Genomic DNA, 57671 nt, shown 5'->3' on the forward strand with positions numbered 1-57671 from the left:
CTGGAAGGTTAAGAGGAGGGGTTATCCTCACGGAGAAGCTCTGAATCGAAGCCCCAGTAAACGGCGGCCGTAACTATAACGGTCCTAAGGTAGCGAAATTCCTTGTCGGGTAAGTTCCGACCCGCACGAAAGGTGCAACGACTTGGGCACTGTGTCTCAACCAGAGACCCGGTGAAATTATACTATGCGTGAAGATGCGCATTACCCGCGACAGGACGGAAAGACCCCGTGGAGCTTTACTGCAGCCTGATATTGAATTTTGGTACAGCTTGTACAGGATAGGCAGGAGCCTTGGAAGCGTGAGCGCCAGCTTACGTGGAGGCGCTGGTGGGATACTGCCCTTGCTGTATTGAAATTCTAACCCTGAGCCGTTATCCGGCTCGGAGACAGTGTCAGGTAGGCAGTTTGACTGGGGCGGTCGCCTCCCAAAAGGTAACGGAGGCGCCCAAAGGTTCCCTCAGAATGGTTGGAAATCATTCGCAGAGTGTAAAGGCACAAGGGAGCTTGACTGCGAGACCTACAAGTCGAGCAGGGACGAAAGTCGGGCTTAGTGATCCGGTGGTTCCGCATGGAAGGGCCATCGCTCAACGGATAAAAGCTACCCCGGGGATAACAGGCTTATCTCCCCAAGAGTCCACATCGACGGGGGGGTTTGGCACCTCGATGTCGGCTCATCGCATCCTGGGGCTGTAGTCGGTCCCAAGGGTTGGGCTGTTCGCCCATTAAAGCGGTACGCGAGCTGGGTTCAGAACGTCGTGAGACAGTTCGGTCCCTATCCGTCGTGGGCGCAGGAAATTTGAGAGGAGCTGTCCTTAGTACGAGAGGACCGGGATGGACACACCGCTGGTGTACCAGTTGTTCCGCCAGGAGCATCGCTGGGTAGCTACGTGTGGACGGGATAAGTGCTGAAAGCATCTAAGCATGAAGCCCCCCTCAAGATGAGATTTCCCATAGCGTCAAGCTAGTAAGATCCCTCAGAGATGATGAGGTAGATAGGTTCGGGGTGGAAGCGTGGCGACACGTGCAGCTGACGAATACTAATCGATCGAGGACTTAACCAATTTAATTGGAAATGCAAGACAACCAGCGTGCATCACATATGCACTGCACACTTCTGTTTCACGTGTTATCTAGTTTTGAGGGAACAAACCTCATACATACATAATTAAGTCCGGTAGTAATAGCGAAGAGGTCACACCCGTTCCCATACCGAACACGGAAGTTAAGCTCTTCAGCGCCGATGGTAGTTGGGGTTCTTCCCTGTGAGAGTAGGACATTGCCGGGCAAGGGCTCAACATCTATTTCAAAATAGGTGTTGGGCTTTTTTTGTGTTTTAGCACCTTTAATTATTAGCTTAGAGATATAAATTACCCCACTTATAGGCAGTTTTATAGTAGATGTAGAGAAGATAGCGTATTGGGTTCTTTCTTTGATTAAGAAATGTCTAGTCTTCAATGTAGCGAATTCCGACTTTATTTTGTTCGCTAGATTTTGAGATAAGACGGTGAAGGTGAATCAGTACTAAACCCTTATGATAGGAAGCATCTACACGCTCTTCGATAACTGGGTAAGGTAATGGAATCGACCGTTCAAAATGACCAGTAAAAATTTCTTGCTGCTTGCATTCAAATCCAGGATAAGATAAAACAATGTTTCCTCTTACTTCTACCATATTTTTTTCTACATAAATGTCCAGCTGCTCCACGTTCTTTAACCCAGGTAGGCTAAGAACAACAAATAGTTCATTATCAGATCGGTAAATGTTAACGGGAGGAAATGGCTTCGTTTGCACTAAATCCTCAAATTTTTTCGTGAAATTTTGATCAAAGAAGAAATCAAATTGCTTTTGAAAGTCTTGAAATTGTTTGAATGGGTCGAACATGTTTTTCCCTCCTTCTCTAAGGTAATATATGTAGAGACATGGGCGAAGGTGCAGTAATGGAAATAAAGTAAGTTTCAAGGAGGTTTTTCTTTTGTGAAGAGGGTGACTATTGTACAATAGAAAAACCTATGCTGTTAATTAGAAAAGGTGAGATTTCAAAGGAGGTGCTGTGGTGCTTGAAAATAGTTATGTGATGGTTGCGATTATCCTTGCTATTAATATTGTGTATGTATCATTCTTTACGATACGGATGATTCTAACACTGAAAGGGCAACGTTATCTTGCGGCTTTTATCAGTGTTTTTGAAGTCCTCATTTATGTAGTGGGGCTTGGCCTAGTGTTGGACAATCTAAATCAAATTCAAAATTTAGTTGCCTATGCAGTTGGTTACGGGTTAGGTGTACTCGTTGGGATGAAAATCGAAGAAAAGCTGGCGCTCGGCTATATTACAGTTAATGTGATTACGAAGGAATGGGATAAGAAATTTACGGAGACGTTAAGAAGCAAGGGGTATGGGGTGACAAGCTGGATGGCCTATGGAATGGAAGGAGACCGTCTAGCGATGCAAATCTTAACTCCGCGGAAATATGAGTTGAAATTGTATGATACGATTAAAGAGATTGATCCGAAAGCCTTCATTATTGCATACGAACCGAAGGCAATTCATGGTGGCTTTTGGGTGAAAGCTGTTAATAGAAGGAAGATTATGTGATGAGCAAAAAGAAAAAATATGAAGTTAAAGAGAATGAAACGGTTTCAGATTGCTTAGATCGAATGAAAGCGGATGGCTATGTGCCTACAAGAAGAATGGAAAAACCAGTCTTTAAGGAAGTAAAAAAGAATGGTAAGGTAATTCAGGAGCCATATCGTCAACAAATTATTTTTGAAGCTAAATTGATGGAAAAATAGGCTAAAAACCGAACGTTTGTATTTTGATATTTTTTATTGTTCGATATTTGTGTTGACATCCTTCAATTCAGGCTGTTATGATGATGCTAGAACAACTCAATACACCTCATATAATAGTAGGAATATGGCCTACGAGTTTCTACCCGATTACCGTAAATAATTGGACTATGAGGGAAAGTATTTCTGAACGGTTTGTAATAGTAAAGGGTGACGTACACCTTTTTTGAGTGCAGATTACTTTCTCCTCATATGTGGAGAAAGTAATCTGCACTTTTTTAGTTGCGCTTTATTTTCGTTTTGAAAAGGGGATGACATGGTGAAACCGTTAGTCGGCGTAATTATGGGAAGTACATCAGACTGGGAAACGATGAAACATACATGTGACATACTTGATGAATGCAAGATACCATATGAAAAGCAAGTGGTCTCAGCTCACCGCACACCTGATTATATGTTTGAGTATGCAGAGACAGCAAAAGAGCGTGGCTTGAAAGTAATCGTAGCAGGAGCCGGTGGTGCTGCACATTTGCCAGGCATGGTAGCAGCGAAAACGGTCTTGCCTGTTATCGGCGTTCCAGTTCAATCAAGAGCATTAGATGGGATGGATTCATTATTATCCATCGTTCAAATGCCAGGCGGTGTTCCAGTAGCAACCGTAGCAATTGGAAAAGCTGGAGCAACAAATGCAGGATTACTTTCAGCAGAAATACTTGGGACACAAGATGAAACAATTAGCAAAATGCTTGAAGAACGTCGTGAACAAATCCGTCAACGTGTAATGGAAAGCAGCGAGGAGTTGTCATAAATGTCGAAAAGAATTTTACCAGGGCAGACAATTGGAATTCTTGGTGGTGGCCAGCTTGGACGTATGATGGCACTAGCAGCGAAAGAAATGGGATATCGTATTGCTGTATTAGAGCCGAAAGAGGATTCACCTACCGCGCAGGTTGCAGATATCGAAATTGTAGCACCTTATGATGATTTAGAAGCTGCGAAACGTTTAGCTGATGCAAGCGATGTTATTACGTATGAATTTGAAAATGTCGACCATAAGGTGCTGACATGGCTTGAAGAAAATGCATACCTTCCGCAGGGCAGTGAACTGATACGCATCACTCAAGATCGTGCAAATGAAAAGCGTGCGATTGAAGAAAGTGGTGCAGTAGTGGCGCCATATCACTTAGTCGATTCAGAAGAGGACTTGCATCAGGGGTTACAAACAATCGGTATTCCTTCTGTGTTGAAGACCAGGCGCGGAGGATATGATGGAAAAGGCCAAGTGATGATTAAGAGTGAACAAGATATTGAACAGGCAAAGCAGCTATTAGATGTACCGTGCATTTTGGAACAATTTGTAGATTTCGAGAAAGAAATTTCAGTCATTGTGACAAGAAGTGTGACAGGTGAAGTGAAGACCTTCCCAGTTGCAGAAAACATCCACGTGGATCATATTCTTTCACAATCAATTGTACCGGCACGCATCTCGCAATCTGTCGTTGAAAAGGCTGAAAAAGCAGCAGTCGCGCTTGCTGATTCAATCGATATGGTAGGAACACTTGCTGTTGAAATGTTCCTAACGAAAGATGAAGAGATTTATATGAATGAATTAGCGCCGCGTCCGCATAATTCAGGCCACTACACGATGGATGCATGTGAAACATCACAATTTCAGCAGCATGTTCGCGCAGTTTGCGGCTTGCCGCTTGGACATACTGATTTGTTAAAGCCAGTCGTAATGGCTAATATTCTTGGTGAACATATGGAGAAGACACTTGCTAGCTTAGGTGAATTTCATGATTGTAAGCTTCATCTCTATGGCAAGGACGAAGCGAAGGAAAAACGGAAAATGGGTCATTTAAATGTACTAGCTGACAGTGTAGAAGCTGCGCTTGACCGAATTCAGACAATTGGGATTTGGGGATAAACGTCGAAAAAGCTTGCATTTCGGCAGAATGCTCACGTAAGGTTATTTTGTGACAATCTGTCATAAATCGTATTGAATGGGGGAAAAGGCATGATCGAACGTTATACACGTCCAGAGATGGGTGCGATCTGGACAGAAGAAAATCGTTTTAAAGCATGGCTTGAGGTTGAGATTTTAGCATGTGAAGCATGGGCAGAGCTAGGGGATATTCCGAAAGAGGATGTGCAAAAAATCCGTGAAAATGCATCATTTGATGTGGCGCGTATTCATGAAATCGAAGCGCAAACTCGCCATGACGTAGTCGCTTTCACACGTGCAGTATCTGAAACGCTTGGCGATGAGCGTAAGTGGGTCCACTATGGTTTAACGTCAACTGATGTTGTTGATACGGCTCTTTCTTATCTATTGAAACAGGCAAATGACATCCTTCGTAAAGACCTCGAGAACTTCCTGCAGATTATTAAGGAGAAGGCTCAGGAACACAAATATACGGTTATGATGGGGCGTACGCATGGGGTTCATGCTGAGCCAACGACATTTGGCTTGAAGCTAGGGCTTTGGTATGAAGAAATGAAACGCAACCTAGAGCGCTTCAACCACGCGGCATCTGGTATTGAGTTCGGAAAGCTTTCAGGCGCTGTTGGTACGTATGCAAACATCAATCCGTTCGTTGAAAAATATGTTTGTGAAAACCTTGACCTAAAACCAGCACCGATCTCCACACAAACATTACAGCGTGACCGTCATGCTGAATATATGTCAGCACTTGCATTAGTTGCGACTTCGATTGAGAAATTTGCTGTCGAAATTCGCGGTCTGCAAAAGAGTGAAACACGCGAAGTAGAAGAATTCTTTGCAAAAGGTCAAAAAGGTTCTTCAGCAATGCCGCACAAACGTAATCCAGTTGGTTCTGAGAATATGACAGGAATAGCTCGTGTCATCCGCGGTCATATGGTAACAGCCTATGAAAATGTACCGCTTTGGCATGAACGTGATATCTCGCATTCCTCTGCAGAACGAATTATTTTACCTGATGCAACGATTGCATTGAATTACATGTTGAATCGCTTCGGAAACATTGTTAAGAACTTAACGGTATTCCCTGAGAATATGAAGCGTAACATGGACCGCACTTTCGGTTTAATCTACTCGCAGCGTGTTCTTCTTGCCCTAATTGATAAAGGGATGGCACGTGAAGAAGCATATGACCTTGTTCAACCGAAAGCAATGGAAGCGTGGGAAAAGCAAGTTCAATTCCGTGATTTAGTGGAAGCGGAAGAGCAGATTACATCACGTCTTTCAGAAGCAGAAATCAATGACTGTTTCGATTATAACTATCATTTGAAAAATGTAGATATGATTTTTGAACGCCTAGGATTGAATTAATCATGAGGAGGACAGGCTTTCCCTGTCCTCTCTGCACGATATGAATACTGAATATTGGGAATTTTCCTATTTGGAGGGCGCCAATGATGAACAAAGGAACGTTACTGTATGAAGGAAAGGCAAAGCGTATCTATGAAACAGATGACCAAGCGCTCGTTTGGATTGAATATAAAGATGATGCAACAGCTTTTAACGGGGAAAAGAAAGCAAGCATCACAGGTAAAGGCCGTTTAAATAACGAAATCTCCTCATTAATCTTTGAACAGCTTCATGAGGCTGGGGTTGAGAACCACTTTGTGAAGAAGCTGTCGGAAACAGAACAGCTTGTAAAGAAAACAACGATTATTCCACTTGAGGTGGTCGTTCGAAATATCGCAGCTGGCAGCTTAGCAAAGCGGCTTGGAATGGAAGAGGGAACAGCACTGCCACAGACTGTTGTCGAATTTTATTACAAAAACGATGACTTAGGTGACCCGCTTATTAACCGTGACCATATTGCTGTCTTAGACATTGCTGATGACGAACAGCTAGCGGTTATGAGAGAGCGTGGACTTGAAGTGAACAAGGTGTTAACCGAGCACTTTGAAGCATGTGGTGTGAGATTAGTAGACTTCAAGCTTGAGTTCGGTATTGATGCAGAAGGGAAGCTGATTCTCTCAGACGAAGTTTCACCTGATACATGCCGCTTATGGGATAAGGAAACGAATCAGAAGTTTGATAAAGACGTATTCCGCCGTGACCTTGGCAATCTGACTGATGGATATGAAGAAATCTTAAAACGCTTAGGAGGAAGCTCAACATGTTCAAAGTAAAAGTATACGTAACGTTAAAAGAAGGCGTACTAGACCCACAAGGAAATACAGTTAAAGGTGCACTCCACAGCATGGAATATAAAGAAGTTGAAAATGTTCGCATCGGTAAATATATGGAGTTAATGATTGAGAAAACTGACGGTGACATCGAAAAGAAAGTAGAAGAAATGTGCAACCGTCTATTAGCGAATCCAGTAATTGAAGATTACCGTTACGAAATCGAGGAGGTTGTCGCACAGTGAAGTTTGCAGTCATCGTTTTTCCAGGTTCCAACTGTGACATCGATATGTATCATGCCATTAAGGACGAACTAGGAGAAGAAGTTGAATATGTTGCACATACCGAAACAGACCTATCACGCTTTGATGCAGTATTACTGCCAGGTGGTTTCTCTTACGGTGACTATCTTCGCTCAGGCGCAATTGCCCGCTTTGCAAATGTCATGAAGGCCGTAAAAGAAGTAGCGGATGCAGGCAAACCAGTTCTTGGCGTTTGTAACGGATTCCAAGTGCTACTAGAGTCAGGCTTACTGCCAGGCGCAATGAAGCGAAATCGTGATTTGAAATTCATGTGTCGCCAAGTCGAACTGAAGGTTGAAAACAATGAAACGATCTTTTCAACTGGCTATGAAAAAGACGAAGTGATCACTGTTCCAATTGCACATGGTGAAGGGAACTATGAGTGTGATGATGAGACACTTCGTAAGCTTGAAGAAAATAATCAAATTGTCTTCCGTTATAACGGTACAAACCCGAACGGCTCCAAAGCAGATATCGCTGGCATTGTAAATGAAAAAGGAAATGTACTCGGAATGATGCCGCATCCAGAGCGAGCAGTCGACAAAATGCTTGGAAGCGCGGACGGCCTACGTTTATTTCAGTCGATCCTAAGAAACTGGAGGGAATCACATGTCATTACTTCTTGAGCCAAATGCTGAAACAATTAAACAAGAAAAACTCTATCGCGAAATGGGATTGAGTGATGAAGAGTTTGCAAAGGTTGAATCGATCTTAGGACGTTTACCTAATTACACGGAAACAGGTCTTTTCTCTGTTATGTGGTCTGAACATTGCAGCTACAAAACGTCAAAGCCTGTCTTGAAGAAGTTCCCTGTGTCTGGTGAGCGTGTGTTGCAGGGACCTGGTGAAGGTGCAGGAATCGTTGATATTGGTGATGGTCAGGCTGTTGTTTTCAAAATCGAAAGCCACAACCACCCATCTGCAATTGAGCCGTATCAAGGTGCTGCAACAGGGGTAGGTGGAATCATTCGTGATGTCTTCTCAATGGGTGCACGTCCGGTTGCATTGTTAAATTCATTACGTTTTGGCGAGCTTGATAACCCGCGTGTGAAGTATTTGTTTGAAGAAGTAGTGGCAGGGATCGCTGGTTACGGTAATTGTATCGGTATTCCAACAGTCGGCGGTGAAGTGCAATTCGATGACTGTTACAAAGGAAACCCGCTTGTAAATGCAATGTGTGTCGGCTTGATTAATCATGATGACATTCAGAAAGGACAAGCAAAAGGTGCCGGAAACACGGTCATGTATGTTGGTGCTTCAACAGGCCGTGACGGTATTCACGGTGCATCATTCGCTTCAAAAGAGTTAACGGATGAGTCAGAAGAAGACCGTCCAGCAGTACAAGTAGGCGACCCTTTCATGGAGAAACTACTTGTAGAAGCTTGCTTAGAGCTTGTGAAATCAGATGCACTTGTCGGAATTCAAGATATGGGCGCAGCAGGCTTAACATCTTCTTCAGCTGAAATGGCAAGTAAAGCAGGAGCAGGGATTGAAATGGACCTCGACAAGGTGCCACAGCGTGAACTAAGCATGACACCTTATGAAATGATGCTCTCTGAATCACAAGAACGCATGCTTATCGTTGTGAAAAAAGGCCGTGAGCAGGAAATCATTGATTTATTTGAACGTTATGGCTTACTTGCTGTATCAGTTGGGCAAGTAACGGATGACAAGCGTTTGCGCCTTTACCATAAGGGAGAAGTTGCCGCAGATGTTCCTGTTGATTCATTAGCAGAGGATGCACCAGTGTATCATATGCCTTCAGCGGAGCCGGCTTATTTTAGCCAAATGAAGGATGCGGATGTTCCAGCTGTGACAGACTATAAGGAAACGCTTATCAACTTATTGAAGCAGCCGACCATCGCAAGCAAAGAGTGGGTCTATGACCAATATGATTACATGGTTCGTACAAATACAGTCGTTGCGCCTGGCTCTGATGCTGCTGTGCTGCGTATTCGTGACACAAATAAAGCATTAGCGATGACGACGGATTGTAATTCTCGCTATCTCTACCTTGACCCTGAGATGGGTGGAAAAATTGCTGTAGCAGAAGCGGCACGTAATATCGTCTGCTCTGGTGGTGAACCGTTAGCCATTACAGATTGCCTTAACTTCGGTAACCCTGAAAAACCAGAAATCTTCTGGCAGATCGAAAAAGCAACAGACGGTATGAGCTCTGCATGTGAAATGCTGCGAACTCCTGTCATCGGCGGAAATGTTTCTCTCTATAACGAAACAAACGGTACAGCTGTCTTCCCGACTCCTGTTGTCGGTATGGTGGGGCTTGTTCATGATACAGCTCATATTACAACACAGGACTTCAAGCAAGATGGTGACTTAATCTATCTTATTGGCGAAACAAAAGCAGAGTTCGGCGGCAGTGAAATTCAGAAGCTTGTTCAAGGCAGCTATTCAGGCAAAGCACCTGCAATTGATTTGACAGTAGAATCGAAGCGTCAAGGACAGCTTCTTGAAGCAATTCAACAAGGAATCATCGCTTCTGCTCATGACGTTGCAGAAGGCGGTCTAGCAGTAGCAGTTGCGGAAAGCCTTATGAGTCATTCTAGCTTAGGTGCTGAAATTACAGTAAGCGAAGAAGCTGTAACAGCACTATTTAGTGAAACACAATCCCGTTTCTTAGTTTCTGTAAAACCTGAAAACAAAGAAGCGTTTGAAAAATTAGTAGAAGATGCAAAGCAAATTGGTAAAGTGACAAACAACGGAGAAATGACAATTTATAATGAGGCACAAAATGTCTTAATTCAGGCAGCGGTTGATGAAATGACCTCCGCTTGGAAAGGAGCTATTCCATGTTTGGTGAAATCAAGGGACTAAATGAAGAGTGTGGCATATTCGGTGTCTGGGGACATACAGATGCGGCACAAATGGCTTATTATGGGCTTCATAGTTTGCAGCATCGTGGTCAAGAAGGTGCAGGTATTGTAGTCTCTGATGATGAGCACTTAAAGCTTAGCAAAGGTCTCGGTCTCGTAACTGAAGTATTTGGCCAAGGGGAATTGCAACACTTAACAGGAAAAGCAGCTATTGGACATGTGCGCTATTCAACAGCAGGTGGAGGCGGCTATGAAAATGTACAGCCGCTTCTTTTCCGCTCACAAACAGGTTCACTTGCATTAGCGCACAACGGCAACCTTGTGAATGCCAATGCACTTAAGCATCAGCTTGAAGGTCAAGGAAGTATCTTCCAAACCTCTTCTGATACAGAGGTGCTGGCTCATTTAATTCGCAGAAGTGCTTATCGGTCACTAGAGGACAGAGTGAAGAATGCATTAACGATGCTAAAAGGTGCTTATGCCTTTCTAATGATGACAGAAGATAAATTAATGGCCGCTCTTGATCCGCATGGTATGCGTCCGTTATCGCTTGGCCGGGCAGGAGATGCATGGGTCATTGCTTCTGAAACATGTGCATTTGACGTTGTCGGTGCCGAATATGAACGTGAAATCGAACCTGGTGAATTGCTAATCATTGATGACAATGGTGTTCGTTCGGAGCGTTTTAGTTATCCGATGGACCGTGCGATTTGTAGCATGGAGTATATTTATTTCTCTCGCCCTGACAGTGATATTGATGGCATTAACATTCATAGCTCACGTAAGCGTCTTGGAAAGCAGCTTGCGAAAGAGTTCCCAGTTGAAGCGGATGTTGTAACAGGTGTGCCTGATTCAAGTATTTCCGCGGCAATTGGTTTCGCTGAACAAGCTTCTATTCCATATGAGCTTGGCTTAATTAAGAATCGTTATGTAGGACGGACATTTATCCAGCCTTCTCAAGAATTGCGTGAGCAAGGCGTTAAGATGAAGCTCTCACCTGTTCGTGGTGTTGTAGAAGGAAAACGAGTTGTTATGGTTGATGATTCAATTGTACGCGGTACGACGAGCAAGCGGATTGTTAAAATGCTTCGAGATGCAGGAGCAAAAGAGGTTCACGTGCGCATTAGTTCTCCACCAATCATTAATCCGTGTTATTACGGAATTGATACATCAACGTCTTCAGAGCTGATTGCAGCGAAGCACAGCCCAGAAGAAATTGCAGAATTAATCGGTGCGGATTCACTTGCTTACCTGTCAATCAACGGAATGATTGAAGCAATTGATCGGAACGATACGAGTACAAACTGTGGACATTGTCTTGGCTGTTTCACAGGGAATTATCCAACGGAAATTTATCCAGATACGGCATTACCACACGAAAAAGGCCGTGTTAAAACACATTAATCTATACTAGGGGGACTTTGAAGTGTCGAATGCTTACAAACAGGCTGGAGTGGATATTGAAGCAGGCTATGAATCCGTACGCCGCATGAAGAAGCATGTCCAGCAAACGATGCGCCGCGAAGTGATTGGCTCGCTTGGTGGTTTCGGTGGAATGTTTGATTTATCGCAACTTCAGATGAAAGAGCCTGTGCTTGTTTCTGGAACAGACGGGGTTGGTACGAAGTTAATGCTCGCTTTCCAAATGGATAAGCACGATACGATCGGAATTGATGCAGTAGCAATGTGTGTAAATGACATTGTCGTCCAAGGTGCACAACCGCTTTATTTCTTGGATTATATTGCTTGCGGAAAAGCTCTGCCTGAAAAGATCGAGCAGATTGTAAAAGGGGTAGCAGAAGGCTGTAAACAAGCCGGCTGTGCATTAATCGGCGGCGAAACAGCAGAAATGCCGGGCATGTATGATGCAGAGGAATATGATATTGCAGGGTTTTCAGTTGGGGCAGTTGAGAAGTCCGAGATCATTACAGGCAACGAAATTAAGCCTGGCGATGTCTTAATTGGTCTTGCTTCAAATGGTATTCATAGTAATGGTTATTCACTTGTTCGGAAAGTGCTGCTTGAAGACAACAAGATGTCTTTAACAGATTATGAAGAGTCGCTTGGGAAGACGCTTGGCGAAGAATTACTTGAACCAACTCGTATTTATGTGAAGCCATTGCTTTATCTTATGAACTTACACAAAGTGAAAGGTGCTGCACATATTACAGGCGGTGGCTTTATTGAAAATATTCCACGTATGCTTCCAGAAGGCTGTGGAGCGGAAGTAGACTATGGTTCTTGGAGCATCCCGCCGATTTTTTCATTGATCGAAGAGAAGGGCGACCTTTCTCGTAAAGACTTATTCTCTGTTTTCAACATGGGAATCGGTATGGTTGTGTGTGTTGCTGAGGAAGATGTTGTATCAGCATTGAAGAAGCTTGAGAATGCTGGAGAGAAGGCTTCTATTATCGGTCGTGTCAAAGCTGGAAGTGGCGTCTCCTTCGGTGGAGGTAAGCTTACATGAAAAAAGTAGCAGTGTTCGCATCAGGCAGTGGAACGAACTTTCAAGCAATTCTTGATGCAAATCAAGATGGTTCATTAGGCTATGAAGTTGTCTTACTAGTAAGTGACAAACCGGAGGCAAAGGCGATTGATCGTGCAGAGGAAGAAGGTATTCCTACGTTTGTCTTTCAACCGAAAAAGTTTGAAAACAAAGCAGCATTTGAACGGGAAATTCTCGTTTGGCTGAATGAATATAAGGTTGATCTAATTGTGCTAGCAGGGTATATGCGTCTTGTCGGAGAGACGTTACTGCGGGCATTTGAGAAAAGAATTATCAATATTCATCCTTCCTTATTACCTGCATTTCCTGGGAAAGATGCTATCGGGCAAGCGCTAGAGAAGAAGGTACGTGTATCAGGGGTAACTATTCATTATGTTGATGAAGGTATGGATACAGGGCCAATTATTGCTCAAGAGTCTGTTCGTTTAGCAGAAGATGAAACATATGAAACGCTTCAACAGAAGATCCAGCAAGTTGAACATACATTATACCCACAAACATTGGCAAAAATCCTTTCTGATGATAAAGTGATAAATTAGTAGAGTACTAAAATTTTGGGGGCGAATTGGATTTATGGCTGTAAAACGCGCATTAATCAGTGTATCGAATAAAGACGGAATTGTTGAGTTTGCCAAAGGATTAGCAGAGCAAGGTGTTGAGATTATCTCAACTGGCGGTACGAAGAAAGTTTTACAAGACAATGACGTGCCTGTTATCGGAATTTCTGAGGTTACAGGCTTTCCAGAAATTCTTGATGGCCGTGTGAAAACATTACATCCTGTCATTCATAGCGGATTGCTTGCAGTGCGTGATAACGAAGCGCATCAGAAGCAATTACAAGAGCATGACATTACACCAATTGATTTGGTTGTTGTTAACTTGTATCCATTCAAAGAAACGATTTCAAAGCCGGATGTAACCTTTGCTGATGCAATTGAGAACATTGATATCGGCGGACCGACAATGCTACGCGCAGCAGCGAAAAACCATGCATACGTAACAGTTGTTGTTGATCCTTCTGATTACGATGTTGTGCTAGAAGGCGTGAAGAGCGGTGAGGTTAATGCTGCAGATAAAAAGCGTCTCGCTGCAAAGGTGTTCCGTCATACAGCAAACTATGATGCGATGATTGCAGAATATCTAACGAAAGAAACAGGGGAAGAGTCACCAGAAACATTAACGGTTACATTTGAGAAGAAACAAGACCTTCGCTACGGTGAAAACCCACATCAACAAGCTGCTTTCTATAAGCGTTCGTTGCCTGTTGCATCCTCAATTGCAGCAGCTACGCAATTGCATGGAAAAGAGCTTTCCTATAATAACATCAATGATGCAGACGCAGCGCTTGCAATTGTAAAAGAATTTAAGGAGCCGGCCGTTGTGGCAATTAAGCATACAAACCCATGTGGTGTAGGCTCTGGTGAATTAATTGAACAAGCTTATGACCGTGCATATGAAGCGGATCCTGTGTCCATTTTCGGTGGTATCGTAGCTGCAAACCGTGAAATTGATCGTGAGACTGCACTTAAAATGAAAGAGATTTTCCTTGAGATTATCATTGCACCTTCATTTAGCGAAGATGCATTAGATGTTTTACAGCAAAAGAAGAATCTGCGCTTGCTTACGGTTGATTTTTCACAAGAGCAAGTGAAGGAACAGCGTCTATCCTCTATTCATGGCGGATTGCTTGTACAGGATGAAGATACGTATTCATTTGACGATGCAGAGATTTCAATCCCAACAGAGCGTGAACCGAATGAACAAGAATGGGCTGACTTGAAGCTTGCTTGGCAAGTTGTGAAGCATGTGAAGTCCAATGCGATTTTACTAGCAAAAGATAATATGACAGTCGGTGTCGGTGCAGGACAAATGAATCGCGTCGGTGCGGCAAACATTGCAATCGAACAAGCAGGAGAGAAAGCAAAAGGGGCAGCACTTGCTTCAGATGCATTCTTCCCAATGGATGATACAGTTGAAGCAGCAGCTAAAGCTGGTATTACTGCGATTATCCAGCCAGGTGGTTCAATTCGTGATGAAGATTCAATTAAGAAATGTAATGAATATGGCATTGCGATGGTATTTACAGGGGTACGTCATTTTAAACATTAATCCGCATATAGAAGAGGTGGCTAGGTGATGAAAGTACTTGTAGTCGGCCGCGGTGGACGTGAACATGCGGTGGCGTGGAAGTTTGCACAGGGCAAGCAAATCGAGAAAGTGTTTGTAGCACCAGGAAATGATGGGATGACAGATGTTGCTGAATGTGTTGCAATTTCAGAAACCGATCATGATGCTTTGATTGCCTTCGCAAAGGACAATCAGATTGACCTAACATTTATAGGACCTGAAAATCCGTTGCTTGATGGTATTGTAGACCGTTTCCAAGCAGAAGGACTGAAAGTATTCGGTCCTGTAAGAGATGCAGCCTTAATTGAAGGAAGTAAGTCATTTGCAAAAGAAATTATGAAGAAATATGATATTCCAACAGGAGCATATGAAGTGTTCACAGATGTGGATGAAGCGAAAGCATATGTGAAGCAACAAGGTGCACCTATTGTAATTAAAGCCGACGGACTTGCAGCAGGTAAAGGTGTAACCGTTGCAATGACTGAAGAAGAAGCACTTGAAAGTCTGCATGAAATGCTAGAAGAGAATAAGTTTGGCGAAGCAAGTGCACAAGTTGTCATTGAAGAGTTCTTAGAAGGGGAAGAGTTCTCCTTAATGGCGTTTGTAAATGGTACAAATGTTTACCCGATGGTCATTTCACAAGACCATAAGCGTGCTTATGATAACGATGAAGGACCAAATACAGGTGGAATGGGAGCTTACTCGCCAGTCCCGCAAATTTCTAACGAAGCAGTTGAAGAAGCGATCGAGAAAGTGCTTCAACCTGCTGCTGAAGCACTTGTACAAGAAGGACGCTCATTTACTGGCATTTTATATGGTGGGTTAATCCTTACAGCGGCCGGGCCAAAGGTTATCGAGTTCAATGCTCGATTTGGTGACCCTGAAACACAAGTTGTGTTACCGCGCCTACAAAATGACCTTGCCGAAGTGATGCTGAACATCTTAGACGGTAAGGATGTACAGTTGGAATGGTCAGAACAAGCTGTCATTGGTGTTGTGTTAGCGTCAAAAGGCTACCCAGCTGAGTATGAAAAAGGAAAGCCAATTCAAGGCTTGGATCAGCTTGAAGAACAGACACTTCTATTCCATGCTGGGACGAAGAAAGAGTCTGACCAATATGTGACAAATGGCGGGCGTGTATTATTAGCTGCAAGAATTGGTGATGACTTGGCAGCAGCGAAACAAGAAGTAGATAGTGAAATGAGCAAGTTAGCGTCAGATGATGTCTTCTTCCGTACAGATATCGGTAAGCGTGCTATTTCACGTTCCGCTTCCGCACATACACAAACAAAATCGCAATAATACTTCCGATTAAGAGTGCATATATAAAGAATGTATCGGTTAGATATTCCCAAAATGGCATTGTATATCACTCCTTATACATTCCCCTGCATATGAGTGCAGGGGTTTTTTTATGCTATTGCTCTCACTAGGATGGGTTTACAACCGTGTGTTCATTTGTTTCCGAATCGTTGTGGCTGTCACATCCACAGTCTTTTTTCATTTGTTCATAGGCAGCAACCATCGGGCAGTAGCGGGTAATACCTTCGGCTACTTTCATAGCGCCTCCCATTGCAAACCAGAGGAATGATGGGCAGTATGGCTGGCGAACCATTTTTGCAGTGGCCCAGGCAACGGTTGTCAGCCCGATCGTAATCCGCATAAGCGCATTAATTGTACCGATATTTTGTTTTGTCATTTTATAGTCTCCTTTACGAATGTACACAAGAATGTAATATTATTTCACAACCTCTTTAATGCGTTAAACTGCATGATATGTTAGGATATAGAAAAGAAGTATTGAACGGAGGATAAACATGCCAGAAAGTAGTTACCGTTGGAGAAATAAACAAATTCGAGAACACATTGATGTGATCGATGGGAACATTCCCCCAACAATTGTGTTAAAAAACGCAACATACTTAAACCAAGCATTAAAGAAATGGCTAAAAGCCAATATTTGGATATATAAAGATCGTATTGTCTACGTTGGTCAACAATTTCCCGAAAATATTTCTGACACAGAAGTTGTTGATTGCGAGCAATATCACATTGTACCAGGATATATTGAACCGCATGTTCATCCGTTTCAGTTATATAATCCCCATTCATTTGCTGAGTATGCATCACAGACTGGAACGACCACACTGGTGAATGACAACTTAATGCTTACTTTACAATTACCAAAAAAGAAAGCGTTTTCTTTAATTGATGAATTAGATCAAATTCCTGTCTCGATGTATTGGTGGTGCCGATATGATCCACAGACAGAAATTCAGGATGAGGAAGAGATTTTTTCACATCACAATATGAAAGACTGGCTTGAACATAAATCTGTTATTCAAGGTGGCGAGATGACAGCTTGGCCGAAGGTACTCGGTGGAGATGATCTCATGCTTCATTGGATGCAGGAAACGAAGCGACTAGGAAAGCCGATTGAAGGACATTTCCCTGGAGCTTCAGAGAAGACGTTGACAAAGATGAAGCTGTTAGGCGCTGATGCTGACCACGAATCGATGACAGGTGAAGAAGTATTAAATCGCTTGACGATGGGGTATACAACGTCATTGCGTCATTCGTCTATTCGCCCTGATTTACCGAAGCTGCTTGATGAGATGCATGAGCTTGGTATTGATCAATATGACCGAATGACCTTCACGACAGATGGTTCTCCTCCAAGCTTCTATGAGGAAGGCTTAATTGATGAAATGGTGCGAATTTCAATTGAAAAGGGTGTACCTGAAATCGAAGCATACGGGATGGCTTCCTACAATGTAGCCCGCCACTATAACCTTGACCATCAGCATGGAATGATTGCGCCTGGATGTATTGCGCATTTGAATTTCCTAGAAGACCCGAAGAACCCGAAGCCTGTTTCTGTTATGGCAAAAGGACGCTGGGTGCGCCGAAACGGCAAAAAGCAATCAGCATTCCAGAGGGTTGATTGGAAGCAGTATGAAATGAATCCGCTTGTGTTAGAATGGGATTTGTCACTTGATGATATGCAATTTTCAATGCCGTTCGGAATGGAAATGGTGAACTCTGTTATTACAAAGCCGTATTCGATCACGTTAGATGCTTCTGTCGATGAATTAGCTTATGACCATGATGAAAGCTTCTTAATGCTGATTGACCGTGAAGGCAAGTGGCATATTACAACGCTGATTAAAGGCTTTGCTTCACATGTGAAAGGTTTTGCAAGCTCATTTTCAAATACTGGCGATATTGTCTTAATAGGAAAGAATAAGGGTGATATGGTAAAGGCGTTTCAGCATATGAAAGAAATGGGCGGTGGAATTGCGCTTGTAGAGGATGGGAATGTGATTTGCGATGTTCCGCTACCACTTTCAGGTGTCATGTCTGATTTATCATTAGAAGAACTGATGAAAAAAGAAGTCACCCTGTCAAATATGTTGAGAGAACGCGGCTATCACTTTATTGACCCGGTGTATACATTGTTATTCTTGTCATCTACACACTTGCCGTATATCCGCATTACACCGCAAGGAATTTTCGATGTCATGAAGAAAAGTGTACTCTTTCCCTCGATTATGCGTTAAACTATTAAATGAATGAAGTATGCTGGTTTATAATCATAAGCCAGCATATCTGTTATGAAGGTTGTGTTATTCATGTTAAAGAAAGCTGTACGCTCCAAGTGGGCAGTACTTCTTGTTGTCTTGTTGCTTGCAGGATGTGGTGGAGGGGAAGATGAGACGAAAGAGAAAGCATCAGATTCTCCAGCTGTAGAAGAGAAGGAGAAGCCTGCTGAAGAAACGACAGCAGAGCCGCAGTATGAAGAAACGTTTCCGCTGACAGGAAAAGGAACGAATGAAGATGTTTCCAGTCGTGTTGTTGGGGTAATGATCAATAACCACCCTAAAGCTCGGCCGCAGTCTGGCCTACATAAGGCTGACGTTGTATATGAAGTGCTTGCAGAAGGATATGTAACAAGGTTTTTGGCAATGTTTCATAGTCAGCAGCCTGAAGTGATTGGCCCTGTTCGCAGTGCTCGTGACTATTATATTAACCTTAGCAATGGTTTTAACGCTATTTATGTTTGTCATGGCTTTAGTCCAGAAGCACAAGTGATGCTGAACAAGCAAAATGTTGCAGATGATTTGAATGGTCTATACTATGATGGCAGCTTATTTAAACGTGCGGATTTCCGACGTGCACCACACAATTCATATATTACATATGAAAACATTGAAAAAGGGGCGAAGAAAAATGATTACGCCCTTACCGATGAAGTGAAACCGTTACCTTTTCTTACAAAATCAGAACTATCATCACTTGATGGTCAGACAGCTAAGGATATTATGATTACGTATTCAAATACGAACACCGTCTCGTATACATATGATGAGCAAACATCCATGTACCAGCGCTATAGCAGTGGGGAGAAAACGGTTGATCGAGAAACGAAGATACCGATTCAACTGGATAATGTCTTGATTGTCGAAGCTCCTCATCAAGTAATTGATAATGCTGGAAGAAGAGAAATTGATTTAAAAGCCGGAGGGCAAGGCTATCTGCTGCAACGAGGTGTACTGCAGGAAGTAACATGGAAGAATGTAAACGGACGAATTTTACCATATAAAGATGGTCAGCAAATGGGGTTGGTCCCAGGGAAAACGTGGATTAATATCATTCCGACTTCCCCAGGGCTGTCAGGTGCTGTCTCAATGCAAAGTGAATGATGAAGGAGTGGGAGCTATGCAAATTGATAAATTACGTGGAAAAACGCTCGATCAATTATTTGAAGCGATTCTATCATTAAATGACATCGAAGAATGTTACCGCTTTTTCGATGATTTATGTACAGTTAATGAAATCCAATCGTTAGCCCAACGGTTAGAAGTAGCACGCATGCTGCGTGAAGGGTTTACGTATCACAAGATCGAAACCCAAACAGGTGCAAGTACAGCGACGATTTCTCGTGTGAAGCGTTGCTTGAACTATGGTAATGATGCTTATCAGATGGCATTAGATCGTGTAGCAGAGAAAAATGAAACAGAAGATAAAGAATAAACACTATTTTGAAAGCCGGACTCATTATGATTCGGCTTTTTATTTTTGGTATAATCGCTTCTAGGAGATAATGAGGAGGACGTAGCACAATGTATGATTTTCGTGAATGGCGACATGTTTTTAAGCTGGATCCAAATAAGGAAATAGAAGATGATGTACTTGAAGCAATTTGTGAATCTGGTACGGATGCTGTCATTGTCGGCGGTAGTGACGGCGTGACCCTTGATAACACGCTTAATCTATTGGCGAGTATTCGCCGCTATTCAGTGCCGTGTGCGCTTGAAATCTCAAATGTTGATGCAGTGACGCCTGGATTTGATTTTTATTTTATTCCAACTGTCCTTAACAGTAAGGATACGAAATGGGTTGTTGGTCTTCATCATGAGGCATTGAAGGAATATGGAGCGGTGATGAATTGGGATGAAGTTGCAGTGGAAGGGTATTGTATTCTAAATGGTGAATCAAAGGCTGCAACACTGACGAATGCGGTTACTGAAAGCTCTTTTGATGATGTTATTGCCTATGCGCAAATGGCTGAAAATCTCTTTTCATTGCCAATCTTCTATCTAGAATACAGCGGTACATACGGTGACCCGGAATTAGTTAAGCAGGTGAAGGAAGAGCTGGACAAGACGAAGCTTTTCTATGGCGGCGGCATTGAAACAGGAGAGCAGGCAGCTGAAATGGCAGAGTATGCAGATACGATTGTAGTTGGAAATGCGATCTACACCAATGTGAAAGAAGCTTTAAAAACGGTCGACGCTGTGAAAAAATAACGATATAATGATAACAATGAATAAGAACAAATGTTCGAGGTGGTGTTAGTATGCAATATTTAAGTGAGAAGTTGTTAGCTGGATTGAACAAAGAACAACAAGAAGCCGTTAAGCATACAGAAGGGCCATTATTGATTATGGCGGGAGCGGGAAGTGGAAAGACACGGGTGCTGACGCATCGTGTTGCTTATTTAATGACAGAGAAGCAGGTTGCGCCTTGGAATATATTAGCGATTACCTTTACAAATAAAGCTGCGCGTGAGATGAAGGACAGGATTTCAAGCATTGTAGGACCACCAGGCGAAGATATTTGGGTGTCAACCTTCCACTCCATGTGTGTAAGGATGCTTCGCAGAGATGTCGACCGAATCGGCATTAACCGTAACTTCTCCATTCTGGATTCGTCTGATCAATTATCAGTTATTAAGCAGATTTTAAAGGATAAGAATATTGATCCGAAGAAATTTAACCCGCGAAATCTACTTGGTGCGATTAGTTCAGCGAAGAATGAATTGAAGTCAGCAGATGAGTATGCGAAAAGTGCAACAGGTCCGTTTGAAAGTGTTGTAAGTGATGTCTATCAAGCTTATGAAGGACAGCTTAAGAAAAATCATGCACTAGACTTTGATGATTTGATTATGACAACGATACATCTATTTAAGCGTGTGCCTGAAGTGTTGGAATTTTATCAACGGAAATTTCAGTATATCCATGTGGATGAGTATCAAGATACGAATAGAGCACAATACTTACTAGTTAAGATGTTGGCTGAGCGCTTTAAAAACCTATGCGTTGTCGGGGATTCCGATCAATCGATCTATCGCTGGCGCGGCGCGGACATTGCGAACATTCTATCCTTTGAAAAGGATTATGCAAATGCAACAACGGTCTTCTTGGAACAGAATTATCGTTCCACCAAGCGGATTCTCCAGGCAGCAAATGAAGTGATTAGCCAAAATGCAAACCGTAAGCCGAAGAATCTATGGACTGAAAATGATGATGGGCTTAAGATTACGTATTATAACGGTGATGACGAACGTGATGAGGCATATTTCGCGGCTGGTAAGATTAAGCAGATGGTTGAGAGTGGTAAGCGAAAGTATTCGGAAATCGCCATTTTGTATAGAACGAATGCACAATCACGTGTGATGGAGGAAGTATTCCTAAAGTCGAATATTAACTATAACATTGTCGGCGGTACAAAGTTCTACGACCGTAAAGAGATTAAGGACTTGCTTGCTTATTTACGCTTAATTGCGAATCCTGATGATGATATTAGCCTGCGACGGATTATTAATGTTCCGAAGCGCGGAATCGGGGCGACAACAGTTGATAAGATTGGAAATTACGCCTTAGAGCATGGGATGTCGATGTTCAATGCTCTTAGTGAAGTGGAGGAAATCGGCTTAAGTAAACGATTTATAAACATGCTAGATGGCTTCCGCAAAGATATTTCCAATTGGACAAACATGCAGGAGTACTTATCCGTTACTGAGCTTGTTGAGGAAGTACTTGAGAAGAGCGGATATCGTGACATGCTGAAAAGTGAGAAAACACTTGAATCCCAAAGCCGGCTTGAAAATATTGATGAGTTCTTGTCTGTTACGCAAAACTTTGAACAAGTGAATGATGACAAGAGCCTAATTGCGTTCTTAACAGACTTAGCTTTAATTGCTGATATTGATAAGTTAGATGAGGAAGAAGAGTTTGATAAGGACAGTGTTGTTCTTATGACACTTCACTCTGCAAAAGGTCTTGAATTTCCAGTTGTGTTCTTAATGGGCATGGAGGAAGGTGTATTCCCGCACAGCCGTTCATTATTTGAAGAGGACGAAATGGAAGAGGAGCGCCGCCTTGCATATGTAGGAATTACACGCGCTGAGGAAGAGCTTTACTTAACGAATGCGAAAGTCCGCACGTTGTTTGGTCGCTCAAATAATAACCCAGTATCACGCTTCATTAATGAAATTCCAGCTGATCTACTAGATAACTTGAAAGAAGAAAAGCAACAGGTAGCGTCTCCATTCGGTGCTCGGAGCACTTCACCTTCGAGACCAAAGCGTACCGCACGCCCGATGACAACTTCTTCTGGCGGCGAGCAAGTTAATTGGCAGCCTGGAGATAAAGCGCAGCACAAGAAGTGGGGCGTTGGGACGGTTGTGAGCGTGAAAGGTAACGGTGAAGCACAAGAACTTGATATTGCGTTTGCACAGCCAATTGGTGTGAAGCGACTGCTTGCCAAATTCGCACCAGTTGAGAAAGTTTGAGCAAATAGGAAGGGGCACATATGACAAGAGAAGAAGCAGTTCAACAAATCGATCAATTACGTGAGCAGTTAAATCAATATAATTATGAGTATTATGTGCTGGATAAGCCAAGTGTTCCAGATGCTGAATATGACCGGTTGATGCAGGAATTAATTAAGCTTGAAGAGCAATTTCCCGAGCTGCAGACAGCGGACTCCCCTTCACAGCGTGTAGGAGGCGAGCCGCTTGATGCGTTTGAAAAAGTTCAGCATCAAACACCGATGTTAAGCTTAGGGAATGCCTTTAATGAAGAAGATTTACGTGATTTTGACCGACGTGTTCGACAAGGTGTCGGTGATGATTTTTCCTATATTTGCGAATTGAAAATTGACGGACTTGCGGTATCGCTTCTATATGAAGATGGGTTATTTGTGCGTGGTGCAACCCGAGGAGATGGTGAAACTGGCGAAGATATTACGAGCAATCTTCGGACGATCCCAACCATCCCTTTGAAATTAAAAGATAAGGTGAAGCTGGAAGTCCGCGGTGAAGCATTCATGCCGAAGAAATCATTTGAGCACTTGAATGAACTGAAAGAGAAAAATAATGAAGAACCGTTTGCAAATCCACGGAATGCTGCAGCAGGCTCGCTTCGTCAACTTGATCCGAAAGTAGCGGCAAAGCGCCATCTTGATATATTTGTGTATGGCATTGGTGAGATTGGAGGCGTTGAAATTGACTCACATAGTGATGGGCTTGATTATTTAGAGGAACAGGGCTTCCGAACGAATTCAGAGCGCCGCCGTTGTGCAACAATTGACGAGGTCATTGAATTTGTAAACGGCTGGGTTGAACACCGTTCAGATCTGTCCTATGAAATCGATGGGATCGTAATTAAGGTTGATTCCCTTGCGCAGCAGAAAGCATTAGGGGCAACAGCTAAGAGTCCGCGCTGGGCAACAGCTTACAAGTTCCCTGCTGAAGAGGTTGTCACTCGCCTGCTTAATATTGAACTAAGTGTCGGCCGCACAGGAGCAGTGACTCCAACGGCTATATTGGAGCCGGTAAAAGTAGCAGGTACAACTGTACAGCGCGCTTCTCTTCATAACGAAGACCTCATCCGTGAAAAAGATATTATGATTAATGATTATGTTGTTATCAAAAAAGCCGGCGACATTATTCCTGAAGTTGTGAATGTGCTTCCAGAACAACGCGATGGAAGCCAACAAGTCTTTCATATGCCGAAGGATTGCCCGGAATGTGGAAGTGAGCTAGTACGGATTGATGAGGAAGTGGCTTTGCGTTGTATTAACCCTAAATGCCCGGCACAGATCCGTGAAGGCTTAATACACTTCGTCTCCCGAAATGCGATGAATATTGATGGGCTTGGCGAGAAGGTGATTGCGCAATTATTCCGCGAGAAATTAATTGACGATGTTGCAGATCTCTATAAGCTTCAAAAGGAAGAATTGCTGAACCTTGAACGAATGGGGGAAAAATCAGCAAGCAACCTGTTGAATGCAATTGAAAAATCAAAAGATAATTCATTAGAGCGATTGCTGTTTGGGCTTGGTATACGTTATGTTGGTTCTAAAGCCGCGAAAACACTTGCACAGCATTTCGAAACAATGGAGAAGCTTCAACAGGCGACTGAAGATGAATTAATTGCAATTGAAGATATCGGAGAAAAGATGGCTGAATCAATTGCTGCTTATTTCGAGCAAGAAGAGGCAGCTGAGCTAATGAATGAATTAAAAGAATGCGGCGTGAATATGACGTACAAAGGACCAAAGCCTGTCAGTGCAGAAGAAAGTGACTCTGTCTTTGCAGGAAAGACCGTTGTCCTAACAGGGAAGCTTGAACAATACACGCGTGGCGATGCGAAGGCAGCCATTGAAGCCAAAGGTGGAAGTGTGACTGGCAGTGTCAGTAAAAAGACAGACATCCTAGTAGCTGGAGCTGATGCAGGGTCTAAGCTTGAAAAGGCAGAGAAGCTCGGCATTACAGTATGGGATGAAGAGAAGCTTGTAGAAGCACTGCAAGAATAGGGGAGGAAAGGCCATGAGGAAGGCAGGTGTATGGTTCCTCATCTGTATGCTGTTTCTTACAGCATGTACACCACGGATTGAAAAAGAGGAAGAGGTTGTACGGGAAACACAGGAATCGAAGGAGCATGCGATTATACCGAAGTACAATTTATCAGGTGATTATTATCGCACAATACTTCCATTCAAGCCTGGGGAAGCACGCGGGTTAATTACAAGTACAGTTGATAACCGCCTGGATATTAACGAATTAGAAACAGGTTTAATGCGTCATGCTCAAGAAAGTTTTGAGCCAGAGGATTATTATTTTCAAGAAGGACAGTACTTGAAGAGAGAAACGGTTATCAAGTGGCTGGACCGAAAAGAATCAACAAATGCAGAAGGAGAAAAAGTCGGCTCTCCTGAAGGGCTTAACCCTCCAGCTATTCACGGGACGTCTAGTAAGGAAGCGAATGAGAAAAGCCCGCGTTACCTGTCGCATATTCTTGAACATAATTATTTTAAGAAAAATAAAGAGGATAAAGTTGAATTAGCCGGTGTTGTGATCGGCTTGTCCCTTAACTCTGTTCATTATTATCACCAGGAAGATGGATATCCACGGAAATATGATATTCCTAATGATGAGATTGTTAAGCAAGGAAATCGGATTGCAGAAGAAATCGTGAAGCGGATGCGGAAAATGAAAGGCTTAAAGAATGTACCGATTATGGTGGCGCTATTCAAGGAGCAGCCAAAGGAATCTGTTGTTCCAGGTCATTTCTTTGCGAAAACAACCGTTGATAAAGGTGAAACATCATTAGAGAAGTGGGATAAAATCAATGAAGAATATATTCTTTTCCCTTCAGACGCTGCGGAAAAGAAATATTATGATGACTCTTCAAAAGTGATGAACTTTACGAATGATGTTGATCGTTATTTTCCGAATTATGTTGGCGTTATTGGAAAAGGCTTCTATAAGGACGGGCAGCTGCAGGAGCTGACGATTAATATCCCTGTCCAGTTTTACGGGAAAGCTGAAGTGATTGGCTTTACAGAATATGTAACCGGGTTGATTATGGAGCATTTTCCACCGTATATTTCGCTTCAAGTCTATGTGAAATCAATTGCAGGGCAAGAAAGCTTAATTACGCGTGAAGCAGGAAAAGAAGAGCCATATGTTCATATCTATCGTTAAGGGTTGACTCCTTGTGAGTCTGCCCTTTCTTTATTTCAAGATAATGAACAGTTTTCTATTATTTCTTCAAGTATTAAGGATATAGATGAATGATTTTTTACATACTAACAACAAAGGCCTATTCTGAAATGACATTTACTAACAAGAAAGACCTAATAAATACCTTGTTATAGAATAAAGTTCCAATCAATTGGGTGAGGGTAAATTTAATTTTATTAATTTTAATGAATAGATATTGTCTATACATGCTCTATAGGTTGGATAATCGGTAAATAATTGCATATTTATTCATGAAAACTAGTTGAAAATAATTTTTTGACTGTTCAGACTTTATTCTTATGTTATGATATTCAGCGTTGACAGCACTGCTTAGTACATCTTTGGTGTGAGAAAAATATTTGAATTGCAAGAAAAATGCATACTTTTGTATAGTAAAGGGTATGTAGAATACTTGGGAGGTGAAAATATGGGTCTTACAGGTGCGACTTTTTTCTGGCTTTTCGTTCCAATGCCATTATTAATTATTCTGTCGATCATTACGTATTTTACTGAAAGGAGAGAAGAGTAGAGCATGGAAACTGCTACGTTAATAACGTTTATAGTTTATTTAATTGGGATGCTCCTCATCGGTGTTATCTCATACAGGCTGACAAGTAACTTATCGGATTATGTTTTAGGTGGAAGAAGTTTAGGACCGGGTGTTGCGGCATTAAGTGCTGGTGCATCTGATATGTCCAGTTGGTTATTATTAGGTCTTCCTGGTGCTATGTATGCAGGCGGGATGAACCAAATTTGGATTGCGGTAGGGTTGTCTATAGGTGCCTATTTAAACTGGCAATTTATCGCACGACGTCTTCGTTCTTATACAGAAGTTGCAAATGATTCAATTACTGTACCCGATTATTTTGAAAATCGCTTTCGGGACAATTCAAAGCTATTACGCGTAATTTCTGCCCTCGTTATTCTTGTCTTCTTTACATTTTACACTTCATCTGGTCTAGTTGGCGGGGCGCTACTATTCCAAGAATCATTTGGTATGACATATAATCAAGCATTGATGATTGGTGCAGTGGTTATTATCTCTTATACATTCCTTGGTGGTTTCTTAGCTGTAAGTTGGACAGATTTCATTCAAGGGATCTTAATGTTCTTAGCATTAATTATTGTTCCGGTTGTGGCGATTAACAGTATTGGTGGCTGGAATGAAACGGTGAATAAGGTTGGAAGTGTTGATACGAAATATTTAGACGTCATGGAAGGTATGGGCTTTATCTCTATCCTGTCATTATTAGCATGGGGTCTTGGATACTTTGGTCAACCGCACATTATCACGCGCTTTATGGCACTTCGTTCTGTGAAAGATGTACCGAAAGCACGTTTAATCGGTATGACGTGGATGGTATTCGGTATGTTTGGTGCGATCTTTACTGGTTTTGTCGGTATTGCGTATTTTATCAATGATCCACTTATTGTTGGGGATGTTGATAATAGTGAGAAAGTATTTATCTTCTTTACAGATGTCCTGTTTAACCCATGGGTATCAGGGATCTTACTAGCAGCAATCTTATCAGCAATTATGAGTACAATCGATTCTCAGTTGCTTGTATCATCAAGTGCGCTTGCTGAAGATTTCTATAAAGCAATTTTCCGTAAAAATGCAAGTCAAAATGAACTTGTGTGGGTTGGACGTATCGGGGTAATCGTGATTGCGGTAATCGCAATTGTTCTTGCGATCGGTGCAAATCCGGCAAATGAAAATGCAAGCTCAATCCTTGACCTTGTAAGTTATGCGTGGGGTGGATTTGGTGCTGCATTCGGTCCAGTCGTTATTCTTTCTCTATTCTGGAAGCGTATGACGCGTAATGGTGCCCTAGCTGGTATAATCGTCGGTGCTATCACGGTCGTTGTATGGAAACAGCTTTCAGGCGGACTGTTTGATTTATACGAAATTGTTCCAGGATTCCTTCTGAACATGCTTGTCATTTGGATTGTAAGTATCATGGGTCCTGAGCCTTCAAAAGAAATCCAAGCAGAATTTGAAGAAGCAAAAGCAAAATAAGCAGATGAAAAATCCCGTATCATGCAATCATGCATGGTATGGGATTTTTTTCTTTGGTAAATCGCTTGTTTAGATTCTTCTTAAAAAGGGGATTTTTAGTGTAAACATGAAGGAGGGTTCCGAATAAATGCAAAAAGTCATTGATCTTATTACATCATTCTCGAGCTGGATATGGGGACCTCCGCTTGTCATTTTCTTAACTGTCAGCGGACTATTCTTAGCTTTCCGATTAGGATTCTTTCATCTGCGTTATGCGGGCTATATTTTTGGTCAAACATTTGGGAAAGTTCTCAAGAAGCCAAAAGGGAAAGGCACGGTATCCCCATTTCAAGCACTTACTTCAGCTTTGGCGAGTACAATTGGAGCTGGTAACATTATTGGGGTGCCTGCGGCAATTATGTTTGGGGGCCCTGGGGCGATTTTTTGGATGTGGGTCATCGCATTAATTGGTATGGTAATTAAATTTGCTGAAAGTGTACTAGCTGTCCATTATCGTGAAAAGAATGAAGATGGCGAATACATTGGCGGGCCGATGTATTATATGACAAAAGGGTTGAACATGAAGTGGCTCGGTGTTTGGTTCGCCATTGCGCTTATGGTTGAGATTATTCCAAGTTCAATGGTTCAAGGAAATGCGGTCGCTTCAGCTGCGGAAGATAGCTTTAACTTACCGCCAATCGTAACAGGCATCATTATGGCCGTTCTTGTTGGTGTTGTTGTTCTTGGCGGCATTCAGCGTATTGGGACTGTAATGGAAAAGGTTGTTCCATTTATGGCAATTTTCTATGTTGGTGCTGTTATTGTCATTTTCTTTATGAACCTTGGCTCTGTGCCAGAGGTGTTCGGACTTATTTTTACACACGCCTTTCAACCATTAGCGCCAGTTGGAGGCTTTACAGGGGCAACGATTGCAGCGACCATTCGCTGGGGCTTTGCTCGCGGGCTTTACTCGAATGAGTCGGGGATCGGTACCGCGCCAATTGCCCATGCTTCGGCAACAACAGATCACCCTGTACGTCAAGGCTTATGGGCATTAACAGGTGTTGTCATTGATACGTTAATTATTTGTTCAGCAACAGCCTTTGTCATTCTTTCATCAGGTGTTTGGAAAAATTCAAATGCCATGGATGACACATCAGGCTTAACAACAAATGCATTTGCACATTATTTCGGTTCAGCAGGCGGAATGGTGTTAACAGGGGCATTGGTCATTTTCGTTGTGTCGACTTTAATTATGCTTGCCTATTATGGCGGACGTCAGGCGGAGTTCTTAATGGGCCGCACTGCAAAAACGGTTATGAAGTTTGTCTATTTAATTTCGATTATTATTGGTTCAATTGGCGGTGCAAAGGTGCTTTGGCAGTTCCTCGACTTCACATTAGCAGCGGTTGTTATTCCAAACATAATTGCCTTGCTGTTATTAAGTAATGTTGTCGTGAAGCTAAAAAATGAATTCTTCCATACAGAAGGGAAGTATTATCAAAAAGACGTGCACGGCACGTAACAGTTGATGTATGGAAAGGTCCGAAAGGCTAACATAGTCTTTCGGGCTTTTTTGTGTTTTGTGAAAAAACCTTATACTTTAAGACTTTAATTCATCAAATCTTGCTTCATGACGCGTTTTTTTGGTATTATCATGGTATTGTGGAATGATCGATCAACTTTGGAGGTGAAGGGTATGTCCCGTATTGATAAGGAACAAGTAAAGCACGTAGCACATTTGGCTCGTTTGGCGATTTCAGAAGAAGAAGCTGAGCTATTCACAAAGCAACTAGATGCGATCATCAGCTATGCTGAGCAGTTGCAGGAATTAGATACAGAAAACGTTGAGCCAACAACTCACGTATTAGATATCAAAAACGTATTACGTGAAGATGAGCCAAGACAATGGTTAACACAGGAAGACGTTCTGAAGAATGCACCAGATTCTGCGAACGGCCAAATCCGTGTACCATCCATTTTAGAGTAAGGAGGGGAATGACAGATGTCACTATTTGATAAGAAGATGTCCGAGCTGCACCAAATGCTTCAAGCGAAAGAAATTAAGGTGCAGGACTTAGTGGAAGAATCATACAAACGCATTCATGAAGTCGATGATAAAGTGAAAGCGTTTTTGACATTAAATGAAGAAGAAGCAGTTCTCAAAGCAAAAGAATTAGATGAAAAAATCGGTGGAGCGGCTGATTTAGGCGTTCTTTTCGGTATGCCGATTGGAATTAAAGATAACATCGTTACGAAAGGATTGCGCACGACTGCTGCAAGTAAAATCCTTGATAACTTCGATCCTTTACATAACGCAACGGTTGTTGACAAGCTAAATGCTGCAGAAGCAGTTGCAATCGGGAAATTGAACATGGATGAATTTGCAATGGGTTCATCTACTGAGAATTCTGGTTATGCACGTACACGCAATCCGTGGAATACAGACCACGTTCCAGGCGGTTCAAGTGGTGGTTCTGCAGCGGCAGTTGCATCTGGACAAGTTCCATTTGCACTTGGTACAGACACAGGCGGTTCAATCCGTCAGCCAGCATCTTTCTGTGGTGTCGTTGGCTTAAAACCTACATATGGCCGTGTATCTCGTTTCGGTTTGATTGCGTTCGCATCTTCACTAGACCAAATCGGTCCACTAACACGTAATGTTGAAGACAATGCGTTTATCTTAAATACAATTGCCGGTCATGACAAAATGGACTCTACTTCTGCAAATGTAGAGGTTCCTGACTATACAGCTGCACTAACAGGCGATGTGAAAGGCTTGAAGATCGCAGTACCGAAGGAATATCTAGCAGAAGGTGTTAATGAAGAAGTACGTAAATCCGTGCTTGAAGCATTGAAAGTTCTTGAAGGCATGGGCGCAACATGGGAAGAAGTTTCTCTTCCACACTCGAAGTATGCAGTTGCAACGTATTACTTGCTTGCGTCTTCAGAAGCGTCTGCGAACCTTGCACGCTTTGACGGTGTTCGCTATGGTGTCCGCTCGCAAAATGCTGAGAACTTGATCGATATGTTCAAGCTTTCTCGTAGCGAAGGCTTCGGTGAGGAAGTAAAACGCCGTATCATGCTCGGTACGTTTGCATTAAGCTCAGGTTACTATGATGCTTATTACAAGAAAGCACAAAAAGTTCGTACATTGATCAAAAATGATTTCGAAAAAGTATTTGAAGATTACGATGTCATTATTGGACCAACTGCGCCAACACCAGCGTTCAAAATTGGTGAAAATGTAGATGATCCACTAACAATGTATGCGAACGATATTTTAACAATTCCTGTGAACCTTGCAGGTGTTCCAGGTATCTCTGTTCCATGTGGATTCTCAGAGAATAAGCTTCCGATCGGCTTGCAAATTATCGGTAAGCATTTCGATGAAAGCACAGTATATCGTGTAGCTCACGCGTATGAGCAAGCGACAGATTATAATAAAGCAAAACCAGAATTGTAAGGGGTGAGAGAGAAGATGAACTTTGAAACGATAATCGGACTTGAGGTCCACGTTGAATTAAAGACGAACACAAAAATTTTCTGCGGTTGTTCAACAGCATTCGGTGCACCCCCGAACACGAATACATGCCCGATCTGCCAAGGGCACCCTGGGGTTCTGCCAGTTATGAACCGTGAAGCTGTGAACTATGCAATGCGCGCAGCAATGGCGCTTAACTGCGAAATCGCAACAGATACGAAGTTTGACCGTAAGAACTATTTCTATCCAGATAATCCAAAAGCTTATCAAATTTCTCAATTTGACAAGCCGATCGGCGAGAACGGTTGGATTGAAATCGAAGTAGGCGGCGAAACGAAGAAGATCGGTATTACACGTCTTCACCTTGAAGAAGATGCTGGTAAGCTGACACATACAGGCGACGGTCATTCACTTGTTGACTTAAACCGTCAAGGTACACCGCTTGTCGAGATCGTATCTGAGCCAGATATCCGTACACCAGAAGAAGCGTATGCGTATCTTGAAAAATTAAAATCAATTATTCAATATACAGGCGTTTCCGATTGTAAGATGGAAGAAGGCTCCCTGCGCTGTGATGCGAACATCTCTCTTCGTCCATTAGGTCAAGAAGAGTTCGGTACGAAAACAGAGCTGAAAAACTTAAACTCATTTGCTTTCGTACGTGCAGGTCTTGAATATGAAGAAAAGCGTCAAGAGCAAGAGCTTATTTCAGGCGGTGTCATTGAGCAGGAAACACGCCGTTATGATGAAGCGAAGAAGAAAACGATTCTAATGCGTGTGAAGGAAGGCTCTGATGATTACCGTTACTTCCCTGAGCCGGATCTTGTTGACCTTCATATCGATGACGAATGGAAAGAACGTATACGCACAGAAATTCCTGAGCTTCCAGATGCTCGCCGTGAGCGCTATGTTCGTGACCTAGGCTTACCTGAGTATGATGCGAAGGTATTAACGCTTACGAAGGAAATGTCTGATTTCTTCGAAGAAACGGTTGAAAAAGGTGCAGATGCAAAGCAGGCTGCAAACTGGATGATGGGTGAAGTATCTGCATACTTAAATGCAGAGCAGGTTGAGCTTGAAGATACGAAGCTTGCACCAGAAGGCCTTGCGAAGATGATTTCTCTAATTGAAAAAGGAACAATCTCTTCTAAAATCGCGAAGAAAGTCTTCAAGGAGCTTATTACAGAAGGCGGCGACCCTGAGCAAATCGTTAAAGATAAAGGGCTTGTCCAAATCTCTGATGAAGGTGAATTGAAGAAGATTGTTGTCGGCATCATGGATAATAATCCGCAATCAATTGAAGATTACAAAAATGGTAAAGATAAAGCACTTGGCTTCTTAGTTGGTCAAGTAATGAAAGAAACACGTGGTAAAGCAAACCCACCAATGGTAAACAAGATCATCCTAGAAGAAATGGAAAATCGCTAAAACGAGCTTCGCCGGTTTCTCTTATGCAAGAGAGACCGGCTTTTCCATATGCGAATAAGTTTACTGATATATTGGTTAAAGTTCGGAATTTGCTTGTAATTGACTGAGTTGTTCATGATTTTACATAGATATTTCGGAAAATGTGTGTTATATTACGTGTAAGTGAAAAATCGCAGTGACTGACGACATTAAGTGGAATAGACCACGAGGGAGCTGCGTCGTAAGCCAAGCCGGTCGTCTGGGCAGAGACAGAAGATGTCTCTTTTGATTTTTTCAGGAGGGAATAGAGTGGAAAATCAAATTATTCTAGACGGTAAATTAGTATCACAAGAGGTAAAAGACAGCCTTAAGCCACGAGTAGAAAAGTTAACAGAACAAGGTGTGAAGCCTTGTCTAGCAACAATTCTAGTTGGTGAAGACCCATCTTCGGCTACTTACGTACGCATGAAAGGGAACGCATGTGAGCGTCTTGGCATCGAATCACGTCGTATCCATCTTCCAGAAGAAACAACAACAGAAGAGCTGTTGAACACAATTAATGATTTAAATAATGACAACAATGTACACGGCATTCTGCTTCAGCACCCTGTTCCAAGTCAAATTGATGAGCGCGCGGCATTCGAAGCGATTCATATTGATAAGGATGTTGATGGGGTAACAAGCCTTGGCTTCGGACAGACAGCTTTCGGGTTCGGATTGTACCCATCATGTACACCGGCTGCGATTCTGCAAATTATCGATCACTACAATCTGCCTGTTGAAGGAAAGCACGCAGTTGTTGTAGGCCGTAGTCCAATTCTCGGGAAGCCTGTTTCAATGATGCTGTTAAACCGTAACGCAACGGTGACGACTTGTCATTCGAAAACAGAGAACTTACCTGAACTTGTTCGCCAAGCAGATATCGTCGTTGCAGCTGTAGGCCGTCCGAACTTTATCCAAGGTGATTGGATTAAAGAAGGTGCCGTTGTCTTAGACGCAGGCTACAACAAAGGAAACATCGGTGACGCTGACTATGAAGCGTGTAAGGAGAAAGCAAGCGCCATTACACCAGTTCCAGGCGGCGTAGGTCCTGTTACAATTTCAATGCTGTTGAAGCATACCGTTGATGCAGCTGAGAAGACGTTGGAAAAGTAAATCCGCAATACGTGAAAACCTCTGCATTTTTGCAGGGGTTTTATTTTTTTGAAAACAAATTTCCAATAAAGTGTAGTGGTAGGAGAAAATTGTTCGTCTATTAAAGTGGATATGAAAAAAGAGGAAAGGGGGAGAGGGTGATTGAGGATGAAAAGCTCGTCCGACAAGTATTAGCAGGAAATGAACATGCTTTCCGTATACTTGTTGCGACCTATCACCAACCATTATTTAAAGCAGTCTATCCAATTTTGAGAAATGAAAAGGATGCAGAAGATGCTGTACAAGAGAGCTTCATTCGAATCTATTACGCTCTTCCCCGTTATCAGTTTCAAGGATTAAAAACATGGATGACACGCATTGCTGTGAACCATGCAATTGATATGAAACGAAAAGCGATGCGCCAAGTGGAGGCTGTACATGAACCTATTCAACAAGCTGGCGGAGAGAACTTAGAAACGTTCGTCATAAGGAAAGAAGAGCATGAAGCTATTCGCCGCAAGCTTGCTGAACTGCCTACGAATTATCGAGACGTGATACAAGCTTTTTATATTGATGAAAAGAGCTGCCGTGAAATTGCTTCAGACGAAGAAGTCACTATAAAAACTGTAGAAACAAAGTTGTACCGAGCTAGGCAGTGGATGAAGAAGAATTGGAAGGAGGAAGATTTCAATTGAGACACTATGAAACAGTTGAGTGGAAGAGTTACATAGATGGCGGGAAAACCGAAGAAGAGCAGTGCCAAATGGAAGAACATCTCTATCAGTGTGATGAATGCTTTCTTGCGTATACCTATGCGCTTGAAGCAGAGAAAGAGGCGCTTCCTTCTATTCAAGATTCCACACAATTCATTGAGCAAGTATCGCGACAGCTTACGAAAACAAAAGCAGCCCGCCAGCCGAGTAAAAAGAAATCGCTCAAGCATTATGGGATTGCAGTTGCTTGTACGTTATTACTAATGAGTTCAGGTGTCTTTCAGTCGCTGACAGGGATTGCTGACAAGGTTGAACAACAAAACCAGGTAACAGACTATCAACCTCTTTCCAATCAAATGATGAATAAAACTGTAAGCTTGATCGATAAGTTAGAAGAATCACAGAGGGGGCATAATGATGAATAGAAATCCTGCTATTGCTTTGTTATTATCCATCATTCCTGGCTTAGGCCATATTTTCTTAGAAAAACAAATTCGTGGTATTATCTACCTGATTGGTTTCTTCCTTCCAATTATAGGAGGAGTAGGGCTGGCTTTTCTCATTCATGATGATGTGCCGCTCATTATCGGGGTAGCTGGTGGAGGTTTTATCTGGTTTGTCACGCTGATTGATATGGTTGTGACATTAATGCGCAAGCCGCAACAGGTGAATGAACAAGAGGGAGTCATGGAGCAAACTACATTACAGTCAGGACGGTTTTTTACAATATTGTTGTCGTTCGTCCCGGGGCTTGGTCACTTTCAGCTTGGACTTATGACTCGTGGGTTTACATTTCTCGTGAGTTTTTTTGGGATTGCTGTTATGATTCTGTTCATTTCGTTTCTTTCGAGACAAGGAGAGTTTTTTGTTTTTATGGGGATTCTGCCTGTTCTTTGGTTATACAGCTTCTTTGACGCTTTACAACTATTAGGGAAGAAGGAGCAGGGCGAGGAACTTGAGGACCGCTCGATTATTGAGGACTTAGAGGCATCACGTCGCCAAGGGAAGAAAAGTAAAACCATTGCTGTCATGCTTGCTGTTTTTCCAGGGGCAGGACATTTATATCTCGGTATGCAAAAGCGCGGGCTTCAATTAATGGGAGCGTTTCTGCTTTCGATTTACGTATTAGATGTGCTGCGCCTTTCTCTTTTCTTCTTCTTAATTCCGATTGTTTGGTTTTATAGTTTCTTTGATGCTTTACAGCGCACGTCGCAGACAGAAGAACAAATTGAAGTTGAAGATGAACCGATTTTTTCATTTTTGCAGCGTTATCAGAAATGGATTGGTCTTGGTTTGTTATTCATCGGATTCTATTATTTAATGGATCAAATATTCATTCCGGCATTCTCACCGCATATTGAGCAGATGTTTGGAGTAGATATAAGGTTTGTCATCAATCGTTATCTTCAAACAGCGCTTGTGTGTATTCTAATGATTGGTGGAGGCGTTAAGCTCCTTCTTGATAATCGGACGCGGAAGAAGGAAGAAATATTAAATGGAACAAATGAATAGCAAATAGGTAGCGGTTCTCCTGTTCCGGAGAGCCCTTATTCTTTGGTTCACCTCCGCTTTCTATATAATTCCATCTCTTTATAGTTGAAAAAGTGCCTTCAAAAGGCGTATGATATATGATGTTAATCAAAGTTTACGTGGAATTAATTGGATTGGCAGGTTGATATGTATGAAACGAGCACGTTTAATATATAACCCTACATCAGGCAGAGAATTATTGAAGAAGCAATTAGCGTCTGTTCTGCAAATATTAGAAGAAGCTGGTTACGAAACGTCTTGTCATGCAACAACAGGTGCAGGATGTGCAACGAGAGCAGCTAAGCAGGCGGTTGAGCGCGAATTTGACGTTGTGATTGCTGCTGGCGGTGACGGGACCATTAATGAAGTCGTCAATGGCCTAGCTGAAATGCCTCATCGGCCGAAGCTCGGCATTATCCCATCCGGAACGACGAATGACTTTGCGCGCGCGATCGGTGTGCCGCGTTCGATTCATAAGGCGTGTGAAATCATTGCACAAGGCCATACCGAACCAATTGACATCGGTCGGGTGAATGGCCATTACTTTATAAATATCGCAGGCGGAGGACGCCTTACAGAGCTTACATATGAGGTGCCAAGTAAGCTGAAGACGGTTCTTGGACAACTTGCTTATTATTTAAAAGGCGTCGAGATGCTGCCTTCCTTAAAGCCAGTATCTGTTCGCATTGAATATGATGGCAAGCTCTATGAAGGCGAAATCATGCTGTTCCTAGTCGCGAATACAAACTCTGTCGGCGGCTTCGAGAAGCTTGCGCCACAGGCATCTATGAATGATGGAATGTTTGATCTACTTATTCTTGAAAAGACAAATGTCGCAGACTTTGTCCGTATCGCTTCACAAGCCCTGCGCGGTGAGCATGTGAATGACAAACGAATTATTTATACGAAAGCAAATCGTGTTAAGATTTATACAGAGGATAAAATGCAGCTTAACCTTGATGGTGAGTACGGCGGCGTACTACCGGGTGAGTTCGTGAACTTGTATCAGCATCTTGATATTTTCGTGCCAAGAACTGAACAAGCTGATATGGGAGAAATCTAAGAGAACCGTCCATTCCGGGGCGGTTTTTCCTTTGCATACGTAATGGTACAATAATAGAAGAATTTTAAAACGAAAAGGAAGAGAACGATGACAAAACCAAAACCACCTGTAACGAAGAATGACAAAGTCTTTGTTACGTTTGAAGATTTGACACACGAAGGAGCGGGTGTTGCGAAAGTAGACGGTTACCCACTCTTCGTTCCGTACGGTCTTCCAGGCGAACGGGCAGAAGTGAAAGTGACAAAAGTAAAGAAGAACTTCGGATTCGGACGCATCGAAACGTTAATCGAAGAAAGCCCTGAGCGTGTCGAACCGCCATGCCCGATCTATCGCCCATGCGGCGGCTGTCAGCTCCAGCACATGTCGTACAAGGCCCAGGCTGAATATAAGCAGAAGCATGTGAAGGACGTGATGGCACGCATCGGCCACTTGCCAGACGTTCCTGTTCACCCTGTGCTTGGAATGGACGAGCCGTGGAATTACCGAAACAAAGCCCAAGTACCAGTCGGTGAGCGTGAAGGAAAGCTGATTGCAGGCTTCTATCAGAAGCGCAGTCATTCGATTATTGATATGGAGTCCTGTCTGATTCAAGCTGAAGATAATGACACGGTCATTCAAGGTGTGAAGCGGATTGCGGATAAGTACGGCATTCGTGCATACGACGAGAAGAAGCACCAAGGCACTCTGCGTCATATTATGACACGCACAAGCCGAAACAGCGGTCAGGTGATGCTTGTCATTGTCACAAAGAACGAACAGCTTCCGCATAAGAAGAAGCTGATTGATAGCATCACAGCTCACTATCCGCAAGTCGCTTCCGTCGTTCAGAACGTCAATCCGAAGCGCACGAACGTTATTTTCGGTGATAAGACAACCGTCCTTTGGGGAGAGGAATACCTGTATGACACAATCGGCGATATCAAATTCGCCATTTCAGCACGTTCATTCTATCAGGTAAACCCAGAGCAAACGAAAGTGCTTTATGATAAAGCCTTAGAATACGCCCAGTTAACAGGGGAAGAAACCGTTATTGACGCCTATTGCGGCATCGGTACGATTTCATTATTCCTCGCTCAGAAAGCAAAGAAAGTATACGGAGTGGAAATCGTCCCAGAAGCCATTGAAGACGCAAAGCGAAACGCAGAACTAAACGGCTTCAACAACGTCGAATTCGCAGCAGGCGAAGCAGAAACACTCATTCCGCAGTGGCACAAGCAAGGCATCCATGCAGACGTTATCGTCGTCGACCCGCCACGCAAAGGCTGCGACGAATCCTTACTGCAAACAATGCTAGAAATGAAGCCAAAGCGAATCGTCTATGTATCATGCAACCCAGCTACCTTGGCACGTGATTTGCAGATTTTAGAGGGCGGCGGATATCAGACAAAGGAAGTGCAGCCAGTGGATATGTTTCCGCAGACGATGCACGTGGAGAATGTTGCTTGGTTGGAGAGAAGTGAATAGTAGGGAGAAAGCTTACCAGCGAGTGTTGGTAGGCTTTTTTGTTTGGGTTAGTTGTTTTGAAGTGGAAAAAATATAAGGTTTTGTATTTTGGTTTGTGGGGTGGGGACAGTCTGAATGTTCGTGGATGATGGGGAAAAATGGGGTTTGAGCAAGAGGGTTCTTTAGAGTTGTTATACTCTAGGAAGGTATTTATGAGAAAGAAAAGCTTAAAGGATATGTACACTTAAACCAATGAATTTTATGGAGAAATTATATAGACTTTGAAAAAGATTATTTTTGGATAAAATTTTGTTTTAAAAGTAAAAATTTATCTTTTTTTGAAGTAATTTGATTTTGTTTGTAGTATAATTTGTATTATAAAACAATTCTATCGAACTAATATACTATAGATACTTAAATTGTAATCTTTTGGGAGGAGAGCTATTAAAGTGAGCTATTGCTACATTCATAAAGACCATCAATCAGTAGGGACTTGTGTAGGGTGCGGCAAGTTTATTTGTGAAAATTGTAATACAGAGATTAAAGGTAAGAATTATTGTAAAAAATGTGTAGAAGAATTACTTAATGAGAGTAATAGAAGAATAGAGAATTTAGAAAATAACAAAAATAATCAACCTATGGTATTTATGAATGCAGGTGGAGCAAGTTCTTCTAGTTCATCATCTAGTTCTTCAAGTAGTAATAATAATGATAACGGTTTTTCAAGAAGAATTACTAAAAGTAAAACAACTGCTGGAGTATTAGCCATTTTACTTGGAGGAGTTGGTGCTCACAAGTTCTATCTTGGTAGATGGGGATGGGGTATCATTTATTTATTTTTATGTTGGACATATATACCGCTAGTAGTTGGTTTAATAGAAGGAATTATTTATCTTGTATCTAATCCAAATGACTTTGCAAGAAAACATGATCCCGGTTTTTATTAATATTTGTGTCTAAAATTAGGTAACATAAATATATTACTATAATCTTATTTGTTACTGCTGGATACTTTACATTTTAACCTAAAAATATACTTATTTATAACAGTACATATCTTTTATAGATTTGAATTTGCTATTATAAGCTTCTATATCTTTTGGGGAAACTAGGAACTGTCTCTCGCTGTGAACAAGCGTTATATAATAAGCTCTGTTGATTAAAATCTGCAGGGCTTTTCTTGTTTCTATTTTGTTTTAAGGAAAACAAGTGTGGTGGGGGACAACCCACTATGGGTAGCTGGGGACAGTCTCCAGCTATGATAAAGTTTTAACGTAGTAAAGTAATTTTAAAGTGAAATATTGGGATTTCATAGCTTATCAGATATTCAATCTTTTCTAGAACAATACGCAAACAACGCCATCCATCATAACTAAATCAAGCAAGAGGAGCATCACCTATATTTGAGAGGAAGTGAGTGGTGATAAGAACTTCCTCAGCTTGTTTAACAAACAAATGGAATAGTATAATAAGGTTAATAAGCATTACTTGGGAGGGGGATATTCTTGTGGACAAGTTTGAGCGTAAGTTAAATCAAAGTGTTTCTAATCTGGAGCAGGCTCTCTATCGGTTAGAGGAAGCATTGAAAGAAGATCTAAGCAATAGTCTTGTGGTAGATGGGACAATACAGCGCTTTGAATTTACCATCGAATTGTATTGGAAGACACTAAAAAGGCTTTTAGAGTCTGAAGGAATAGAAACAAAAACACCTAAAGAGACACTGAAAGAAGCATACCAAGCTGGGTGGTTAGAAAATGAAAGCGCATGGCTTCAGATGTTGAAGGATCGAAATGAAACATCACATACATATAATGAAGAATTAGCATTGGACATCTTAGAAAACATCAAAACTTACTTTCCAGAAATGAAATCAACTTTTTTGTTTGTAAAAGAAAAAGTGAAAGGTTAAAACAAATGATTCCACCACATGTTACAAATCAAATTCATCAAGTAGCCAAATGTTTCCCAGATATTCAAGAGATATTATTGTTCGGCTCTAGGGCTTATGGTGATTATACTGAGCGCTCTGATATTGACCTTGCTGTAATTGCACCACAAATGAAGGAATATCAATGGCTTTTATTTATGGAAAGAATAGAGGAAGTAGAAACTTTGCTAAAGATCGATTTGATACGCTGGGAATCAGCTCCTGTAAAGCTTAAAGAAGAAATTAAAAAGTATTATCATACATTATATTCAGCGATTGGGGACAGTCCCCCGCTATGATAAAGTGTCAAAGCATAGCTTATCCACTCCACTTTTCTATCAAAAAAACCAAATCCAAAAACAACAACCAAAACCGCAACATGACAATCTTCATTAGAAGAATTGCCATGATTGCGGTTTTTTTAGAAGCTAAAGAAACCTTTATTAAAGAGAACACAGAGAAATTAAGGAGGATTCCATGCTTGTCATTTCCATTGTGTCCACCATTATTCTACTGACTATAGCTATAGTCCTTACTGCAAAATTCTCCTTCAATAAGATGGTGAAGAAAGAAATCCAGCATTTATTGAGCAGTGTGAAGGCCAGTGACCAAATAATTAAAAAAGATGACATCGCACACCTGCCAACACCTATTCAAAACTGGCTTTCCCACTCAGGAGTTATTGGTAAAAAGGTAATGAATACTGTAGATATAAAACAGAAAGCTTCGCTGAGGTTAGCAAAGGATAAGCCTTGGATGAGAGTGAAGGCGAAGCAATTTGTAGCACTCCACGAACCGAGCTTTATTTGGCATGCTGATATTAAAGCTGCGCCGTTTTTTCATATTGCAGGGAGAGACTGTTATGTGGGTGGGCGAGGGCATATGTTAATTAAGGTGCTATCGTTATTAACGGTGGCGAATGCGAAAGGGAATGAAATCGACCAAGGATCGCTATTGCGTTATTTGGCTGAATCAGTTTGGTATCCGACTGCTGCGTTAGAAGGTTATATAACTTGGGAAGAAATCGATGAACATACTGCGAAAGCAACGATGAGCTATGAGGGCATTGAAGCATCAGGTGTTTTTACTTTTAATGAAAAATCCGAGCCGATTCGTTTTAAAGCAGAGCGATATATGGAAAGGGAAGGCGACTATTCATTAGAGACATGGTTAATCACGATGAGAGAGTTTCGGTCGTTTGATGGCATTGCGGTACCAAGTAGAGGGGAGATAACATGGAAGTTGGCTGAAGGTGATTTTACATGGTTTACATTTGAGGTAACAGATCTCCATTATGATTAAAAGGGAATATGATGAGCATCTTATAACGAACAACTAGGGCCAATCTTAAAGTGAAAAGGGGGGAAAAATCATGATGATATTCGGCATAATAGTTGGAGTGATTGCGGTCCTTATGTTAATTGGTTGGATTATACATTCTACATATTTTAAAAGGAAATTAGAACAAATAAAGCCTTATGGCCAATTTGTTGACGTTGAAGACGGACATATGCATGTCTATTCAATGGGAAGTGGAGAGAAAACAATTGTATTACTACCTGGTATGGGTGTTGGGCTTCCGACTGCTGATTTTGCACCACTCATGCGTAAACTCAGTGAAAAATACAAGGTTGTTATTGTCGAGTATTTTGGTGTAGGTTTTAGCAGTGAAACATCAAAGCCGCGTACCAGTGAAAATTATGTTGAAGAAATAAGAGCTGCACTGTACCAGGCGGGTTTTAAAGCACCGTATGTTTTGATGCCGCACTCAATATCAAGCGTTTATAGTGAGCATTATGCGGCAAAATATCCGGAAGAAGTAGAAGCTATTATCTCTCTTGACGGGACATCTACTGCTTTTTATGCAGAAATGCCGGCCGTTATAAAATCTATCCTTCCGATTGCAAAATTTCAACAAGCAATAGGCACCCTTTCATTTATAGCACCTTTAACCGTAAACAAAAAGAAACTACTTTCAAATGGATATTCAGAAAAAGAGATAAGTGAGATGGTTATCTTTGCGGGCTTTTCAATCAATAACACTCTTTTAGAGCAGATGGCAAGTTCCTCTGAATTTATAAAACAAACTATTGATTTACCATTCCCTGAATCTGTCCCGTATTTTAAAATCATTTCGAAACAGACCTACGAAACTTCGAATACACAGTTTAAGAAGGCTAAAATGACCCCCCAGGAATATCAATATAAACATCTTGAGCGGATTGGTAAACACGCAAAATATGAAGTACTAAATGGCACACATTTTATTTATTTAAACAATGTAGACCGAATTGCAAAGATTACTGAGGATTTATTATTCAATGCGGAGCCAATAAATGAAGAGAGTCCCCCACTAAGATAAAGCATTAGTATCAGTTCTGGTGAGTAAAATCTCTCGAATGGAAATATCTACAGAAAACCAATACGCGATTGAGGATAGAGAAATGATAGAGGCGGATAATGGAAGGTATATGAATATTCTCTATAACAGGAAAAGTTGTTTGAATTCCAGCTCACATGCCAGAAAATATTGAACGCTTTCGAACAACTGTAGCAGGCGCGTTATCATGATTTGAATACAAGGAAATAGACATTGCTTTACATTTGAATGATGATATCTTACAATTGCCGACAGTATGAAGATGGAGGGGAGAGCAACAATGAATAAAAGGTGGCTATTAAGCTTATTACTTGTAGCACTCGTATCTGTCACAGCCGCGTGCGGTAATGGAGAAGAAGCAGGGAAAGACACAAATAAGGAAGCAGAAACACAGCAAGAAGAGTCTGCAGAAAATAAGAAATCAGAAAAAACGAGCAAACAGCCAGAAATGCCGAAGCCTGACTTTGAAGGCGTACCTAAGGTAGTAGCTGTTGTAAATGGTGAAGATATTCCTCGAAAAGAGTTCGAAGATGTGTATACAGGTCAGTTCCAACAAGCAGCACTTCAATCTCAAATGTCTGGACAAGAAGTGAATCAGGAGCAATTGCGTAAACAGGTTGTAGATGGCATGGTAAACCAAGAGCTACTTACCCAAGAGGCAAACAGCGGAAACTATACGGCTTCAGAGGAAGAAGTTAATCAATTTCTCGATAAAGTCGTGAAGCAAAATGGACTTGAATCAAAAGAGAAACTGATGAAGATGCTTGAGAAGCAAGGAATGGACAAGGAAGAAGTCATGTCACAAGTAAAAACACAAGTGAAGGTCGACCAGCTTATCGAAAGCAAGCATGGTGAGGTCAAGGTAACCGAACAAGAACTGAAAAAAGCGTACGAACAGACGAAAAAAATGCAGTCTCAAATGGGTGGAGGAGAAAAAGCAAAAATGCCTTCATTTGAGGAAATGAAACCAAAATTGAAAGAGCAGGTAGAAGGGCAAAAGAAAGCAGAAGCCACTCAATCCATTGTGAAAAAGCTTCGTGAAGACGCAGAGGTAAAGATTAACCTTTAACATATGAAACAGAATTTTGAGCGATTCATTCCATTATTGTAGCTTTGGGGTGAATCGCTTATTTTTTTGATAAGCTATTCTTTCCCTTTCTCTTCGTCGGTTGTTCTGCTTCCAGATAAATCTTGATATAATAAGGGGAGTGCAAAACAAATGAAAAGGAGGGGAGGCTATGAAAGAGCTCCTCATTAAATACATGAAACGTTTTTCAAGCCTCAGTGAAGAAGAGCTAAGGAAACTTACGACCGATGTTCCTGTTGCTTCCTTTAAGAAAGGGACCATCCTGTTACAACAAGGAGATGTTCCTAATAAATGTTATTTTGTCTTAGAAGGCTGTGTTCGCCAATATGCTGTGAGTGCAGATGGAAAAGAGACTACGTTTAATTTTTTCACAGAAGAGCAAAGTGTTACGATCTTCAACCAACATGCTATTGATAAAGCTTCAAAATATTCACTTAGCTGTTTGGAAGATTGTACACTCGTAGTAGGTGATTTATCTACAGAGCAGGACATGTACGATAAACATCCGGTCTTACAAATGATGACCCGTAAAATGATTGAAGAAGATATCGGTAACATGCGTGATGATTTTGCTTCCTTCATCGCTTCTTCGCCGGAAGAGAGATACAATGCATTGGTCGAAAAGAGACCTGATTTGATCAACAGAGTGCCTCAGTATCAGCTAGCCAGTTATCTTGGAATTACGCCAGAATCCCTTAGTCGCATTAAAAAGCGCACAGAAGCAAGTCATCTGAGAGTTGTAGATTAATCGGCAGATGGCAGTTTTCTTCCTTTCGCCAATAGCCAAATACCAAAACCCAGTTCACCAAAAAACATTGGTATTATAAGAATGGTTTCCAATATTCCAGTTAAACGGTCAAGTTGAGGAATAAGTTGATACATGACATGAACAAGTGTATAGCTAAAACCAGCTACAACGACCAATCTGCTAATTAATTTGGGCACTTGATTTGATTTGCATGCTACAAAACCGGTAATTATAAGGTGCAACCCAAAGATAATCAGTCCCATTGACCAGATCGATTCAAAAGATGCAAACGATAACATAATTTGTGAAGCGGCTCTATCCACCGGTTCTCCAAACGAAGCTTTTGCAACGGTATTGTTGACAATAACTAGATGTGATACTGCTATTCCAAGCATTGCTGTGTAAAGCAAGCGAAGCAAACCAACTATTAACGCATGTTTTCGCTGAAATGGTTTCAAGAAAATATAAAACCCCCACGCGACTAATAAATCCATCATAATAATAACGATCCATCCGATAATTTCCAATTTAAACAATGAACCAGATGCTTGGATGTTTTTTAGTGTAGTTAAGCCATCACCATTAATAACGATCGAGCTGTGTACATATCCATATGAAAAAAATGCAGAAACGGTCATGATTAGCAAAGCTGCCCCGGAAATGATTGCAGCCTTTTGCTGTGTGTTTCGAGCTGTACTTGTTCTCATAAAGAACCTCCTCATACATGATTTCATGTATGAGTTTAACTTAGCTCTGCGTAGGCCTCATTGATTTAAGTCAAGAAATCAATTTTTTTGTATATGTGGGTTTCCTGACCAGACTAGGCGACTTTGACTTGAAGCTTATCGTTTTCCTCGCTTTGACATCCCGATTGCAAACTTTTCAAACCCAAACGTTTCATAATAAGCTTCTAAGCTTTCTTCACACATAAGTTGTGGAATAACACCATTTTGTTCACAATGTTCAATCATTCTTTTCATCATTTCTTTTCCGATACCGTTAGATTGGTGGCTTGGTAAAACACCTAGCCCGCAAATAATGCCAGTAATAACACCATCTGAAATAATTCGTCCCATGCCTATCAAATGTTCGCCATCATAGGCATAAATCGCATACCAGCTCTGTTTGCACATTTTTTCTAAATCAGAGGAGGTTAGCTTAAGTGAATTCCACCCTAAAGCTTCATATACAGTTTCTAACTCAGCAAAGTTATCTGGACCATTCATTGAATATGTTATCCGTTTTTCCATTAAAACAGCTCCTTCTATCCCAATTTGTTCAGCCAATCAACGAGAAGGTTGATCAATATATATTCCATCCTGACAATTCGGACAGATAACTTCATCATGCCATATTTCATCTATTGGTTTATTAGGATTTTCTAAAAGGTCATAAAGCACAAGCGAAACTTTACATGATTTACAGGCTTTATGTTACTTTTTTCTATAGTATTGTTTAACTTGTTGGTTAGCTGTTCTTCTTGCGACAATTAAGATTCGCAGGAATTATGGCAGTCCATCATTAGCAAGAAGAAAGTGCAACGAGAGGTTGTGGAGCAGTTTCAATTTGTTTACTCATTAAACCATGTCTGGCCGCGTTCTTCTTTTAATTTTCTCATCTTTTCGACCCACTTATCAATCTTATCGCGAATCGCAGCGGCTTTGGCATCAGTTTTATCACGGTTTTCTTCAGCGAGTGTGTAATACAATTCTTTGATGGCTTTCTGGCGTTTGTCAGACCATTCCTCCAATTGTGAGGCTTGTTCTTCTGAAATCCATTCATTGTCGGACATAACTTCAATGGCTTCATCGATTCGAAGCGTTTCACGCCAACCGATATACCAAAGCTTATGCGGGAACTCTTCTGCGTTATCATATTCATCTCCAATTTCCCAGCCGTCTGGAGCCATTGTATGTGCCCACGCTAAATCCATAAAGGACGGCAACCACTCATATTGAATCGTGTTTTCTAGCTCTTGTGGGTTATCAGCTTTATAGTAGTTTCCATTGCCAGCCTCTGCTACTTCCTTCAATTGATTTTCTGCTTCAGCATCTACATCAAATCCGATAATATTTACCGCATTGTTCGTGTTGCTTGCAGCAAGTGTTTTGCTGGCCTGAACAGGGTCACCGCCACATGTTTCAGCACCATCACTTACTATGTAAACCGTCGTTCCGCCTTCATATCCTTCACTCATGTCAGTCGCTTTTTGAATCGCTCCTGCAAGCGGGGTCCATCCTTTACTTTCAAATGAGTTAACCGCCTCTTGAAAGCTTTCTTTCTTGTATTCTCCCATTGGATAGATTTCTTCAATTCCGGAACATGACTTCTCCTTATCACTGTCAGCTTCAGAACCTTTATGGCCGTAGACAACGAGCGAAACCTCACTGGTTTGGCCAATGGATTGTGCGAAGCTTTTTACCGCATTCTTTGCAATCTGCATTTTCATCTTTCCGTCTGCTTGCAGCAGCATACTTGAGCTGGCATCAAGTAGAATGATTGCTTTACTAGGAGCTTCTTTCTTTTCTTGACTTTCTGATTTTGTCGGGTCAGGTAAATAAGGCTCTTGAAATTGAGGTTTATAGTTTTCTGATTGATCAATTACTTTTTCATAGTGTGGGCTTGCAAGCAGAGAGAGCAGCCCTTTCTTTATTGTGTCTATGTCATCAGCAGACTCTGTCAGCTCTTGCAGCTTATCCGGCAATTTACTTTCAACCTCAGGTGAGAGTTCAGGTAGATGGAACCCATTGAATTCCTGAACATCCTCTTCATATGGTAAATGCTCCATCATCGTTCCACCTGGCAGATTCCTCAACGCTTCACGCGATACATCAAGCTCAATCGATTCGTAATTCTGTTTCGGTTCTTTTGTTTCTTCTATTTCCTGTTTGTCGACCTCTTTCGTTGCAGCTTCCTCTTGGTTATTGCACGCTGTCAGTAAGAACAATGTGAGGATCACTAACAATAAGCTTCGCCGCCTCATGATAATACCTCCATTTGCATTTAATCTATTAACATACTGGAAATGTAATTATTATAGCATAAATAGAGGGATTATTTGTAAAAAATAACTATTACGTACTTCTTTTATGGAATTTAATGTATAATATTGTTTGATTTATTGAAAATTGAGAAAAATAGACGAGAGGGACTTTTCCCGATTCAGCTAAAAAGAAAGAAGGATGAGTATGGATAAACAAATGATTCATAACTATTGTATGCACCTAAAAGGAACCACCCATGACTATCAAGAAGAATGGAAAGCGGATCGCTTTTTCGTTGGTGGGAAGATGTATGTCTTAATGGGTGGGGATTCTCAAGGAAAGCCGATTCTAACTGTAAAGTGTGATCCTGATCGGGCAGAAGAGCTGCGAGAGACATATGAAGGGATTGTCCCTGGATATTATATGAATAAGAAGCATTGGAATTCTATTTACTTTGGTTCCGATGTTCCTTATGAGCTTGTTGAAAAGCTCATTGCCCACTCTTACACGCTCGTATTCCAAGGCTTGCCGAAGAAAATGCAACGAGAGATTGTGTAGTTCACTACTGCAAGGATTTATTTAAGCGCTCCTCAAGCGAACCATAAAAATTAGCGAGCCCAACATTACGGACGTAAAGGTATAGAAGATGATCATCCACAAGCTCTCAGAATCGGTTCCTAATAAAACCCCATGAATAAACACAAGGAAGTACGCTGGTAAGGCAAGCATGTGAATCGTACGCCATAATCTTTTGCCGATCTTTTTTATGAAATCTGATGTTAGATATATAAGTGAAAATGCGTACAATGACAAGGTGCCGAACCCTGTTAATATTGGTTGGTATTCGCTCGAAAACGGGATAAAAAGATTTAAAAGAGAAAATGAAATGTAATTATCGATCACGGTCATGGAGCCATGAAACAATCCAATAATTAAGCCAAACCACCCTGTTGTTTGATGAATGACAAGCAGTGCGGGATGATACTTTTTTAAGATCATTTTCGAGCGATACAAGACACCTGTAAGCACGGATGAAAACAACAGGAAATACGACGAGATACCTGAAGCCCGAATCCACTCCCATGTTTGAGCCCATACACTCATGCTAGTTCCAACTTTCTAACAAAATGATTAATCGTACGACTGAATGCAATTCTGCCATCTTCATTAACAAGGACACATGCGGCTGTTGGAAACTTTTCCTCTAGCCAGCTTATTCCTTTTGTAAAAGGGAGCATACAAAGAACTTTTGCAATGACTTCACACTCTGCAGCGCTATGCCCGAAAACTGTGGCTTGAACGACATCGCTATCTGCAGGGACGCCAGTTTTTCCATGAAGTAAATGATGAAGGTGAATATTATTCTTTCCTTTCCAGCTTCGGAACACTTTATTTGAGGTAGCGGCTGCTGCATTTTTTAACGTACAATGTGCGAGATCGTTGTTTTCGTTGAATGGGTCGGCGATTCCGATGTTCTTTTCGTTCTCGCCCCATATGCATAGATCACCGCCCGCATTAATCATTCCTTCTGTTATGTCATAATTATTTTTCATCATTTTAGCCGCTCTATCGACACTCCAGCCTTTTCCGATTCCACCTAAATCGATCGGTTCGGTGACTAGCTTTTCAATTGCATGGATGGCCGGATAAAATTTATATGGTTCATCTGGAAGGGGATGAAAATGATCTAGATTATCGTTTGTCCAGCCGTCTTGAACCCACTCAAAGGACCGGTCATACCCTAATGCTTCCAGTCTCTTTCGTATGAAGGGATTAAAATACCAATCTGTATAACGCGCATAGTCGATTGCATCCTTCACTAAGTCAAAGAGCTCTGGTTCAACCACGACAAAATCCTTTGCCTGATGAAAACGCTCCAAACGATTATTAGGTTGAAACCGTGAATAATGGTGCTCAAAATCTTTAAACCACTGCTTGATTTCCTCTGTCCAATTAGAGGTGCAGGTGGTTCCATGGATAACGATATCGGTATTCATCGCCTGTAAAGCTAGGTATCTTTTCGCTTTTTTTAAGGTCATCATTTACGATCTCCTTGTACGATTTTCTGATGGTGGTAAACCCTCACTCTTTTGTGCTGGCGTGAAAACGATTCCTTTATCTGTTTGGTTCACATCCCAGTTGCCTTCCTCCCAGTCTAGGGAAGAAATCCATTCTTCTCTTTTTTTCAGCTCATTTTGTTTTAATTTCTCAAGCTCAAGGACTGGTTGTTGATTATCAACCGCATCCTGATTGAGTGAAGCCGTTAATGTTGGGGCTTCTGTAGCTTCTTCATTGGTAGTCAAAACGGAAAATATAGCAACAACCGAACTGACACTGCTAATTCCAACAACCCATTTGATCCACTTATTTTTCGCCACTCGTATCCGCTCCTTCTTTTATAAGAAAACCATCCTTTTCATCCCATGTAACTGTGTAGCCAAGCCCATTTGTTATCACACTAAAAGGGGCGAATAACTCATTATTTGAGGTTAGGACAGGCTGAGGCAGCGGTGTTTTCTTCATATCTTCGTACACGACGGTTGAGCCTTCCTTCATGATTAAATGATGGTTGTTTAGAATAACTTCACATGCTTTGATGTCTTCATAATAATGATACTCAGCTCCCAATAAAGCTGAAATGGACGCCAATGGAACATAAATTTGCCCTTGGTATGGAATCACCTTTGCTTGAATGCGGCTTTCATCCACAGTAATGTAAGCTTGATTTTCTTTCATAAAAGGCAATTGTTCATAGGATAAATGGTTGCTCGCACTTCTTGACCAAGTGTGCCATGTTTCTTTCATTTCGATTGTATTTTCAAACCTGGGTTCCTTCTCGTATTCCTCACCTTTGTAGTCATCATAGTCATCATCATCGTCTTCTTCATGTTCATCATAACCTTCATGCTCTTCATATTCGTCATAGTCATCATCAGCAAGAATAGATTGACTAGTAATAAGAGAAAGAAGCATTGTCATAATAGAGATAAAAAAGATTGAACGTTTATATTTCAATTTCAGCCCTCCTATCTTTTCTAGCTACAATGTAACCAGCAAAACTGAAATAAAGATGAAATTTGGGGATATTTTCAAAAAAGTTTGCATCGAGGGCTGTGAGTAAGGTTGACAGTAATCAATTACCGCCCCCGACCATAGAATATAAATGACATACTACTACAACATAAAAGGAGAATTTTATGTATCAATATTATTCGAGGGCGAATATGACGGCTCCAATGATTGTTGCGTTTGCTCGTGGAGATGTAACGGGGGATGGCATGCCTGATAATGTGTATTTAACGGGAACGAAGACTGAGGATAGTCCGTTCATTCAAAATATTACTCTTCTTGTCCAGGATGGAAGAACAGGTGCCGCGACAAGTGTTCCGCTTAAGGAAAATGCAGGCTATAACCCGACGTTATTTTTAGGAGATTTTAATGGGAATAGGGTAGCGGATATACTGATTAGAATTAATTCAGGCGGTAGTGGTGCGTTTACGTATGATTATCTGTATTCCTTTATCAGCAATACTCCACAGCTGCTTTTTGATTCTAACGACTATAATGAGCAGTACCAGTATGAAGTGACATATCAAGATAACTACAAAGTGCAAGTGATTAGCGAGGAGAATAATGAGAAGTATATCATTGATATTTCAACAAGGGATGCGGAGTATTTAAATGAAATATATGATGAAGACGGCAAGCTGAAAAGCCCAATCACTGGTTTTGTGAACCCGTTAAGTGGGTTATATCCAGTTGACTTTGATTCTAACGGTGTGTTTGAGTTATTAGCCTATCAAAAAATCGCCGGAAGATATAATGCGGACGCTTTGGGATATGTGTTAAACACATTGTGCTGGAAGGAGAGTCAGTTTGTTTTAACGAATCAGAACGTAGCGATTTTCGGGGTAGAGATGAGCGAATAAAGGGAAAAAACCTTACCGGCTGAGCTTGTTGGTAAGGTTCTTTCGAAGGAAAAAGCTCTTACATTTTAAATCGATTCACGGCCTCTTCGAGAGTTTCGGCTGTTTGGTTTAATTCGTTTGTTTCTTTTGAGATGCGTTCAATAATTAGTAATTGCTCATCTGTGACTGTGTCAACTTCCCTTGAATGTTCGACGGTTTTTTGGGCAATTTTATTAAGCTCTTCAATGGAAGCCATGATTTGTTCGGCTGATGCTGACATTTGTTGTGTTGCTGCTGAGACCTCTTGGATTTCAGCTGACATTTCCTTGGAAGAAGAAAGAATCACATCAAAAGCTCGGTCTGCTTGTGTAACGTCATTTATTCCTTGCTTTACTTCTAGGACGCCGTTGTTCATTGCTTCTACTGCCTGGTTTGTGTCACTTTGAATTTCTTTAATGAGGTTGACGATTTGACCTGCAGATTGATTTGATTGCTCCGCCAACTTTCTTACTTCATCTGCCACAACTGCAAAGCCTTTTCCATGTTCGCCTGCTCGGGCAGCTTCGATTGCGGCGTTAAGAGCAAGTAGATTGGTTTGTTCTGAAATGGTAGTAATCACTCCAACAATGTCGCTGATTTCATTGGAACGGCTGCCTAATCCTTTAATGACATTTGCTGATTCGTGGACAACAGAGCTTATTTTTTCCATCTGTTTCATCGTCTTCTTGATCGCTTCGTTGCCTTCTTGTGTATGTTTGACACCAACCTCGGAAAAGTTGGCAACATGTGTCGCGTTCTCGGAAACTTTCTGAATAACAGAGGTCATCTCTGCCATCGCTGTTGTACTTTCTTCGACACTCATTAATTGCGTCTCGACACCACTGCTTAGCTCGGAAATGGTCTTAGAGACTTGTTGTGCACCATTATTTACAGCGGTCATATCTTCTAAAAATGAATGAGCGGATGATTTTACATTGTTAGTGGATTCGCGCACTCCTTGCACTAACTGCTGTAGGTTGTTGATTGTTTTATTATAGCTGTATCCAAGCTGAGCAACTTCGTCTTTGCCAGCAGGGGTGAGTTCATGAGAAAGGTTTCCTGATTCAAGCACAGTAAAGGCCTGGTTTAACCGTTGAATTGGCATTGTAATCTTTCTTGCAACAATATACATACTGATTGAACCAATGACTAGAAAAGCAAGTGAAAGGGTGAGCAATATATTTCTAAGTTTTATTACAGGTGCGTATAGTTCTTCGGAAGGTGCACCATAGATGACACCCCATTTATCCTCGGTTGATGCAAATGCGGCAAGCTTTTCAACACCTTCAATTGTATAAAGTCTTGTACCGCTTTTGCCATTCTGGATTTCTTGGAAAATCTCAGTGAGTGCTGCTACATTAAAATCTTGAATGGTTCCGGTTCCGATCATTTCTTCCTTTGGATGATAAATAATTCTTCCGGTTGCACCAAATAACCCAGCATAACCTGTTTCCCCGAATTTCGCATCCTTTACAAAGTTGGTGATTTCCTCTAGGGGAATACCAGCAGCAATGAATCCAACCGGCTTTTCATTAATCTTAATTGGAGCTGCAACTACTGTAATGAGGTTCCCTGTTGCCTTATTAAAGACAGGGTCCATAATGGCAATCTTTCCTTCGCCTATCTCTTTAATGTAAGAGCGATCCGAAACATCAATAACCGCTTCTGTATCGGTGATTACATTTTTGCCGGTAAGGTCATGTGAATAAACGACTGTCTCAAAGCCTGACAAGCTACCTTTTGCTTGTTGGATTAATTTCAACTGCAATTCATCGTTTCCGAAGTTTTTCGAAGCTGCGACTGCAAGAGTCTCAACTGTTGCCTTTTTTTGCTGTAAGAAAACGTCCATTTGATTTGTTAAATTAACCGCTTCCTTCGTGGCTTCGATTTCTAAGCTGTTTTTTAGCAATGATGTTGATGTAAAGTAACTAACGAGTGAAACAACCAAAAGCCCCCCAAATAATAGTGATGCGATAATCATGATTAATTTTAATTTTAAACTTTTCAACCCATCTCCACCCCCAAATTACATAATAATACAAAAAACTTAAAATATTTGTATTATTATGTAATTCGACATTACGTAATTAATACCTTTTGAAATTGAGTAATCTTTCATAGGATTATTAGCCTATACATGTTGTTTTGTGAGGATGGAAAGCTTTTTGAGGTAAGGAAATTAGGCGAAGTTAGCTAAAATCCCTATTGCCCCCTAGAATGCATGAGTTGTTCATTCGATACAAGATGAGGATAATGGTAAGATAGGGATTATAGGCTCGAATAGTTGTTTGGGTTTAGAATGAATTTTTCAGTATTAGAAAAGAGGGATTGAGTGTATATCGTAAATTCGATTGTGAACGTACCTCCAGAAAAGGCTGAAGAAGTGATTGCGATCTACCGCAAGCGGTCTAAGCTTGTTGATGATTATAGAGGATTTCTTTCGTTTCAATTGCTGCAAAATGACGTGAAGCCGGAAGAGTTAACGGTTCATATGGAGTGGGAGACGAAGGAAGATTATTTGAACTGGGTATCGAGTGAGGCCTATAAGAAGGTTCACGAATTAGAGAAGAATTACCCTGACCAAGAGCTTGCATCTGTGAAGCCGGTTGTTCAACGATACAAGGTGGTGGCAGAATGAACGCTACCTTCGTAGAGCAGATGGTCGATCAGATTACAGAAGATATATATGCAGATTTCCCGGATTTATTAGACAAGTATGGTGAGGCTGGAAAAGATAAATGCCGTGATGATAACCAGCACCACTTTCGGCAGCTGCATACCGCATACAAGCTTCGTAACGACCAAATATTTGTCGATTACGCACTCTGGTTAGATGGGATCTTAACATCTCGGGGAATGAAAACGACTCTTTTGATTGATAACTTTGTACGGATTGAAAAAGTATTACAAGAAACAGAGCATACAGAAGAGACAGACAGCTATCTGCGTCTATTGAAGAAAGCCAACGAGGCATTAGCTGCAAAGGCTGAGTAAAGGTAAGGTGATAAATTTGCCCCAACAAGTAAATGATTTGGCTCAACACTTTCTTGCCGGAGATCAAGATACAGCGTGGGAGCTCATCCAGAGTGACTTTCATAAAGAGAAAGATACACTCTACATCTTTAACTCCCTTATAACTGAAGCGATGCGGATGATTGGAAAGTGGTGGGAGATTGGTAAGATTACCGTCGCTGATGAGCACCTAGCAACGACGACTTGTGATTTTGTGATAACACGGTATCATTTTCAAGTGAAGAAACAGCAGGACAAGCAAGAAATTCAGGAAAGACCGAAAGCGATGTTTCTATGCTTAGAACAAGAGCAGCATTATCTTGGTTTGAAAATGACAGCTCTTCTCTTTGAAGAGAACGGATGGGATGTTCGGCTGATGGGACCGAGCTTGCCGCTGGAGTATGCAGAGACAACTGCAAAGGAATGGAAGCCTGATTTGATCGGCTTATCTGTAACAATTATGTATCATGCAGAACGTCTTGAGCAGTATGTGGAAACACTTGAAAGCATAGAGCATAAGCCGACAATTATGGTTGGAGGCAGATTAACCGCTGCTTATGATTTCTCATTATATTGCTCACAGGAAACGAAGATTCTCACGAGTTTAGAGGAAGTGAGTGCTTGGCTTAGTGAGGAAGGGAATAGGAGTAAGAAAAATGTCAGCAACTGATTTCTTGCCTTATCCTTATTTTAAGGTTGATAAGGACTTTATAATCTTATCTGCCTCTAAGCTTGCGCAGGAACAGTTTGCCTCAAGTGAGCAATTTCTTTCTTTAATAGATGATGAAAGTAAGGGGAAAGCCGTTCAGGTGTTGGGTGGTTCGGTGGAACGAGAGGAAACAGAATTAGTCATGCATACGAATGATTCGCCTGTCGCTCTCTTTACTGTTTCAATTCAGTGGGAGAACGAGGTTGGGCATGTAATCTGTATTGAAAAGGACTCCCAGATTGCAGACTTAACAGCGCTTGTTCAGAAACATCGCCATCGCCTTGCTGAAACAGACTTTGAATTACTGGAAAGAAAAGAAGAAGTCGAGCAGGCAATCTTGAAAATCCAGAAGCTGTCCTGTCCATTTATCACCTTAACAAGTGATATAGCGTTGATTCCTCTCTTCGGAAATATTAATCATAGGTTAATTGCCGTTAACCAAGAACGGTTGCTTAACAGCTGTTATACTAGTGAATATGAGCAAATTTTAATCGATTTTAACGGTGTTGGAGAGCTGACGAACGAAGGTGTTAATGCATTTCGAAGCTTGGTGAAGCAGTTCAACTTGTTAGGGCTTCAATGCTTCGTAATAGGCTTGAAGCCATCTCATGTTTTTTATTTGAATGATTACAAAGCTGAACTGGGTGTCAGCTTTGCAGGAAGCTTAAGCGAAGTTCTTGCACAACTAAACTAAATAAAGGTGAAGATGATGTATCTAACAATAAAGGAAACAGCCGAATATCTTGCTTTTCCAGAATCATATATAAAGAGCTTAATTCAACAAAAACGAATTCGCACCGTTCACGATGGCGAGCAATACCTCATTAATAAAGACCAATTCAACACCCATTTAGAGCAGATGGAAAAATATAAGGCGCTAATTGAAGAAATACTCAATGAACCGATTCCAGAAGATCTTGATGTGAAGGATGAGGATTAAGAGTGATGAAGCTTATCAGCTATTAGTAGTTGGTAAGTTTTTTTATGTATTAATAGTATGAAAAGACTACAAAATTAACAAAATTTTAAAATTATTTTTATCTTTTGAAAAGTATTTTGTGAAATAATAGGGAGTGCAGCCTAAAAATGACTTATATTTGGATTTCATACAATACTTGGGTGTAGGGGTGTGAAGTATGTTAACGGTAATCTATGAAAAGCTCAAAAGTAAAAGTATTGAGCCGCATGAGGTAGTGGGGGAGCAAACGAAGGAAGTAAAGGAGATATTGCAACGAGCGCTTGCGGGTGATTTAACGGTACGGCTGAACTTAGCTGAAGACCATGCTTGCTATGAGCTAGGCCTTCTCGTTGATCAGCTTCTCGATAAGTATGATAAAAATATGAATCAGCTGTCATTAGACTTAACTGACATCGTCAAATTAAGCGTAGATGAGAACTCATTTATTAATAAAGTAAAGCAAGATTCGGTTAATCTTGGGACGAACTTGGATGCAATTGTAGGGGCATCAGAAGAGCTAGCAGCCTCCGTACAATCTGTGTCAACGAATAATACACATGCAACAACAAACATCCGCCAAGCTGGAACGATGGCGCAAGAGGTGCAGGAAGAATTAAATCAATCTGTAAGCAACACGAAGCAAGTAAAGAATAATTTCCAAATCTTAACCAAGCAAGTTGATTCGCTTAACGATCAAGTCGGCTCAATTGGGAAAATGGTCGGCTTGATTAATGAAATTGCTGAACAAACAAACTTATTAGCATTGAATGCCTCAATTGAAGCGGCGCGTGCAGGGGAGCAAGGCAAAGGGTTCGCAGTCGTAGCAAATGAGGTAAGAAAGTTAGCTGAACAAACGAAGAAATCAGTCGAGGATATCCACCGAAATGTGCAAGGTATTCAGAAGGAAGCAACGAAAACTTCTGAAGAGATGGGTGACATGACGAACTTAATAGAGGTTAGTCATACAGGTATTACCGAATGTCATCAAAATATGCAGCAAATGATGGAGTACTTAGAGGTGAGTATTCATGAAATCGCAGAAATCGCGCCGATGATTGAAGAGCAATCAGCTACCTTTGAAGAAATAACGGCAACGATTTCCGATATGAAGCACACGATGACGAAAACAACAGAAGACATTTCAGATAGTTCC

At 41.5% G+C, this 57671-nt stretch carries 57 protein-coding genes, 2 rRNA genes and 2 riboswitches (2 of these 61 only partly in view); of the genes, 49 read left to right on the forward strand and 10 right to left on the reverse strand.

Going from position 1 to position 57671, the window contains the following annotated elements:
- Positions 1 to 1061, forward strand: a 23S ribosomal RNA gene (locus LC040_18260); it begins 1870 nt to the left of the window's first position.
- A 109-nt stretch (positions 1062 to 1170) separates the two neighbouring features.
- A 5S ribosomal RNA gene (gene rrf, locus LC040_18265) occupies positions 1171 to 1285 on the forward strand.
- Between the two features lie 159 nt (positions 1286 to 1444).
- Here the strand turns inward: rrf and LC040_18270 are convergent.
- Entirely contained in the window at positions 1445 to 1882 is a 438-nt protein-coding gene (locus LC040_18270) for an Hsp20/alpha crystallin family protein (GenBank protein ID WLR51089.1), read from the reverse strand.
- 193 nt (positions 1883 to 2075) lie between these two features.
- Between LC040_18270 and LC040_18275 the strand changes: the two genes are divergently transcribed.
- The 14 genes from LC040_18275 (at position 2076) to purD (ending at position 15981) form a co-directional block, all read left to right on the forward strand.
- Positions 2076 to 2594 carry a DUF2179 domain-containing protein gene (locus LC040_18275; protein ID WLR53335.1) on the forward strand — a complete coding sequence of 173 codons (519 nt, stop codon included), beginning with the start codon at positions 2076 to 2078 and terminating at the stop codon, positions 2592 to 2594.
- Positions 2594 to 2791, forward strand: coding sequence for an NETI motif-containing protein (locus LC040_18280; protein ID WLR51090.1), 198 nt, complete (start codon positions 2594 to 2596; stop codon positions 2789 to 2791). The genes LC040_18275 and LC040_18280 overlap by 1 nt, the downstream gene beginning before the upstream one ends.
- An 86-nt stretch (positions 2792 to 2877) precedes the next feature.
- Positions 2878 to 2979: riboswitch (purine riboswitch) on the forward strand.
- Between the two features lie 128 nt (positions 2980 to 3107).
- On the forward strand, positions 3108 to 3596 hold the full coding sequence (gene purE / locus LC040_18285) for a 5-(carboxyamino)imidazole ribonucleotide mutase (GenBank protein WLR53336.1): 489 nt from the start codon (positions 3108 to 3110) through the stop codon (positions 3594 to 3596).
- Positions 3597 to 4715 (forward strand): 5-(carboxyamino)imidazole ribonucleotide synthase, encoded by a 1119-nt coding sequence (gene purK / locus LC040_18290; protein WLR51091.1) that lies wholly within the window; start codon positions 3597 to 3599, stop codon positions 4713 to 4715.
- 90 nt (positions 4716 to 4805) lie between these two features.
- Complete coding sequence (purB, locus tag LC040_18295) at positions 4806 to 6101, forward strand: adenylosuccinate lyase (protein WLR51092.1); 1296 nt, start codon at positions 4806 to 4808, stop codon at positions 6099 to 6101.
- Positions 6102 to 6187: 86 nt separating this feature from the next.
- Positions 6188 to 6913 (forward strand): phosphoribosylaminoimidazolesuccinocarboxamide synthase, encoded by a 726-nt coding sequence (locus LC040_18300; GenBank protein ID WLR53337.1) that lies wholly within the window; start codon positions 6188 to 6190, stop codon positions 6911 to 6913.
- Entirely contained in the window at positions 6901 to 7155 is a 255-nt protein-coding gene (gene purS / locus LC040_18305) for a phosphoribosylformylglycinamidine synthase subunit PurS (protein WLR51093.1), read from the forward strand. Before LC040_18300 ends, purS begins: the two co-directional genes overlap by 13 nt.
- Positions 7152 to 7838, forward strand: coding sequence for a phosphoribosylformylglycinamidine synthase subunit PurQ (gene purQ, locus LC040_18310; GenBank protein ID WLR51094.1), 687 nt, complete (start codon positions 7152 to 7154; stop codon positions 7836 to 7838). The genes purS and purQ overlap by 4 nt, the downstream gene beginning before the upstream one ends.
- A complete protein-coding gene (gene purL / locus LC040_18315; protein WLR51095.1) occupies positions 7822 to 10047 on the forward strand; it encodes a phosphoribosylformylglycinamidine synthase subunit PurL in 2226 nt (741 codons plus the stop codon). The genes purQ and purL overlap by 17 nt, the downstream gene beginning before the upstream one ends.
- Entirely contained in the window at positions 10023 to 11450 is a 1428-nt protein-coding gene (purF, locus tag LC040_18320; GenBank protein ID WLR51096.1) for an amidophosphoribosyltransferase, read from the forward strand. Before purL ends, purF begins: the two co-directional genes overlap by 25 nt.
- A gap of 22 nt (positions 11451 to 11472) precedes the next feature.
- The gene (purM, locus tag LC040_18325) at positions 11473 to 12513 is read left to right on the forward strand and encodes a phosphoribosylformylglycinamidine cyclo-ligase (protein WLR51097.1); all 1041 of its coding nucleotides are present in this window, start codon (positions 11473 to 11475) and stop codon (positions 12511 to 12513) included.
- Positions 12510 to 13091: a phosphoribosylglycinamide formyltransferase gene (gene purN / locus LC040_18330; protein ID WLR51098.1), complete on the forward strand. Its 582-nt coding sequence runs from the start codon at positions 12510 to 12512 to the stop codon at positions 13089 to 13091. Before purM ends, purN begins: the two co-directional genes overlap by 4 nt.
- A gap of 34 nt (positions 13092 to 13125) precedes the next feature.
- Positions 13126 to 14661 (forward strand): bifunctional phosphoribosylaminoimidazolecarboxamide formyltransferase/IMP cyclohydrolase, encoded by a 1536-nt coding sequence (gene purH, locus LC040_18335; GenBank protein ID WLR51099.1) that lies wholly within the window; start codon positions 13126 to 13128, stop codon positions 14659 to 14661.
- Between the two features lie 27 nt (positions 14662 to 14688).
- Positions 14689 to 15981 carry a phosphoribosylamine--glycine ligase gene (gene purD, locus LC040_18340; protein ID WLR51100.1) on the forward strand — a complete coding sequence of 431 codons (1293 nt, stop codon included), beginning with the start codon at positions 14689 to 14691 and terminating at the stop codon, positions 15979 to 15981.
- A 127-nt stretch (positions 15982 to 16108) separates the two neighbouring features.
- Here the strand turns inward: purD and LC040_18345 are convergent, their stop codons facing one another.
- The gene (locus tag LC040_18345; GenBank protein WLR51101.1) at positions 16109 to 16378 is read right to left on the reverse strand and encodes a DUF2892 domain-containing protein; all 270 of its coding nucleotides are present in this window, start codon (positions 16376 to 16378) and stop codon (positions 16109 to 16111) included.
- Between the two features lie 118 nt (positions 16379 to 16496).
- On the opposite strand from LC040_18345, the gene LC040_18350 reads away from it, so the two are divergent.
- The 25 genes from LC040_18350 (at position 16497) to LC040_18470 (ending at position 44908) form a co-directional block, all read left to right on the forward strand.
- Positions 16497 to 18239, forward strand: a complete 1743-nt coding sequence (locus LC040_18350; GenBank protein WLR51102.1) for an adenine deaminase C-terminal domain-containing protein — start codon at positions 16497 to 16499, stop codon at positions 18237 to 18239.
- 72 nt (positions 18240 to 18311) lie between these two features.
- Positions 18312 to 19382, forward strand: coding sequence for a DUF3048 domain-containing protein (locus LC040_18355; GenBank protein WLR51103.1), 1071 nt, complete (start codon positions 18312 to 18314; stop codon positions 19380 to 19382).
- 16 nt (positions 19383 to 19398) lie between these two features.
- A complete protein-coding gene (locus LC040_18360) occupies positions 19399 to 19713 on the forward strand; it encodes a YerC/YecD family TrpR-related protein (GenBank protein ID WLR51104.1) in 315 nt (104 codons plus the stop codon).
- Positions 19714 to 19802: 89 nt separating this feature from the next.
- A complete protein-coding gene (locus LC040_18365) occupies positions 19803 to 20489 on the forward strand; it encodes a heptaprenylglyceryl phosphate synthase (protein WLR51105.1) in 687 nt (228 codons plus the stop codon).
- Between the two features lie 50 nt (positions 20490 to 20539).
- Entirely contained in the window at positions 20540 to 22756 is a 2217-nt protein-coding gene (gene pcrA / locus LC040_18370; protein WLR51106.1) for a DNA helicase PcrA, read from the forward strand.
- 20 nt (positions 22757 to 22776) lie between these two features.
- A complete protein-coding gene (gene ligA, locus LC040_18375) occupies positions 22777 to 24783 on the forward strand; it encodes an NAD-dependent DNA ligase LigA (GenBank protein WLR51107.1) in 2007 nt (668 codons plus the stop codon).
- Between the two features lie 13 nt (positions 24784 to 24796).
- Positions 24797 to 25954: a CamS family sex pheromone protein gene (locus tag LC040_18380; GenBank protein WLR51108.1), complete on the forward strand. Its 1158-nt coding sequence runs from the start codon at positions 24797 to 24799 to the stop codon at positions 25952 to 25954.
- A 571-nt stretch (positions 25955 to 26525) separates the two neighbouring features.
- On the forward strand, positions 26526 to 28013 hold the full coding sequence (gene putP / locus LC040_18385; protein ID WLR51109.1) for a sodium/proline symporter PutP: 1488 nt from the start codon (positions 26526 to 26528) through the stop codon (positions 28011 to 28013).
- A gap of 127 nt (positions 28014 to 28140) precedes the next feature.
- A complete protein-coding gene (locus LC040_18390) occupies positions 28141 to 29517 on the forward strand; it encodes a sodium:alanine symporter family protein (GenBank protein ID WLR51110.1) in 1377 nt (458 codons plus the stop codon).
- Positions 29518 to 29691: 174 nt separating this feature from the next.
- Positions 29692 to 29982, forward strand: coding sequence for an Asp-tRNA(Asn)/Glu-tRNA(Gln) amidotransferase subunit GatC (gene gatC, locus LC040_18395; protein ID WLR51111.1), 291 nt, complete (start codon positions 29692 to 29694; stop codon positions 29980 to 29982).
- 15 nt (positions 29983 to 29997) lie between these two features.
- On the forward strand, positions 29998 to 31458 hold the full coding sequence (gene gatA / locus LC040_18400) for an Asp-tRNA(Asn)/Glu-tRNA(Gln) amidotransferase subunit GatA (GenBank protein ID WLR51112.1): 1461 nt from the start codon (positions 29998 to 30000) through the stop codon (positions 31456 to 31458).
- A 15-nt stretch (positions 31459 to 31473) separates the two neighbouring features.
- Positions 31474 to 32904, forward strand: a complete 1431-nt coding sequence (gatB, locus tag LC040_18405; GenBank protein ID WLR51113.1) for an Asp-tRNA(Asn)/Glu-tRNA(Gln) amidotransferase subunit GatB — start codon at positions 31474 to 31476, stop codon at positions 32902 to 32904.
- Positions 32905 to 33069: 165 nt separating this feature from the next.
- Positions 33070 to 33155, forward strand: a riboswitch (ZMP/ZTP riboswitch).
- A gap of 37 nt (positions 33156 to 33192) precedes the next feature.
- Positions 33193 to 34038 carry a tetrahydrofolate dehydrogenase/cyclohydrolase catalytic domain-containing protein gene (locus tag LC040_18410; GenBank protein ID WLR51114.1) on the forward strand — a complete coding sequence of 282 codons (846 nt, stop codon included), beginning with the start codon at positions 33193 to 33195 and terminating at the stop codon, positions 34036 to 34038.
- Positions 34039 to 34178: 140 nt separating this feature from the next.
- Positions 34179 to 34712, forward strand: a complete 534-nt coding sequence (locus LC040_18415; GenBank protein ID WLR53338.1) for a sigma-70 family RNA polymerase sigma factor — start codon at positions 34179 to 34181, stop codon at positions 34710 to 34712.
- On the forward strand, positions 34709 to 35155 hold the full coding sequence (locus tag LC040_18420; GenBank protein ID WLR51115.1) for a hypothetical protein: 447 nt from the start codon (positions 34709 to 34711) through the stop codon (positions 35153 to 35155). Before LC040_18415 ends, LC040_18420 begins: the two co-directional genes overlap by 4 nt.
- Positions 35148 to 36242, forward strand: coding sequence for a hypothetical protein (locus LC040_18425; protein ID WLR53339.1), 1095 nt, complete (start codon positions 35148 to 35150; stop codon positions 36240 to 36242). Before LC040_18420 ends, LC040_18425 begins: the two co-directional genes overlap by 8 nt.
- 169 nt (positions 36243 to 36411) lie before the next feature.
- Complete coding sequence (locus tag LC040_18430) at positions 36412 to 37323, forward strand: diacylglycerol kinase (GenBank protein ID WLR51116.1); 912 nt, start codon at positions 36412 to 36414, stop codon at positions 37321 to 37323.
- Between the two features lie 87 nt (positions 37324 to 37410).
- Positions 37411 to 38787, forward strand: a complete 1377-nt coding sequence (gene rlmD / locus LC040_18435) for a 23S rRNA (uracil(1939)-C(5))-methyltransferase RlmD (GenBank protein WLR51117.1) — start codon at positions 37411 to 37413, stop codon at positions 38785 to 38787.
- Between the two features lie 428 nt (positions 38788 to 39215).
- Entirely contained in the window at positions 39216 to 39713 is a 498-nt protein-coding gene (locus LC040_18440; protein WLR51118.1) for a TM2 domain-containing protein, read from the forward strand.
- A gap of 560 nt (positions 39714 to 40273) precedes the next feature.
- A complete protein-coding gene (locus LC040_18445; GenBank protein ID WLR51119.1) occupies positions 40274 to 40675 on the forward strand; it encodes a nucleotidyltransferase substrate binding protein in 402 nt (133 codons plus the stop codon).
- A 5-nt stretch (positions 40676 to 40680) separates the two neighbouring features.
- A complete protein-coding gene (locus LC040_18450; protein ID WLR51120.1) occupies positions 40681 to 40992 on the forward strand; it encodes a nucleotidyltransferase domain-containing protein in 312 nt (103 codons plus the stop codon).
- A gap of 178 nt (positions 40993 to 41170) precedes the next feature.
- The gene (locus LC040_18455) at positions 41171 to 41995 is read left to right on the forward strand and encodes a hypothetical protein (GenBank protein WLR51121.1); all 825 of its coding nucleotides are present in this window, start codon (positions 41171 to 41173) and stop codon (positions 41993 to 41995) included.
- 70 nt (positions 41996 to 42065) lie between these two features.
- Positions 42066 to 43055 carry an alpha/beta hydrolase gene (locus tag LC040_18460; GenBank protein ID WLR51122.1) on the forward strand — a complete coding sequence of 330 codons (990 nt, stop codon included), beginning with the start codon at positions 42066 to 42068 and terminating at the stop codon, positions 43053 to 43055.
- A 298-nt stretch (positions 43056 to 43353) separates the two neighbouring features.
- Complete coding sequence (locus LC040_18465) at positions 43354 to 44142, forward strand: SurA N-terminal domain-containing protein (GenBank protein WLR51123.1); 789 nt, start codon at positions 43354 to 43356, stop codon at positions 44140 to 44142.
- A gap of 169 nt (positions 44143 to 44311) precedes the next feature.
- Entirely contained in the window at positions 44312 to 44908 is a 597-nt protein-coding gene (locus tag LC040_18470; protein WLR51124.1) for a Crp/Fnr family transcriptional regulator, read from the forward strand.
- Here the strand turns inward: LC040_18470 and LC040_18475 are convergent.
- From LC040_18475 to LC040_18485, 3 genes are all read right to left on the reverse strand, one after another.
- Positions 44905 to 45615: a DUF4386 domain-containing protein gene (locus tag LC040_18475; protein WLR51125.1), complete on the reverse strand. Its 711-nt coding sequence runs from the start codon at positions 45613 to 45615 to the stop codon at positions 44905 to 44907. The genes LC040_18470 and LC040_18475 overlap by 4 nt on opposite strands.
- 135 nt (positions 45616 to 45750) lie before the next feature.
- Positions 45751 to 46158 (reverse strand): GNAT family N-acetyltransferase, encoded by a 408-nt coding sequence (locus tag LC040_18480; GenBank protein WLR51126.1) that lies wholly within the window; start codon positions 46156 to 46158, stop codon positions 45751 to 45753.
- A gap of 320 nt (positions 46159 to 46478) precedes the next feature.
- Positions 46479 to 47891, reverse strand: coding sequence for a VWA domain-containing protein (locus LC040_18485; GenBank protein ID WLR51127.1), 1413 nt, complete (start codon positions 47889 to 47891; stop codon positions 46479 to 46481).
- A gap of 205 nt (positions 47892 to 48096) precedes the next feature.
- On the opposite strand from LC040_18485, the gene LC040_18490 reads away from it, so the two are divergent.
- The gene (locus LC040_18490) at positions 48097 to 48450 is read left to right on the forward strand and encodes an MmcQ/YjbR family DNA-binding protein (GenBank protein ID WLR51128.1); all 354 of its coding nucleotides are present in this window, start codon (positions 48097 to 48099) and stop codon (positions 48448 to 48450) included.
- A 21-nt stretch (positions 48451 to 48471) separates the two neighbouring features.
- Here the strand turns inward: LC040_18490 and LC040_18495 are convergent, their stop codons facing one another.
- The 4 genes from LC040_18495 to LC040_18510 are packed head-to-tail and all read right to left on the reverse strand — an operon-like array spanning position 48472 to position 50907.
- Entirely contained in the window at positions 48472 to 48996 is a 525-nt protein-coding gene (locus tag LC040_18495) for a ferric reductase-like transmembrane domain-containing protein (GenBank protein WLR51129.1), read from the reverse strand.
- Positions 48993 to 49934 (reverse strand): FAD:protein FMN transferase, encoded by a 942-nt coding sequence (locus LC040_18500; protein WLR51130.1) that lies wholly within the window; start codon positions 49932 to 49934, stop codon positions 48993 to 48995. The genes LC040_18495 and LC040_18500 overlap by 4 nt, the downstream gene beginning before the upstream one ends.
- Positions 49935 to 50270: a hypothetical protein gene (locus LC040_18505; protein WLR51131.1), complete on the reverse strand. Its 336-nt coding sequence runs from the start codon at positions 50268 to 50270 to the stop codon at positions 49935 to 49937. It lies immediately after the preceding gene.
- Positions 50257 to 50907, reverse strand: coding sequence for a copper amine oxidase N-terminal domain-containing protein (locus tag LC040_18510; protein WLR51132.1), 651 nt, complete (start codon positions 50905 to 50907; stop codon positions 50257 to 50259). The genes LC040_18505 and LC040_18510 overlap by 14 nt, the downstream gene beginning before the upstream one ends.
- Before the next feature lie 182 nt (positions 50908 to 51089).
- Here LC040_18510 and LC040_18515 point away from each other — a divergent pair, with 182 nt between their 5' ends.
- Positions 51090 to 51821, forward strand: coding sequence for a VCBS repeat-containing protein (locus tag LC040_18515; protein ID WLR51133.1), 732 nt, complete (start codon positions 51090 to 51092; stop codon positions 51819 to 51821).
- Positions 51822 to 51879: 58 nt separating this feature from the next.
- On the opposite strand, the gene LC040_18520 is transcribed toward LC040_18515, so the two are convergent.
- Positions 51880 to 53847, reverse strand: a complete 1968-nt coding sequence (locus LC040_18520) for a methyl-accepting chemotaxis protein (protein ID WLR51134.1) — start codon at positions 53845 to 53847, stop codon at positions 51880 to 51882.
- Positions 53848 to 54171: 324 nt separating this feature from the next.
- Here LC040_18520 and LC040_18525 point away from each other — a divergent pair, with 324 nt between their 5' ends.
- From LC040_18525 to LC040_18550, 6 genes are all read left to right on the forward strand, one after another.
- Positions 54172 to 54477, forward strand: coding sequence for an antibiotic biosynthesis monooxygenase (locus tag LC040_18525; GenBank protein ID WLR51135.1), 306 nt, complete (start codon positions 54172 to 54174; stop codon positions 54475 to 54477).
- Positions 54474 to 54833, forward strand: a complete 360-nt coding sequence (locus LC040_18530) for a hypothetical protein (GenBank protein WLR51136.1) — start codon at positions 54474 to 54476, stop codon at positions 54831 to 54833. The genes LC040_18525 and LC040_18530 overlap by 4 nt, the downstream gene beginning before the upstream one ends.
- Positions 54834 to 54849: 16 nt before the next feature.
- Positions 54850 to 55521: a cobalamin B12-binding domain-containing protein gene (locus LC040_18535; protein WLR51137.1), complete on the forward strand. Its 672-nt coding sequence runs from the start codon at positions 54850 to 54852 to the stop codon at positions 55519 to 55521.
- Positions 55508 to 56254, forward strand: a complete 747-nt coding sequence (locus LC040_18540; GenBank protein WLR51138.1) for a hypothetical protein — start codon at positions 55508 to 55510, stop codon at positions 56252 to 56254. Before LC040_18535 ends, LC040_18540 begins: the two co-directional genes overlap by 14 nt.
- A gap of 15 nt (positions 56255 to 56269) precedes the next feature.
- Complete coding sequence (locus LC040_18545) at positions 56270 to 56500, forward strand: excisionase family DNA-binding protein (GenBank protein WLR53340.1); 231 nt, start codon at positions 56270 to 56272, stop codon at positions 56498 to 56500.
- Positions 56501 to 56696: 196 nt separating this feature from the next.
- On the forward strand, positions 56697 to 57671 hold the 5' portion of the coding sequence (locus LC040_18550; GenBank protein ID WLR51139.1) for a methyl-accepting chemotaxis protein. 414 nt of this gene lie beyond the right edge of the window; the window shows 975 of its 1389 coding nt (coding positions 1-975); it begins with the start codon at positions 56697 to 56699; its stop codon lies off the right edge, out of view.

Origin of the sequence: Bacillus tianshenii (assembly GCA_020524525.2) — a bacterium.
Classification (GTDB): domain Bacteria; phylum Bacillota; class Bacilli; order Bacillales; family Bacillaceae_N; genus Bacillus_AV.

Excerpts from the sequence above, each read along its gene's own strand:
- gatB (WLR51113.1), top strand. The coding sequence starts at position 31,474 with ATGAACTTTGAAACGATAATCGGACTTGAGGTCCACGTTGAATTAAAG.
- LC040_18495 (WLR51129.1), bottom strand. The coding sequence starts at position 48,996 with ATGAGTGTATGGGCTCAAACATGGGAGTGGATTCGGGCTTCAGGTATC.
- LC040_18480 (WLR51126.1), bottom strand. The coding sequence starts at position 46,158 with ATGGAAAAACGGATAACATATTCAATGAATGGTCCAGATAACTTTGCT.
- LC040_18540 (WLR51138.1), top strand. The coding sequence starts at position 55,508 with ATGTCAGCAACTGATTTCTTGCCTTATCCTTATTTTAAGGTTGATAAG.
- LC040_18470 (WLR51124.1), top strand. The coding sequence starts at position 44,312 with ATGAAAGAGCTCCTCATTAAATACATGAAACGTTTTTCAAGCCTCAGT.
- LC040_18345 (WLR51101.1), bottom strand. The coding sequence starts at position 16,378 with ATGACAAAACAAAATATCGGTACAATTAATGCGCTTATGCGGATTACG.
- pcrA (WLR51106.1), top strand. The coding sequence starts at position 20,540 with ATGCAATATTTAAGTGAGAAGTTGTTAGCTGGATTGAACAAAGAACAA.
- LC040_18360 (WLR51104.1), top strand. The coding sequence starts at position 19,399 with ATGCAAATTGATAAATTACGTGGAAAAACGCTCGATCAATTATTTGAA.
- LC040_18455 (WLR51121.1), top strand. The coding sequence starts at position 41,171 with ATGCTTGTCATTTCCATTGTGTCCACCATTATTCTACTGACTATAGCT.
- purL (WLR51095.1), top strand. The coding sequence starts at position 7,822 with ATGTCATTACTTCTTGAGCCAAATGCTGAAACAATTAAACAAGAAAAA.
- LC040_18450 (WLR51120.1), top strand. The coding sequence starts at position 40,681 with ATGATTCCACCACATGTTACAAATCAAATTCATCAAGTAGCCAAATGT.
- LC040_18460 (WLR51122.1), top strand. The coding sequence starts at position 42,066 with ATGATGATATTCGGCATAATAGTTGGAGTGATTGCGGTCCTTATGTTA.
- LC040_18425 (WLR53339.1), top strand. The coding sequence starts at position 35,148 with ATGAATAGAAATCCTGCTATTGCTTTGTTATTATCCATCATTCCTGGC.
- LC040_18280 (WLR51090.1), top strand. The coding sequence starts at position 2,594 with ATGAGCAAAAAGAAAAAATATGAAGTTAAAGAGAATGAAACGGTTTCA.
- putP (WLR51109.1), top strand. The coding sequence starts at position 26,526 with ATGGAAACTGCTACGTTAATAACGTTTATAGTTTATTTAATTGGGATG.
- LC040_18530 (WLR51136.1), top strand. The coding sequence starts at position 54,474 with ATGAACGCTACCTTCGTAGAGCAGATGGTCGATCAGATTACAGAAGAT.
- LC040_18270 (WLR51089.1), bottom strand. The coding sequence starts at position 1,882 with ATGTTCGACCCATTCAAACAATTTCAAGACTTTCAAAAGCAATTTGAT.
- LC040_18430 (WLR51116.1), top strand. The coding sequence starts at position 36,412 with ATGAAACGAGCACGTTTAATATATAACCCTACATCAGGCAGAGAATTA.
- LC040_18490 (WLR51128.1), top strand. The coding sequence starts at position 48,097 with ATGGATAAACAAATGATTCATAACTATTGTATGCACCTAAAAGGAACC.
- LC040_18380 (WLR51108.1), top strand. The coding sequence starts at position 24,797 with ATGAGGAAGGCAGGTGTATGGTTCCTCATCTGTATGCTGTTTCTTACA.
- rlmD (WLR51117.1), top strand. The coding sequence starts at position 37,411 with ATGACAAAACCAAAACCACCTGTAACGAAGAATGACAAAGTCTTTGTT.
- gatA (WLR51112.1), top strand. The coding sequence starts at position 29,998 with ATGTCACTATTTGATAAGAAGATGTCCGAGCTGCACCAAATGCTTCAA.
- LC040_18500 (WLR51130.1), bottom strand. The coding sequence starts at position 49,934 with ATGATGACCTTAAAAAAAGCGAAAAGATACCTAGCTTTACAGGCGATG.
- purN (WLR51098.1), top strand. The coding sequence starts at position 12,510 with ATGAAAAAAGTAGCAGTGTTCGCATCAGGCAGTGGAACGAACTTTCAA.
- purH (WLR51099.1), top strand. The coding sequence starts at position 13,126 with ATGGCTGTAAAACGCGCATTAATCAGTGTATCGAATAAAGACGGAATT.
- purK (WLR51091.1), top strand. The coding sequence starts at position 3,597 with ATGTCGAAAAGAATTTTACCAGGGCAGACAATTGGAATTCTTGGTGGT.
- LC040_18515 (WLR51133.1), top strand. The coding sequence starts at position 51,090 with ATGTATCAATATTATTCGAGGGCGAATATGACGGCTCCAATGATTGTT.
- LC040_18355 (WLR51103.1), top strand. The coding sequence starts at position 18,312 with ATGTTAAAGAAAGCTGTACGCTCCAAGTGGGCAGTACTTCTTGTTGTC.
- purD (WLR51100.1), top strand. The coding sequence starts at position 14,689 with ATGAAAGTACTTGTAGTCGGCCGCGGTGGACGTGAACATGCGGTGGCG.
- ligA (WLR51107.1), top strand. The coding sequence starts at position 22,777 with ATGACAAGAGAAGAAGCAGTTCAACAAATCGATCAATTACGTGAGCAG.
- LC040_18300 (WLR53337.1), top strand. The coding sequence starts at position 6,188 with ATGAACAAAGGAACGTTACTGTATGAAGGAAAGGCAAAGCGTATCTAT.
- LC040_18485 (WLR51127.1), bottom strand. The coding sequence starts at position 47,891 with ATGAGGCGGCGAAGCTTATTGTTAGTGATCCTCACATTGTTCTTACTG.
- gatC (WLR51111.1), top strand. The coding sequence starts at position 29,692 with ATGTCCCGTATTGATAAGGAACAAGTAAAGCACGTAGCACATTTGGCT.
- LC040_18365 (WLR51105.1), top strand. The coding sequence starts at position 19,803 with ATGTATGATTTTCGTGAATGGCGACATGTTTTTAAGCTGGATCCAAAT.
- LC040_18350 (WLR51102.1), top strand. The coding sequence starts at position 16,497 with ATGCCAGAAAGTAGTTACCGTTGGAGAAATAAACAAATTCGAGAACAC.
- purB (WLR51092.1), top strand. The coding sequence starts at position 4,806 with ATGATCGAACGTTATACACGTCCAGAGATGGGTGCGATCTGGACAGAA.
- purF (WLR51096.1), top strand. The coding sequence starts at position 10,023 with ATGTTTGGTGAAATCAAGGGACTAAATGAAGAGTGTGGCATATTCGGT.
- purS (WLR51093.1), top strand. The coding sequence starts at position 6,901 with ATGTTCAAAGTAAAAGTATACGTAACGTTAAAAGAAGGCGTACTAGAC.
- LC040_18275 (WLR53335.1), top strand. The coding sequence starts at position 2,076 with ATGGTTGCGATTATCCTTGCTATTAATATTGTGTATGTATCATTCTTT.
- LC040_18465 (WLR51123.1), top strand. The coding sequence starts at position 43,354 with ATGAATAAAAGGTGGCTATTAAGCTTATTACTTGTAGCACTCGTATCT.
- LC040_18545 (WLR53340.1), top strand. The coding sequence starts at position 56,270 with ATGTATCTAACAATAAAGGAAACAGCCGAATATCTTGCTTTTCCAGAA.
- LC040_18390 (WLR51110.1), top strand. The coding sequence starts at position 28,141 with ATGCAAAAAGTCATTGATCTTATTACATCATTCTCGAGCTGGATATGG.
- LC040_18475 (WLR51125.1), bottom strand. The coding sequence starts at position 45,615 with ATGAGAACAAGTACAGCTCGAAACACACAGCAAAAGGCTGCAATCATT.